A 56405-nucleotide genomic window follows, 5' to 3' on the forward strand; every position below is an offset into this window, starting at 1 on the left:
GCCGAATACCACGCCTTCGGGCAACGGGTCCCCTCCTCCAGCGACCCTGGGCACATCGCTGCCACGGATCCGGACTCGGCCACCTGAACTGCTGAAACCGGTCGCCGTCGACGGCTCCGCCACTGGTGCCACCGGCGGTCCAGAGCTCATCTCCCGGCCGGATCCGGTGGCCCCTTCGGCCGACCGGGCCGGGGAAGCACGGAAACCAGCGATACGACGAGGGCCGGGAGGTAGAACCGACCGATCGTCAGCAAGGAAACAAGGACGAAGGCAGCCAGAACGACGAGGCAGGTCACGGCCACGATCCGCCGGGACTTCGGCGGCGGGCAGAGGGGAAGAAGCGTCAGGAGCAGCGGCACGGCCAACACGATCAGCACGACGGGGGAGTTTTCCTGGAGCAGCGTGGCTGTTTCAGTGCTTTGCCCGCCGTTGCTTGAAACGCTGACGCCGCCGTAGAACGGCAGGAACAGCAGGGCCGCCGTTGCCACGATGGCCAGCGCGAACGCCACGCCCAGCCAGCTGCGGGCCGGGACCGCGCGTGGAGCACGTTCCGGCCCGCCCGCACCATGACCCACCCCTCCTGCCGGGGAATCAACCATCAGTCCTCCGCTGTGCCCGCGTGATCGTCCTACCGTACGTTCACCATCGTGCGCCGAAGGCTCCCGGCGGACAAGGGTGACGGGTCGCGAAACCTGCCCGGCAGGTAGTTAGCTGTCGCGGAACGTCCCGTACGCGCGGATCCGGGCCAGCGCCAGCCGTTCCAGCCGCGCCGACGGGTGCCGGGCAAAGGGCAACACCGCTCCGTCCTGAACGCGGCCGGCCGGGGGCTGACAGGTTCCGATGGTCTGCCCTCCGACGGTGAGCGTGCGGCGGAAGACCCCGTTGCCGCCGGGTGTCACGGCATCGGCGTGCTCCGTCGGGAGGGTGGCCGTGCGGTCCTTGTAGCCGAGCAGGAACTCGTCGAACCCCGGCAGCACCAAGACGCTGTCGCCACCGGGCGGTTCCTCCCATGCGTCCTCGGATCCCGGATCGAACAGGTAGCGCTGGCCGTCCAGCACCCGCTCGCCCAGCTGTCCCTCGAGCGTGGCAAGTGCCGCCCGGACCGGGGTCAGCGGAAGTCCCAGCCACCAGGCGCAATCGGCCACCGTCGCCGGGCCGTGGCCCTGGAAATACAGCAGCCCCCATCCCGGCAAGGCATCGGGAGCCCGGTTGTCCGCCACCGAGGTGCCCCGCGGCAGCCACGTTGAGGAACCGACAAATAGTTGGCGGGTGTTCGATCCCGGTTCCATCGGTCCCTGGACGAGCTCCCCGGACAGGCACAACGCCACCAGCAGGTGGTATCCGCGTTGGGCAGCGACGTCGTGGCCGGCCTCCGCGAAGACCTCCATGAGCCGGGCCCGGCTTGCCCCTGCCGGGGCGCAGGCCGCCAGCGCCAACGGCAGCAGGGCAGCCAGCTCGGCTTCGGTGATGTTCTCGCGCCGGTGGGTGGCAGCACTTTGCGCGCGCATGCGCGGTGCCGTGATGGACAGCAGCGGCCGGACGGTCTCGGGGGCCAGCAGCATCAGCGTGCCGCGGGCGCCCCAGGTTCGCACCACCAGTCCCCGGTCCAAAGCCGCCCGCACGGTGCCGGCCGTGCTGCCCGGAATCCTCACCCCCAGCGCCCAGAACGCCTGGGCCAGATCCTGGGCCTGCATCATGCCCAGCCGGCGCACCACGGCAGCCGGATCGGGAGGGTTTCCCGGATCCGGCAGCAGCCCCTGAGCACGCAGCCGCAGCCGGGCCACCGCATCGTGCCCGGTCTGCTCCGTTCGCTTCAGCACGGGGTCCATGGGCTAGAGGCTAGCCAAGGGAGCAGCCGATCAACAGCGGCTCGTTGTGCAGTTCGATGCCGAAGGCCTCCAGCACGCCGGCACGCACTGCCCGGGCAATGGCCAGCACGTCCTGGGCGCTGGCACCCCCGCGGTTGGTGATGGCCAGCGTGTGCTTGGAGGACAACGCGGCCCGTCCCCCGGCGATGGACTCCCCTGCCGTACCGGGCAGGCCATAGCCCTTGGAGAAGCCGGCCCGGTCGATCAGCCAGGCGGCGGAGAGCTTCAGGTGTCCCTCTTGGCCGGAGGGGAAGCGCGGAGCGTCTTGCGGCAGCTTCTCCAGCAGCGCCTCGGGCACTATCGGGTTGGTGAAGAAGGAACCGGTCGAATACGTGTCCCGGTCAGCGGGATCCAGCACCATGCCCTTGCCGGAGCGCAGCGACAGCACCTTCTCGCGCACGGCGCGGGCCTCGGCCGCGTCGCCCTGCTCGATGCCCAGGGAACGGGCCAGCTCGGCATAGGCGATCGGTGAGGATTCCGTGCCCGGCATCAGCCCGAAGGTCACCTTCAGCACCACGTAGCGCGGGGAGCCGTTGTCGGTGTTGGCCTTGAGCAGCGAATCGCGGTAGCCGAATTCCAGCTCGGCGTTGGTGAATTCGACGAGGTTTTCGTCGCGGCGGTCCCAGCAGCGCACCGAGACGATGCTCTGCGACACGTCGGCTCCATAGGCGCCCACGTTCTGCACCGGGGTCGCACCGGTGGAGCCGGGGATGCCAGAGAGCGCGGCGAGCCCGCCGAACCCGGCCTCGATGGAGCGGGCCACGAAGTCGTCCCACGGGTGGCCGGCCTCCACGGTGAGCAGGACCCTGCCTCCGGGAAGCGCCCCGCCGATCTCGATGCCAGTGCCGGTCAGCCGCAGCACCGTGCCGGGAAATCCGTCGTCGGAGACGACCAGGTTGGAGCCGCCAGCGATGATCAGCAGGTCGGTGCCCAACGCATCGTTGGATCGCACGACGGAGAGGATTTCCTCCTCGGTCGCCGCCTCGAGCACTGTACCGGCCGGGCCGCCCACGCCGGTGGTGGTCATCTGGGAAAGCAGCACTGTACTCACTGTTCGGGTACCTGGTCCTTATCGGTGTTCATGATCGAGGGTGCGGGCCGGGCCGCAGTGGCGCCGGCCAGGGCGAAGGAGGCCACCACGAGCACGCAGATGGCCAGCAATGCGTTGAGCAGTCCGACCCGGTCGGCCAGCAGTCCCAGCAGCGGGGGCCCGCCGAGGAACGCCCCGTAGCCGATGGTCGAGACCACCGAGACGCGGGCCGCCGCCCGGATCGGTTCGTCGGAGGCCGCCGACATGGCTACGGGGAAGGTCAGCGCGACGCCCAGGCCCCACAGCACCAGGGCCGCCATGGCCATCTGCACCGAGTGTCCGTAGACGAAGAGCACCACCCCGGCCAGGGCCAGAACGGCGCTGCCGCGCATCACGGCGACCCGGCCGAAGCGGGCCAGGACCCTCCCGCCGAGTAGTCGGGCGACGGTCATCGCCGTGACGAAGATGCCATATCCCACGGCTCCGATGGAGTTTGCCGTGCCGTAGCCGTCGGTCAGGGCCAGCGCCACCCAGTCCCCGGCTGCTCCTTCTGCCAGGGCCATGCCCAGCACCATGATGCCCAGCAACACGGTGCGCGGCTCGCGCCAGGCGGCGGAGAGCAGCGAGCGGTTGCCGCCGACACCGGTGTGCCGGGTGTCGGGCCGGTAGGAGCGGCCGCCACCGTGGATCAGGATCAGCACGATGGCGGCCAGCAGCACGAAGTGCCAGGCCACGGGCAGATGGATCCAGGAGAAGAGCACGCCGATGGCCGCTCCCACGACGGTGCCGACACTGAAGAAGCCATGCAGCACCGGCATGATGTTCCGGCCGAGCCCGCGCTCCATCGCCGCGCCCTGGACGTTCGACGCGACGTTCCAGCAGGCGGTGCCGCTGCCCTGGAGGAACAGGGCAACACCGGTGAGCGCCACTGAGCCGACGACGCTGGAGAAGAACCCGATCAGGGCCATCGCCAGCGCGGTCAGTGTGGCGCCGGCCAGGATGGTGCGTTTGGAGCCGAGCCGCAGCACCACTAAGCCAGAGAGCGAGACGGAGAGGAAGGAGCCCGCCGACATGCACAACAGCAGCAGGCCTACCTCGCCGTGGCTCAGGCCGAGCCCGTCCCGGATCGCGGGGAGTCTGGAGACCAGGGTGGAGATGACCAGGCCCGACGCGAGGTACCCCGCTATGACGCCGTTGCGCCAGGCCAAGGTCCCGGAATCGGTTTTCAGAACCGGACCACTGCCTGGGACTTCATCAGGACCTTCTGGCCCCCGACGCTGACGGTGATGTCGACTCGCGCCGTGCGGGCCTCGGCATCCAGCGCGCCGATCTTGCCCTCAAGCACTATCTCCGTGCCTTCGAAGTCGCCCGGGTTCGAGCCCGCCGGGTCCTCGACGAGAACTGGCTTGGTAAAGCGGGACTGGTAGTCGATGACGGCTCCCGGATCCCCGGCCCAGTCGGTGACCAGCTGGACGGCGGCACCCATGGTGAACATGCCGTGGGCGATGACGCCGGGCAGCCCGACCTCGAGCGCGAAGCGCTCGTTCCAGTGGATCGGGTTGAAGTCGCCGGAGGCACCGGCGTAGCGGATGAGGTCCGCGCGGTTCACACGGACGCTGGAGGCGCCGATGGGCGCCCCCACCTCGAGTGTGCCGAAATCGATGGCGGGCATTACTGGTCCTCTCCGCGGACGAGCAGCGAGGAAACGGTGGTGGCCACGCGCTCCCCGGTGATGAGCGTAATTTCTGCGCGGGTGGTGAGCATGGCTCCGCCGCCCATGGCCCTGACCGTATCGACGTGCAGCTCGGCGAGCAGCTCGTCCCCGGCCACGATCGGGCGGTGGTGGGTGAAGCGCTGGTCGGCGTGGACCACGCGGGAGAAGTCGATCCCGGACTCGGGGTCCAGGATCAGCCGGGCGTCGGCCTTCTGCGCGACGATGATCGCGAAGGTCGGCGGCGCCACGACGTCGGCGTGGCCGAGCTCGGCGGCGGCCGCCGGGTCGAAGTGTGCGCGGTGCGTGGCCTTGACGGCCGCGGCGAATTCGCTGATCTTTTCCCGGCCCACCAGGTACGGTGCCTCGGGTGGGTAGACGCGCCCCTGCAGGGCGGGATTGATGCTCATCGTGTCCTCTACTGTTGCTGCGTTCGGTCGTGGGGCGGGGCCGGCGAAACCGTTAGGATTCCTTGGCCGCCTTCTTGCGCGGTTTCGGGGCGGGCATCAGGCCCTGGGCAACGCGGTAGGCCTTGGCGTCGCGGGTGCGGACCACGAGCCCCGACACGTGCGTCAGCAGGCCGACGACGATGATGGCGATGGCGACGTACGTCAGCGGGTGGATGCGCATGTTCACGGCAACCAGGGCCAGCACGATGCCGGTGCCCGAAATGATCATGGAGCCAATGGCCAGTTTCTTGTACAGGCTGGAGGCCGCATGCCAGGGGGTATTCGTCATGCCAACAATTCTAGTTCAGCCGCGGGCCCCCGGGTTCAGAAGAGGGATTCCTGCAGCACCGGGATCCGCGTGGAGAAATCCCCCGGCTCCACCCGGCGCCCCTTCAGTGCGGCCGCATCAAGCAGAAAGGGCAGGTCAGATCCGTCCAGCCGTACCAGCAGGCCCTGTCCCAGCACGGCACAGACGGTGAACCCATGGCGTCCATGATCCGCTTCCCACGGGTAGGGCTGCATTTCACCGCTGCCCAGCAGCTCCAGGATCGGATCGGCCAGCGCCGGATGCACCCAGGACTCGGCGACCGGCCGGAAGTCCAGTTCACCGGCGCGGTAAAGCTGGTCCAGCAGTGCGGCAACCAGCTGAACCGCGATCTGGTTGAGCCGCGCCGGATGATTCGAGTCGGCGCCGGACCCTTGGGGCAGGTATCCAAGCAGCCCGGCCGTCTTGGCCTTGGCCCGCACTCCCTGGACCATGCCGAACCGTTCACTGACCCTGTCCTCGAGCCGGCGCACTATGGCGCCGTCGGGGGCCAGCGCCACGTACTGCGCGGCGACCGCGCCCTGTTCGGCCAGGCGCCGCCATTTGCTGCCCTGAGCCGCCGTACCGACCTTGGACACACCGTGGGCGAACGTCGCCACGTAGAGCCAATGCGGCTGGGCAAGATAGGCCCGTAGTCCCGGTGAGGCGATTCCCGACCGGTGGAAGTCGTGCATCGCCCGGGACTGGTCCTTCGAGAGGCACAGCGCGCATTGGGTTCCGTACGCCACCTGGTTCGCTTCGGGACAGGGCACGGAAGTGCGCTCCCCCACCCCGTGGACCAGGACATGGCCCAGGCACCAGCGTCCGGGCAGTACCCTGAAGCCCAGCCGCGTCCCGGGCTCGAGTGCGATCCGCCGGTCATCGCCCGCGGCGGTGCGCAGCGCCAGCGCCGCTGTCCCGTCGCTGGCGGGCCACGAAATGCCGTGGCAGTTCAGCGCCCCGGTCACTGCTGGTGGTTCAGGGCACCCGCCACCGCCGCTGCGGCATGAAGCCAGCTGCGGCGTGTTGCGGGACGCAGGCCCTCGAAGCGGATCTGGCCCTTGACCAGTGCGGCATCGTAGGGAACGGTGACCACGTCGCGGGCCAACCGGCGGAAACCATGCACTATCCGGTCCAGCTGATCGGTCCTGCCCTGGGGCTGGTGCTGGCTGATGATCACCACGGCGTTGCGGGCAAGATCGGCGTAATGCCCACCGCGTTTGGCCAGCGCCTCAAGCAGCAGGGCACCCGCTTCGGCGTGCTCCTCCACAGTGGTGCTGGCGATGACCAGCTGATCGGTGTGGTCAATCATGCGCATCCAGCGCTCGGCTGATTCATCGTTGCCCGAATCCACCACGACGAGCTGGAAGAATCGGGTGACGGCGTCATGGAGCACGTCGAAGTCCTTGGCCGTCACCAGCTGTTCGGAGGCCAGCAGCGTGGGATCGGTGCGCAGCACGCTGTAGCGGTCTTCCGGCTGGTAGTGCACGAAGTCGTTGATCACCTGCTCCCCGGCCATGGCCTTGACCAGCCGCGGGGCGGCGGCGAGCAGGTCCATGGAGTGGGCATCGTGGCCGGCCCGGGCGGTGCGCCAGCCCAGGGTGCCACGGGTTCCATTGTTGTCCCAGACCAGGATCGGGTCCCCGCTATTACGACCGAAGGCCGCTGCCAGCAGGACGGCGGTGGGCGTCTTATTTGCCCCGCCCTTGCCGTTGACCACGGAAATCGTCTTGGGCGAGGCCGACCGCGTACCAATGGCACGGCGCCAGGCACGCTCCTCGAGCTCCTCGGCCGACGGATCGATCGAGAATCCCATCCGGGCCAGGAAGCCACGGAAACCGCGTTCGGGACGGAACGTCGGTTCGTCCTCGGGGCGCAGGAAGGTATCGCGCTCCCCCGGTCCCGGAACCAGCTCGCGCAGGGCTTGTCGGCGACCCTCGGACGTCGTCAAGTCATCGTTCTTCACTTGGCGTGCACCCGCCGAACCCGGCTCTGCCACCGCTGCGGGTGCAGTGGTGGCCGAGGTACCCGCCGGGCGGGTCAATCCGGTCGCAGGGTCGGCCGCCTTGGTCGTATCCGGCCGAGCCTGAACCATGGGCTCGCTGGGCTTTGCCGTTTTTGCACCAGGGGCTACAGCCGCGGGCTTTACCGTGGCGACGGGCTTCGGGACGGCGGTGGGCTTGGCCGTGACCACGGGTTTCCGATTCTCGCCCGGCTTGGCTGTGACTAACGCTTTTGCGGCCTCTGACGGTTTCGGATCAGCTCCCGGCTTCGCCGTGACCGCAGGCTTCGGCTTGGCGGCCTCCTTGGCGGGTGCTGCCGGCTTCGTCGTGGATCTGGCCGGCGACAGGGCAGACCGCGCGGGCTTTCCGGGGGTCTTGGCGGCGGGAACGGCAGTGGTCGGCTTCCCGTCCGGATGCGGGGCTGGGATGGGCTTGAGTGCTGGCTTGGCAACGTCCGATGGTTTCACCGACGCCGGCTTGGCCGGACTCGACGCCGATTTCACGTTGGATTTTCCCTTGCCGGCTGTGGCCGCAGTGGCGTCGGCAGTTGGAACCGCAGCCTGGCCCGAGGGCTTGAAGGCGCCCGGGGCCAGGGGCTTGGGAGCCGTGGGTACGGGTTTGGCGGCGGTCGGCTTCGCTGCCGCCGGTCCGGAAACCACGGGTAGCTGCCCGGTGTGCCTGCCATGTGCCTTGCGGATATCCGCTGGCGTCTGCGACGGGGCGTCGACCTGCGGAACGGCCTGGGTGGCCGGTTCTGCCATGGGGGAAGTTTCCGGCACCGCATCGAATTCATCACCGGCAGGGGAACCCGGGGCACCCTGTGTGGCAGCGGTCTTGCGTCGGGCTTCCTCGTCCCTTCGGGCTTGGCGAAGCGACGCCCGCGTCGGGAATTCTTCGTTGAGGTCCCCCATTGGCATTCGATTTGTCCTTTCAGGTTCATTCGATTCGTCGGCGGAAGATCAATCCCCCCTCGTCATCTGCTGGCCATGCCGACAGATCCCGGCAGGTCCGTTCGGAGCCCGGCTTTTAGAACACCCTATCGGGAAAACCCCTTCCGGCGCAGGACATCCGGGGCCGCTTCGCCCGGTTTTCGGCCGCCGGGCTACTCGTCGCAGAACCACCCGAGGGAGGGGGTTTTTGGCCGTGGCCCGGCAAACTGACATTCTTGGAGCAGATTGGATTGATCCGACGACCGGTGAAGCAATTGCCCGGTGTCCCGCCGTGCATGACGAAAGGAGCCGATATGGAGCAGTTCTCGGCACTCATGGCGGCCATCAGCACATTCATCATCGACGCGGCCGACAACCCCTTCGTCTACTTGCTGGTCTTCCTCTGCTGCGCCATCGACGGCTTCTTCCCGCCGATCCCCAGTGAATCGGTAGTCGTCTCGCTGGCGTCGCTCATCATGTCGCATGGGGTGCCCAACCCGTGGCTGCTCGGCGGCGTTGCAGCACTCGGCGCCTTCGTGGGCGACAACGTGGCCTACGTGATCGGCCGTTCCATCGGTACCGACCGCTTTGCCTGGATGCGCCGTCCGCGCCTGCAACGCGGATTCGAATGGGCCGGCGTCGAGCTGAGGAAACGTCCGGTATCGCTGATCCTGGTCGCCCGGTTCGTGCCGATCGGACGCGTGGCGGTCAATCTGGTGGCCGGTGCCACGAAGTACCCGCACCGCCGCTTTGCGTTCCTGACCTCCTGTTCGGCCCTCGCCTGGGCCGTCTACTCGGTCATGGTGGGCATTGTTGCCGGAAGCTGGTTCAAGGAACACCACCTGCTGGGCATGGTCGTCGCCATCGCCGTCGCCATGGTTCTGGGGCTCGGCATCGACCGGGTGGTGACCTACTTCAGCGGTGCGGTTTCGCTGCGCCGCAAGACCGACGTGCATGACGAGACGACACCCACCGCCTGAGTCGCGCATTGCCCGGCCCTGGTTCCCCGGGCTGGCGGGCTTGGCCGGATATTGTTGCCATGGCCGGCTCAGGGCCTTGTAAAGCTCACTAGTTAGGTGCCTGCCGGGGAACCCCCGCAAGGCCCGCCCGGGCTGCGCCGCTGGTCAGCTCCACCGTGAACACCGCGGCCTGGTTGCGATTGCCACCGGACCTGATCGGGTTCGGGCCGCAGCTACCTGCCACCCGGCCGTCCACCCTTTGCGAGAATCCGTCGACGCAGACTTCAACGAACATCCCGGTGGCGTTCGCGAGGTCCGGACATCGGAGATCTCGCCGGCTGTTTCGGAACCGCTCTCCGGCCAATCCAGGGACACGAAGTAGGAGCTTTCCAGCGTGGCGGGCGGACGAAGCTGCGCATTCATCGCCGTCCGATGCCCACCGTGAGCCTGGGGCCGGTACCAGCTGTCTTCGGCCACCCTGCGCCCGGCGCGGGCTGGCCAGGGCCCGCGCCGGGCGCAGGTCAGGATGCCACAAAAAATCCCCGCCTCCACGAGGGAGACGGGGATCAATCTGTAGCGGCTCCGGGACTCGATCCCGGGACCTCACGATTATGAGTCGTGCGCTCTAACCAGCTGAGCTAAGCCGCCACGAATGGGAAAGCCCGCGTCTACGCCATGCACTCTTGCGAGCCGACTCAGACGCGGGCTAGTCCATTCAGAGCCCCCCACCGGAATCGATCCGGTGACCTCGTTCTTACCAAGAACGCGCTCTACCACTGAGCTAGGGGGGCAACGAGTAAATACTCTACCAGCATTTTCCGGCGTCTCGCGCCACCCTTAAACCAAGCCGCCCAGGCCCTGTCCGCCGCCCCGCCGGCATCCCTGGATATGAAAAATCCCCGCCTCCACGAGGGAGGCGGGGATCAATCTGTAGCGGCTCCGGGACTCGATCCCGGGACCTCACGATTATGAGTCGTGCGCTCTAACCAGCTGAGCTAAGCCGCCACGAATGGGAAAGCCCGCGTCTACGCCATGCACTCTTGCGAGCCGACTCAGACGCGGGCTAGTCCATTCAGAGCCCCCCACCGGAATCGATCCGGTGACCTCGTTCTTACCAAGAACGCGCTCTACCACTGAGCTAGGGGGGCAACGAGAAAAAACTCTACCAGCGTTTTTTCGGCAGGGGAAATCAAGCCAGGCCTTTGTGATGAGGCGCACAAGAAATTGTGGATTTGCCGGGTATTCCGCCTCACGAACGCCGCACATCCGCGGTGCACATCGCCCGGACGCCGGCATCGGACACCGTGCTCAGCGGGAGCGAAGCGGCCAGGCCTGCCATCCCTCCGGAATGAGCCGCAACCGATCCTCGGCGGCGCGGAGCACCTCGGGTTCGGTGGTTTCGGGCTCTCCCCGACCGAAGCTGGATCCCGATCCGTCGAGGCCGGTCAACGCATATTCGCTTAGCCGCTTCGGCCCGGAGGGATATCGTTCCCGGTATCCACCCGCTACCACGGACAGGACAATGCCCTCCAGCCCATCGGCCGCGGTCGATGCCGTCTCGTCGCAGGCGTCGCAATCACACGACGGGAAGACGAAGGTGTTCAGCACCCCGGCCCGCACCTTGGCTGCCGGAGGATCGGTCACGACGAATTCCAGGGGCGCGCCTTGGCCTCCGGCTGGTTCAAGAAGCACTGCACGCAGGATCCGCTCCGGCCCCTCGCCCGGTGCGCCCGTCGGTGTCAGTTCAATTGCCCTGACGTCGTAGGACGCCTCCAGATGCCGTATCAGGGCCGCGGCGACCGCGTGCAGCCCTACAAAGCGTTCAAGGTGGCTTCTGTCCTCGTAGGCGCTCTCCGGCACCTCACGCTGGGTCCAGCGGTTCCCGTAGTCGATCGGTTCACCCCGGGTATCGACGTAGCTAGCCACGGGCAGCACCGGACGGGTAAACCGGGGTTCATCGCGGGCGGCCAGGGCGGGCGGCTCGAGCTCCGGGCTATCGTCCACGGGTTCATCCGCCCAGGCGTGCAGGTGTTTGAGCAGGCCGTCGAGGGAATCCTGGGGGAGCCCCGCCAGCCCGTCGACCAGGTGCAGCGTCTCGAATTGCGTATCGTCGTTACCGGCCAGCGGTGAGCCCCCGCTGATCCCCAGCCAGCGCGCATCGGGGCGCAGCAGCACGAGGGAATTGGCGGCAAAAACCGCCGCGGCGTCCCGCAGTTCGGGGTTGGCGGCGAGTTCGACTCCATGCGCGCGCAGGAAACCGATCAGCAGGTCGATGTTCCGGGCCAGCTCAACTGCACTCACCCCCTGCCGGGCGCAATAGCCCACGAAGGGACGATAGCCGCTCACATGGCGCAACTGCCCCATGGAGACCTGTGCAACGGAGGCCTGGATCGCTTCCGATACCAGCTTCGACTCCGAGGGCAGGGGCCCCGGAGCCGGCATGGCCGGTCCGTCGAAGAGATCCTCGTCCATGTCAATGTCCATGGGGCCAGCCTAGCCGCCGCTTCCCGGCCGAGCCCGGAAAGCAGGGAACCCCCGTTTCCCTTCCGACCTTGCGGCGGAGGGGAACGGGGGTTCCTGTGGTCTGGTCAGACCGGGTGCTTAGTAGTCGCGACGGCGCGGGCCGCCGGTGCCACCGGCGGTGCGCGGCTTGCGCGATCCGCCGAAGCTGCTGCCGCCGCCACGGCTTTCACCGCCACGGTAGCCGCCGCCACCTTCGCCACGGCTTTCACCGCCACGGTAGCCGCCGCCACCTTCGCCACGGCTTTCGCCGCCACGGTAGCCGCCGCCGCCGTTGCCGCCGCGGTAACCGCCGCCGCCACCTTCACGGCGTGCGCCACCGTAGCTGCTGCCGCCTTCTTCGCGGGCCGGACGACGACCGTTGTCCAGCTCGAGGTGGATCAGTTCGCCACCGATGCGGGTGCGGGAGAGCGACTGCAGCTGCTCGGAGGACAAATCCGCCGGGAGCTCGACCAGGGTGTGGTCGGCACGGATGTCGATGCCACCGATCTGGGCGCTGGTCAGGCCGCCTTCATTAGCGAGGGCGCCAACGATGGAGCCGGGCATGACCCGCTGGCGACGGCCGACCGCGAGGCGGTAGGTGGCGTTGCCCTCGGTGAGCGCACGCGTCGGGCCGCGGGAACCGAAGCCGTCGTTGCCGCCCTTGGCCAGGCGGGCCTGCTTGGCCGGAGCAACGGGCATTTCCTGCATCAGCAGCGGACGCCCGCCCTGGGCCATGTGGGCCAGCGCGGCGGCGATCTGGACTTCGTCGATGTCCACGTGCTCGGCGGAGAACTTCTCCACCAGGTTGCGGAAGACAGTCAGGTCCTGCGAGGAAATGGTCTCGCCGATCTGGTCCGCGAACTTGGCCAGGCGCTTGTCGTTGACCGAGTCGACGCTGGGCAGGTGCATCAGGTCGACCGACTGGCGGGTGGCCTTTTCGATGGCACGCAGCAGGTACTTCTCGCGCGGGGTCATGAAGAGGATCGCGTCGCCCTTACGGCCGGCACGGCCGGTACGGCCGATGCGGTGCACGTAGGACTCGGTGTCGTGCGGGATGTCGTAGTTCACGACGTGGCTGACGCGCTCGACGTCCAGGCCGCGGGCCGCGACGTCGGTGGCGACCAGGATATCGATCTTGCCGTTGCGCAGGTTCTCGATGGTGCGCTCACGCTGCTGCTGCGGGATGTCGCCGTTGATGGCTGCAGCCATGAAGCCGCGGGCCTTCAGCTTATCGGCGAGGTCCTCGGTGGCCATCTTGGTGCGCACGAAGGCGATGACGCCGTCGAACGGCTCGGCCTCGAGGATGCGGGTCAGCGCGTCCAGCTTGTGCGGGCCCATGACCTGCACATAGCGCTGGGTGATGTTCTTGCCGGTCGAGGTGTTCGACTTGACCGAAACTTCCTGCGGGTTGCGCAGGTACTGCTTGGAGATCCGGCGGATCGAGGAAGGCATGGTCGCCGAGAACAGCACGACCTGCTTGTTTTCCGGGGTGGCTTCGAGGATCTTGTCGACTTCCTCGGCGAAGCCCATGCGCAGCATTTCATCTGCCTCATCCAGCACGACGTACTGCAGGTCCGAGAGGTCCAGCGAACCCTTGGAGATGTGGTCGATGACGCGGCCCGGGGTGCCGACGACAACCTGGGCGCCGCGGCGGAGGCCGGCGAGCTGCGGGCCGTACGGCGAGCCGCCGTACACCGGAAGGACAGTGAAGTCGCCCATGTGCTTGGCGTAGGAGGTGAAGGCCTCGGCAACCTGGAGCGCCAGCTCGCGGGTCGGTGCCAGGACCAGGACCTGGGTCTTGCGGGCGGTACCGTTCAGGTCCGCAAGCTCTGCCATCTTCGACAGTGCCGGAAGCGCGAACGCAGCGGTCTTGCCGGTACCGGTCTGGGCGACGCCGACAACGTCGTGGCCCGCGAGCAGCAGCGGGATGGTTGCCGCCTGGATCGGGGACGGCTTTTCGTAGCCGAGGTCGGCAACGGCGGCGAGGACGCGGCCGTCAAGTCCGAGATCGGAGAAGAGAATCGGGTTTTCCTCGACGGTATCTTCGTCGGGAGTGGCGTTTTTGGGCATGTCGTTAGACATAAGGAATTACCTCATTCATAGGGGCGGGTAAGGCAACTCGTAAATCGAGTGGCCTTCCGCAGCACATTCGGACTCATCACTAAGTGGTCCGGCTGCTCCCCATATGACACTGCCCGCAAAACGCGGGTTCACACACGATAAAGCTCCTGCCTCAAAAATTGGGCAGAATGCAAGGGAAGCCGGAAACAGTGAACACTTAACCTTAGCGTTGATTCGGAGTACCCGACGGCGATTCCACGGTGAACTTGAGCACACCCGCTATCCCGACGTGTCGGGCCGTCGGCGCCATCCGGCGTTTTCGCCGCGCACGACCCTGCCCTCATGAGCGACGTTACGGTATTCTCCGACGCATGGAGTTTCTTGAGAATGCGGCCCTTGCCGATTGGTTTGCCGACTACGGAAACCTGCTCTGGACCTACGCCGTCCTGCCGGTGCTGGCCATCGTGGGCATCTACTTTACGATCCGGACCAAGGCCGTGCAGTTCCGGATGATCCCGGCCATGTTCCGCACCCTGACGGACAAGGCGCTGGTGGACGAGAGCGGGGAGAAGAAGTCGATTTCCTCTTTCCAGGCCTTCACCATCTCCGCAGCGTCACGCGTGGGTACCGGCAACATCGCCGGTGTCGCCACTGCCATCGCCGTCGGCGGCCCGGGTGCCGTGTTCTGGATGTGGGCCATGGCGTTCATCGGCGGCGCCTCCAGCTTCGTCGAGTCGACGCTGGGCCAGCTGTACAAGGTCAAGACCAAGGACGGCTACCGCGGCGGGCCTGCCTATTACATGCAGCGCGGCCTCAAGGCCCGCTGGATGGGTGTTGCCTTCGCCGTGATCCTGATCGTCTGCTTCCCCTTCGCCTTCAGCTCGCTGCAGGCCAACACGATCGCCGCCTCGGCGGCCGGCGCCTTCGGCAACTCCGATTCCAGCAATGGCACCCTGCTGATCGTGGTCGGCGTGGTGCTGTCGGTGCTGACGGCCGCCGTCGTCTTTGGTGGGGTCCGCCGCATCGCCAAGGTCACCGAGGCCCTGGTTCCGTCCATGGCGGTGCTCTACCTGGCGTTGGGCGTGGCGGTGATGCTGATGCATCTTGAGCAGATCCCCGTGGTCTTCGCCGAGATCTTCTCCGAGGCATTCAACGTCCAGTCGGCCATCGGCGGCGGGCTGGGTGCCGTGATCCTGCAGGGCATCAAGCGCGGCATGTTCTCCAACGAGGCCGGCCTCGGATCGGCCCCGAACGCCGGCGCCACCGCATCGGTGACGCACCCGGTCAAGCAGGGTCTGGTCCAGACCCTGGGCGTCTACTTCGATACGTTCCTGATCTGCTCGATCACCGCCTTCATCATCTTGGTATCGATCCAGGATCCGGTCGGCGCGGGCCGCGGCATCGAGCTGACCCTGTCGGCGCTCACCACCTCGCTGGGGGCCTGGGCCGGATCGGTGCTGACGTTAATCATCTTCCTACTGGGCTTCTCCTCGGTGATCGGCAACTACTACTACGGCGAATCGAACATCGGCTTCATCACCAAGAGCACCAAGGTCATGTTCGGCTACCGGCTGTTGGCAACGCTCGCCGTGCTGGTGGGCGCGCTGTCCTCGGCCGACGTCATCTGGAACTTCGCCGATGGGGTCATGGGCCTGATGGCGCTGATCAACCTGGTGGCCATTGCCCTGCTGTCGGGCATCGTGTTCAAGCTGCTGCGCAACTACACCAACCAGAGCAAAAAGGGGCTGGACCCGGTCTTCACCGCCGACCAAATGCCCGAACTCGATGGGCTCGAATGCTGGAGCGCTGAGGACGTGCGCACGCACCAGATCCCATCGGTCAAACGCTGATGCGCCATAAGCCCGGCGTTCTGCGCCTGGCCACCGGCTGGTGGCTGACCTTGGCCCTCGCGGCACTGGCGGTGGGCGCGGGGTTCTTCGGCAATGCGGCACTGCGGGACCCCGGGCAGCGTACCGGCTTCATCACCTTGGGCCTGGCCCTGTGCGGGGCGGCGGTGGTGCTGGGCACCGGCGGCTACCAGCTGTGGCGCGGCAGGCTCGCCGGGCGTACGACGCTGACCTGGTTCGGGCTGATCGCCGGCATTCCGATGTTGACCCGCGGTCTGCGCTTCGGGCTGCCAGCCATGGTGCTGCTGATCGGAGTGGTGCTGCTCTGGCTGCCGGCCTCGATGTCCTTCTTCAAGGACCAGTCCCAGTCCGCCCGGGCGGCCCGCAAGGCCGAACGCAGCCGCACCGGCCGCTGAGCCCCGCTGGTCGCCGAAACCGGTATCGTGTGACGCACCCCACCTCGTCGACCGGAAGAGCCAGCAGCCATGCCGAACCTCGCCATCATCAACGCCCACGTCGTTCCCGTCACCGCTCCCGCCTTTGACGGCACTGTGCTGGTGAACGAGGGGCGCATCGGCGCCCTGGGCCCGGATGTGCCCATCCCGGAGGGCACCGAAACCATCGATGCCGCGGGCTCCTGGCTGCTGCCGGGATTCATCGATGCGCACGTGCATCTGGGCATGCATCCGGAGGGAGAGGACGGCTCCACCTCCGACGTGAACGAGATGACCGATCCGAATATGGCCGCAGTGCGCGCCATCGACGCCATCGACCCGTTCGATCCGGGCTTCGACGACGCACTGGCCGGCGGTATCACCACGGTGAACGTCAATCCGGGCTCGGGCAACCCGATCGGCGGGCAAGCCGCCGCCATCCATACGCACGGGCGCTACATCGACGAGATGGTGCTGCGCGCACCCAGCGGGATCAAATCGGCCCTCGGTGAGAACCCGAAACGAATCTACGGCGCCCAGAAGAAAACTCCGTCCACCCGGCTGGGCAACGCGTTGGTGATCCGCGAGGCATTCATCGCCGCACGCAACTACCTGGCCCAGGAAGACCCGAAACCGTACGACGCGAAGCTGGAGGCACTGGCATCGGTACTGCGCCGCGAGATCCCGTGGCGCCAACACTGCCACCGCGCCGACGACGTCGCCACTGCGCTGCGGCTGGCCGAGGAGTTCGGCTACGACCTGGTCCTGGACCACGGTACCGAAGCCCACGTGCTGGGTGACCTGATCGCCGAGCGGAACATCCCGGTGCTGATCGGCCCGCTATTCACCACCAAGTCCAAAGTGGAGCTGCGCGGGCGCTCGCTGGCGAACCCGGGCAGGCTGGCCAACGCCGGGGTACAGATCTCCATCATCACCGACCACCCCGTGATCCCCATCAACTTCCTGGTCCACCAGTGCACGCTGGCGGTAAAGGAGGGCCTGGACCGCGAGACGGCGCTGCGCTCGATCACCATTAACCCGGCCCGGGTGCTGGGGCTGGCAGAGCGGATCGGTTCGTTGGAGGCGGGCAAGGACGCGGACCTGGTGTTGTGGAGCGGGGATCCGCTCGATGTCATGTCCCGGGCGCTGCGCGTCTGGATCGGCGGGGCCCAGGTGATGGAGTATGACCACGCGCAGCGCCGGGTCAACGTCGCACCCCGGAAGGTCGTTCCCGAATAGGCGGGACCGGGTCCGCCCCCTACAGCTGGCTGAAGGCCTGTTCCAGATCGGCCAGCAGATCGGCCACGTCCTCGATGCCCACCGAGAGCCGCAGCAGGTTCACGGGGACGGCCAGCTCGGTGCCCTTCACCGAGGCGTGGGTCATTTCCGAGGGGTAGTTCATCAGCGATTCGATCCCACCCAGGGATTCTGCCAGGGTGAACACCCGCGTGGATTCGGCAATGCTGCGCGCCGCCGCCTCTCCCCCGGCCAACTGCACCGAGACCATGCCGCCGAAACCGCTCATCTGCTTCTTGGCCAGCTCGTGGCCCGGGTGTGACTCGAGCCCCGGGTAGTGCACGGCTTCCACCTCGGGCCGCGCGAGCAACCACTGCGCCACCGCCTGCGCGTTGGTGCAGTGCCGGTCCATCCGCACACCCAGGGTCTTCAGCCCGCGGGTGGTCAGGAACGCGTCCATCGGCCCCGAGACGGCCCCCACGGCGAACTGCACGAAGCCGATCTTCTCAGCCAGCTCCGCGTCCTTCACGATGACGGCCCCGCCGACCACATCGGAGTGCCCGCCGATGTATTTGGTGGTGGAGTGCACCACTACGTCGGCGCCCAGATCAAGCGGCTGCTGCAGGTACGGCGAGGCGAACGTGTTGTCCACCACCAGCAGCGCCCCGACGGCGTGGGCGGCATCGGCGAGCGCCGCGATATCGGTGATGCGCATCATCGGGTTCGAGGGCGTCTCCACCCAGACCAGTTTAACCGGGTAGGCTGCCAGTGCCGCAGTGACGGCACCGGCGTCGGAGAGGTCAACCGGCGTATTGCCGATCCCCCACGGCCCCAGCACCCGGTTGATCAGCCGGTAAGTGCCCCCGTAGGCGTCGTTGCCGAGCACGATGTGGTCCCCGGGGCCGGTGAGCGCGCGGATCAGCGAGTCCTCGGCGGCCAGGCCGGAGGAGAAAGAGAAGGCGTGGGTGCCGTTTTCCAAGGCTGCCAGCTGTTCCTGCAGCGAGTCGCGGGTCGGGTTGGTGCCGCGGCCGTACTCGTAGCCGTCGCGCAACCCGCCGATGCCGTCTTGGGCGTAGGTGGAAGAGAAGTGCACCGGCGGCACCACTGCCCCGGTGCGGGGTTCGAATCCCTGTCCGGCGTGGATGGCGCGGGTGTTGAATCCAGGTGTGGGCATGCTCATCGTGTGTTCCTTCAGTGGGTGAGGTAGGAAAGCAGGTCGTGGCGGGTAATCACGCCGATGGCGGCGCCGTCGCGGGTGGCCAGCAGCGCGTCCCGGTGCTGGAGCCCGCTGCGGGCCGCGTCGACCGAGTCGCTGGCGCCAATCAGCTCCAGCCGCGGGCCGATCAATGGGCCGATGGCATCGGTAAGCGCTATCTCCCCGCGGAAAAGCCGCTCGGTGAGGGTGCGCTCGTCGATGGAGCCGCGCACCTCCCCGATCCGTACCGGCGGCTCGGTGGAAAGCACCGGCAGGATGGAGACGCCGTATTCGTTCATGATCCCGATGACGTCGCGCACCGTATCCCCGGCGTGGGCGTGGATCAGGTCGGGCAACTTCGCTCCCTTGGCCGCGAGCAGTGCCTCGACCGTATGGTCCCCGTGGTCCGCAATGAAGCCGTAGGAGCGCATCCAGTCGTCATTGAAGATCTTGGCCAGGTAGCCGCGCCCGCCATCGGGCAGGATCACCACCACCACCGCGTCGGCGGGCAGGTCGCCGGCGGCGCGCAGCGCGGCGGCCACCGCCATGCCCGAAGAGCCGCCGACCAGCAGGCCCTCCTCCTTGGCCAGGCGGCGGGTCATCGCAAACGAGTCCGCGTCGGAGACGGCAATGACCTCGTCGGGGACGCTCGGGTCGTAATTCCCTGGCCACATGTCCTCCCCCACTCCCTCCACGAAGTAGGGGCGCCCGGTTCCCCCGGAGTAGACCGAGCCATCGGGGTCAGCGGCAATGACCCGCACCGGGCCGGACGCGCGGTGAGCCGAGGCCTCCTTGAGGTAGCGGCCGGTACCGGTGATGGTGCCCCCGGTGCCCGCGCCGATGACCACATGGGTCACCAGCCCGTCGGTGTCGTTCCAGATTTCCGGCCCGGTGGAGCCGTAGTGGCTGTCGGGGGCGGCCGGATTGGAGAACTGGTCGGGCTTGTAGGCCCCGGGGATCTCCCGTACCAGCCGGTCCGAGACGCCGTAGTAGGACTCGGGGGAATCCGGAGCCACGGCGGTGGGGGTGACGACGACTTCGGCCCCATAGGCCCGCAGCACGTCGCGCTTTTCCTCCCCGACCTTGTCCGGGGTGACGAAAATGGTCTTGTAGCCCTTCATCTGCCCGACCAGGGCCAACCCGACCCCGGTGTTCCCGCTGGTGGGTTCCACGATGGTTCCTCCGGGAAGCAGCTCGCCGGAGGCCTCGGCACGCTCGATCATCTTCAGCGCTATCCGGTCCTTGATGCTTCCGCCCGGGTTCAGGTATTCGAGCTTGACCAGCACCGTCGCGGCGAGCCCGGCGGTGACGTGGTTGAGCTTCACCAGCGGAGTGTTGCCGATCAGGTCCAGGACTGTGGAGGCGTATTTCATGAGCCAGACTCTACCGGCGGGCTGGACCGCGCGGGAGGCCCGGCGTAGCTAAACGTCACCATTGGGCCGCGGAGGGCATTGGTGGCGTATTGGAGTGCCGGCGGTGGCACCATGGAAGGCATGGAGCAATCGATCCCGGACACCGTTCCTGGCCACCTGCCCGCTGCCGAGGCGCGGGGGTCATGGGATCCGAGGGGGCCCTATTCCCTGTCCGGCACGCTCGCGGTTCTCCAGCGCGGCTCAGCTGACCCCTGTGTACAGGTCGGCCGCTACGAAGCCTGGCTGTGCTTTTCCACTACCGAGGGGCCCGTAACGCTGCTGTTGCAACGGAAGGGACTCCAGGCCGGGGCCGGCGGCGCGTCCCCGGTGTTCATTAGTGCCTGGGGCCCGGGTGCAGGGGCCGCCGTTGCGGGGGCGCCACGCCTGCTGGGCGCCGGGGACGACTGGTCAGGCTTCGATGAACGGGGATTCAGCGCATCGCTGCCACCTCTGGTGACCGAGGCCAGACGACGACACCCGGGATTGCGGCTTCCCTCTACCGGACGGATGTTCGACGCCCTGTTGATAGCGGTTCTGGAACAACGCGTGACAACCATCGAGGCGCGGTTCGCGTGGCGTTACCTGGCGATGAACTTCGGGGAACGGCCCCCGGGACCGGTACCGCAGGGAATGCGTTTGCCCCCGACGCCGGCAGCCATCCGTGCCGTTACACCCTGGCAATGGCACGCGGCCCGGGTTGATGCACAACGCTCCAGCTCCGCGGTTCGCGCGGCAGCGGTCGCGCCAGCACTGGAGCGCTGGGGTTCCCGGCCATTGGGTGGGCTTGATCCGCGCAACGGGATAGGGGTCGATGCGGCACTGGCATCGCTTCCCGGGATCGGGCTTTGGACCATCGCCGAGACACTGCAGCGAACCCACGGATCCCCGGACCACGTCTCGGTGGGCGACTACCATCTGGCTGCCTTTGTGGGCCAGGCCCTCACCGGGCGACGGGTCGATGATGCGCGGATGCTTGAACTACTTGAACCGTGGAGCGGGCACCGCCAGCGCGTCGTGCGCTTGCTGGGGCTCTCCGGGGTGAAAAAGCAGGCGTTCGGCCCGCGGTTGGCGCCGATGGACCACCGGCACCGCTGAGCGAGGTTACTGGGCTTGGGCTTCCTGCTCGGCGATCTGGGCGTGCACCTCGGTCATGTCAATGCCCTTGACGGCGACGACGAGGTCCTCAAGCTGCGAGGCATTCAGGGCGCCGGGCTGCGAGAACACGAGCACGGAGTCGCGGAAAGCCATCAGCGTCGGGATGGAGGTGATGTTTGCGGCGCGGGCCAAGCCCTGTTCCGCCTCGGTGTCCACCTTGGCGAACTTCACCTCGGGGTACTTCTCGGAAACCTGCTGGTAAACCGGTGCGAATTGACGGCAGGGACCGCACCAAGCGGCCCAGAAATCCACGAAAACGATCTCGTTCGTTTCAAGCGTCTTGGTAAATTCGGTCTCGGTCATATCAATGGTAGCCATATGCCTACCTTAACCGTTGTTGCACATGATGTCCCCTTTCCTCGGTTCACTGTGGGGAAACCGACCCGTCTCCGGTCCGTTTTGCGCCGTTTCTCCGCAGTTTTCCACACGGCGGCTCCGGCCCCTGGCGGCACTTCCCCCAGCAGTCCTAACCTCGGGGAAAACCCAGAGAGGCGAAGACCATGGCACGCTGCACGTTGTTGCTCATCACCACGGGGGATTCCGTGCGCCGGGCACTGGCCGAAGGAATAATGCTGGCGGAAAAATATGTGAACAGTCTGCCAGTCGATTTGTCCATCATCCAATCGTGCCCATTCGCCATGGCACCGAGCGAAACCATTCGGGAGAAGGCGTCCTACCCGCGCCGGCTCGCGGCCTCGGATTCGGCAGCGACGTCGGTCGGAGCGCTGCAGGCCATCTGGGACGGGCGGCTTTGGCTCACCCCCGGGCGATGCCCTCCCGCACCGGCGGACGCCAATGGGGCCACCGAATGGCAATGGGCCCATTACAACGCCGTCCTGAATGCTCGGCCAGGATCGTACATGCTGCTGTGGGATGTCTACGTGGCGCCGATGACCGAACGGCTGGCCGCATGAAGCCCGGAGCGCCGAAACCCCGGGATGCGGAACACAGAACGAGCCGTCGTCTTTAAAGCGAAAGACCGGCTTCCTTAGGTAGGTAAGGAAGCCGGTCTTTCATGTTCGGTGGCAGATACTGGATTCGAACCAGTGAAGGCGTTGCCAGCTGATTTACAGTCAGCCCCCTTTGGCCGCTCGGGTAATCTGCCGAACATTCCCCTTGGGAACGAGTAGAAACTCTACACACATTTTCGCGAATAATAAAATCAAGGGCGTCCCTGGCATGTCGCACCCCGGACTTCAGGCTGTTGCCGGACCCCGGTAGGCTGGTACTAAACCCGTTATTTACTACCCCAAGGAGGATCGAATGGCTAGCGATTCAACGTTCGACGTCGTAAGCAAGGTCGACAGCCAGGAAGTGTCCAACGCACTGAACCAGGCCCAGAAGGAAATTGTGCAGCGCTACGATTTCAAGGGCGTCGGGGCAGAGATCGATTTCAGCGGTGAAAAAATCCTGATGAAGGCCAACTCCGAGGAACGCGTCAAAGCGGTCCTGGACGTCTTCCAGAGCAAACTGGTCAAGCGCAACATCAGCCTGAAGTCCCTGGAATGCGGCGAGCCGTTTGCCTCGGGCAAGGAATACCGGATCGAGGCGTCCATCGTCGAGGGCATTGCCCAGGACGTTGCCAAGAAGATCAACAAGCTGATCCGCGACGAGGCTCCCAAGGGCGTCAAATCCACCATTCAGGGCGATGAGCTCCGCGTCTCCTCGAAGTCCCGCGATGATCTGCAAGCAACCATGGCACTGCTGCGCACCTTCGAAGAGTCCGACCTTCAGTTCGTGAACTTCCGCTAGGCACTCGCCGATGGCCCAGCTGGCCATGGCTCTTAGCGTGAGAGCCTGAAGAGCTTCCAGGGGCCGCAGCCATCCTTCCGATGGCTGCGGCCCTCGCGCATTCTTGCGCACCGCGAATGCATCAGCTGTTCGCAAGTACCAAGTGCAATAGTTCGATCGCTGACCTTGCCGGCAACCGATCAGTAACAACGAGACCCCTTACCGGTAAGGGGCCCGGATCCATTTACCCGAATTCATCCAGATGCAATTTGATGTGGGTGTCTATTCGATCCAGTGGACGCTCAACCATCCTTGGTGATGCTGCAGCCCCCAGGCAATCATTGAGATAGGGGTATTCGCAGCTATTTCCCCGTCGATAGGTCCAGCGTTTCCAATGGCCTGCCCAGCGGGCCAATCTAGTTGCTTCTCTCAGAGTTCGAACAGGCCCTGCCCCAGATACCCGCCGGGCTGCACCCCGGGAGGCACGGCGAAGAGCCCGGACCCGGTGTGCCTGAGGTATTCGGAGAGCGCATCGTTCTTTGCCATGGCATTTTGCATCGGCACGTAGTGGGTTCGCGGATCCACGACGAAGGCGATGAAGAACAGCCCGGCATCGAGCCGGCCCAGCCCGTCGGAACCATCGGTGTAGTTGAATCCGCGGCGCAGCATTCTTACCCCGCCATTAACCCTAGGGTGGGCGATGGCCACGTGGGAGTCCACTGGCATGACCGGCCCACCGCGGCCGGGCATCTCGAAGTCCGGCTCGGTGAATTCATCACCGCCGGACAGCGGTGCTCCCCCGCGCTTGGTACGCCCGATGATCCTTTCCTGATCCCCCAACGGGGACCTGTCCCAGGTCTCGATGTGCATCCTGATCCGCCGTGCGACCAGGTAGCTTCCGCCGTTCATCCACGCCTCGGGACCTTGGGCCCCCTTGACCCAGACATGTTCGGAGAGCGCGGCACCGTCCTCGGACATGATGTTGGCCGTTCCGTCCTTGAATCCGAACAGGTTCCGCGGCGTTTTCTGCGTCGCGGAAGTCGAGGAGGTCCGACCGAAACCAATCTGGGACCAGCGCACGCGAGCACGTCCGAAGGCAATCCGTGCCAAGTTGCGCACAGCGTGCACGGCGACTTGCGGATCATCGGCGCAAGCCTGCACGACGATGTCCCCGCCGCTCCTGGCCTCCTCGAGGAAATCCCCGGGGAAATGCGGCATCGAGATCAGCGCCTCGGGAAGCTTGCCCCCGAGGTCGAAGCGGGCCTTCCTGCCGTCGGTGAACAGCGAGCGGCCGAATCCCACGGTGACTGTCAGGTTGGACGCCGACAGGTCAATGGCCTCCCCGGTGTCTTCGGGCGGAGCCTCGTAGTCCCCTCCGGTGGCTCCGTCCTGTCCGACCTCGGCCCCGCGGGTCATTTGCTCGATCGCCGCCGTCCATTCGGTGAGCAGGGCGATCAGTTCCTCGCGTCCGGTGGCGGTGACATCGAAGGCCGCCATGTGCATCCGGTCTTGGGCCTGTGTGTCGATGCCCGCCTGGTGCTCGCCGTAGAAGGGCACGACGTCGGAGACAAGCGCCATCCGCGGTGCGGCATTCGCTGCGACCGAGTGCCCCAGCGCACCCGCGGCGACGCCCAGCCCGCCGGCGCCGGCGGCGGTCAGCAGGGAACGTCGGCTGGGTCCAGCGCCATGGGACCGGTCTGAGCGGGAACGCCAGAGAGACATGTCGGCTACTTCGCCACGGCTGCGGTGAGTTTGGACAGCGGTTCGGCCAATGCGTCGACCGCCGAGCTCAGTTCCGTCTTCTGCGCCTCGGTGAGCTCATCGTAGTAAATGAAACCCGCGCCACGCTTGTGCTGGTCGAGCAGTTTTTGCAGGTCGGTAAACCGGTTCTGCAACTGCTCATCGAGCGCCGCAGCGGATCCGGCCAGCAGCGGCTTCAGGTCTTCATAGGCAATGCGGGCGCCATCGACGTTGGCCTGGAAGTCCCACAGGTCGGTGTGCGACCAGATTTCCTCCTCGCCGGTGACCTTTCCGGTGGCCACTTCATCGAGCAGTTCCTTCGCGCCGTTGGCCAGGGTTGCCGGGTTGTATTCCAGGTCTTGGACGCGCTTGGCCAGTTCGTTGGTGTCGGCGACCATCTTCTCGGCAAGCTTTCCGCGCTCGGCCTTGGTCATAGCGGTGTAGCCCGTCGCCGGCGGCCACAGGTCCTTCTCGGCACGGTGCCATCCGGTCCACTTTTGCCCCGGTTCCAAATCGGCCTCGCGTGCATCGAGGATCGGGTCCAGGTCACCGAAGGACTCGGCCACCGGCTCGATGCGCTCCCAGTGCATGCGTACAGCGGCGTAGAGTTCCTTCGCCTTGGCGGTGTCGCCCGCGGCAAACGCGTCGGCGAAGTCACCGGTCCCGGTGACCAGCTGCTCGATCTGGTCCTTGACATAGGCGGTGTAGAGCGTGACTGCCGTTTCGCCCAGCTTGGCGCGGTCTGCGCTCACGGCCTGGCCCGCGGGGGCTGCGGTCAACGCGAAGTCGGCACGGATTCCCTCTCCGATCATGCCCGGCTTGCAGGCGGTGATGTACTTGCCTTCGGGGGCTATGACGATCAGGTCCCGGCTGAGTCCGGGGCCGATGTTCTCCACCTCACCGACAATCCGCAGTCCGTCCTCGGCCAGCAGGTAGAACTCGGTCACCTGGGTGCCGGCGTTCTTGATCTGGAATTTCACGGTTCCCCCGGGCGCCGTCGCGGTCGAGACGTCGCAGGCGTCGGCGGTGCTGGTGATCTGGACCGAACCGTCGCCGGAGGACTCCGGAGTGTTCTCGGTGCATCCGGTGAGGGTGAGCGCAACCAGGGCAACGGCCGCCGTGGCACAGAGGGGGGCAGTGATTTTCATGCTGTTCCTTCGATCTGTGAAGCTGGAGGTGAGAAATTAAGCGGTGGCTTCGGCGGGCTGAACGGCCGCCTGGGGAGGCTTGACCGCGTTGACGCGGCGCAGGTAGATGAACATGACCGGAACGACGTAAAGCACCCAGACGATGGCTTCGAGCCAGGTCGTTGCCGGGGAGAAATTGAAGACTCCCTTGAGCAGCGTTCCGAGGAATCCCGACGGAGAAATGATGTGGGAGACGTCGAAAGCAAGGTTGTGCAGGCCCGGCACCATGCCCGCCTCCTGCAGGTCGTGCACCCCGTAGGCGAGCACGCCGCCCGCCACGACTATCAGGGCGGCCCCGGTCCAGGTGAAGAACTTGGACAGGTTGATGCGCACCGCGCCCCGGTGGAGCAAGACGCCGAGTCCGACCGCTACCAGGATGCCCAGTCCGGCCCCGAGCAGCGGTTCCCAGGTTTCACCGGTGGCCCGGGTGGCCGCCCAGAGGAAGAGAGCCGTTTCCAGTCCCTCGCGACCCACCGCCAGCGCCGCGACCAGAACCAGCGCCCAGCTTGAACCGTCGGCCGCGGTATCGACCTTTCCGCGCAAATCCGAGGCCATGGTGCGGGATGCCGTCGCCATCCAGAACACCATCCACGTCACGAAGCCGACGGCCAGGATCGACAGTCCTCCGCCGATGGCTTCCTGCGCCTCGAAGGTCAGTCCGCGCGGGCCGAACGTCAGGATCGCCCCGAAGGCCAGCGAGATGGCCACGGCGACGCCGACACCGGCAAAGATCCTCGGGTACAGGTGTGTTCGTCCGCTCTTCTTCAGGTAGGCAAGAAGCAGGACCACGACGAGGACGGCTTCGAGCCCCTCGCGTAGTCCGATCAGGAAGTTGGCGGTCATGCTGCACCTTAGTCTTGGCTGTCAGACGGAATCCCCACCCTCCACGGACAACCGCCGCGAATTAGGCAAGGCTTACATTTCCTTCAGAGATTACGCCCCACCCACCTGATCTTGCAAAATCAACACGGCCTTCACTGACCCTTCCCGGCAGCACGAGGACTCCGGCTCCACTCGACCCGGTACCTCCCGCAGGCTTGCCCCGGGACCCTCCCGCGGGCTTCGGCGCTGATTACAGCCTGCGCACGGGCGCACATCCCGTGGCTGCCCCGGGCCCGGAAACGCAGAAGGGGCCGGGGCCGCACCAAGATGCGGAACCGGTCCCTCGGAATTATTACGTCGTCGAACCCGGGTCAGGATCCGAGTTTGCGTCCGGCCATGCCCTCGAGCCGGGCGATGCGGTCGGCCATCGGCGGGTGCGTGGCGAAGAGCTTGCGTGCCGCCCCGGCACGGAACGGATTGGCGATCATCAGGTGCGAGGTGTTGACCAGATGCTGGTCGTCGTCGGGAAGCGGGGCCAGCTGCACCCCGGTTTCCAGCTTGTTCAGCGCCGAGGCCAGGGCAAGCGGGTCATTGGTGAGCTTCGCGCCATCCTCGTCGGCATCGTATTCGCGGGTCCTGCTGATGGCCATCTGAATGACGGTGGAGGCCAGCGGCGCCAGCAAGGCCAGGGCGATCATGGCCAGCGGGTTGGCGTTGCGCCGGTCTCCACCTCCGAAGAAGAGCATGAACTGGGCGATCGAGGTGATCACTCCGCCCACGGCCGCGGCGACCGACGAGGTGAGGATATCCCGGTTGTAGACGTGCATCAGCTCATGGCCCAGCACTCCGCGCAACTCACGTTCCGTGAGCAACTCAAGGATGCCTTCGGTACAGCACACCGCGGCGTTCTGCGGGTTCCGTCCGGTGGCGAACGCGTTCGGGGCGTTGGTCGGCGAGACGTAGAGCCGCGGCATTGGCTGCTGCGCCGCGATTGAAAGCTCACTGACGATCCGGTACATGGCCGGCTGCTCGGCCTCGGTCACCGGGTAGGCCTGCATCGAGCGGATGGCCAGTTTGTCCGAATTCCAGTAGCCGTAAGCGGTGGTGGCCAAGCCGATGCCGGCAAAGATCCAGATGAAGCTGGAGTTGCCCGTACCGGAGGCGATCAGTGCGCCCAACGCCAGCAGGACGGCAAACATTCCACCCAGCAGAGCGGCTGTCTTCAATCCGTTGTTGTGATTGTGCACTGTCATGATGCTCCTCGTGTGCCCGCCGGCGTCGGTACCGTCGGGGCCCTTATGGGGCCCCCTCTATCAGCATCAACGCACCACGGGCTCCGGCTGTTCCCGTGGCCTTCCCCATCTTAGGGCCGCGGATCCCGCGCGTCATAGCGCAGGAAGCCCGGCTGCCAACGCATCAAGACGGTGGCCAGCAAAATGCAGGCCAGCCCTCCCAGCGCCAGCGTCCAGCCCTCGCCGATGCCGCTTGCCACCCCGCCGGAAAGGATCTCCCCCACCCGAGGACCGCCGGCCACCACCACGATGAACACACCCTGCAGCCGACCGCGCAAATGGTCCGGCGTCGCGGTTTGCAGGATCGTGGTGCGGAAGACCGAGCTGATCGCATCGGCTATGCCGGCCCCTGCCATGCAGGCGGCCGCGGGCCAGATCCAGGCGTTGGCGCCTCCGCCCGGCGGCAGCCCGGTGCCGCGGGCCATGATCACCACGACGCCGAAGGCGAGGATGCTCAGCCCCCAGGCACACACCGAGATGAATACAGCCCTGCCTTGATGGTGGATCCGGCCCAGCGAACCGGAGAACAGGCCGGCCAGGAACGCGCCCATCGCCGTCGCGGCCAGCAGGATGCCGACGGTCAGCTCGTCCCCGCCGATCAAGACCGCCCCGATGGCCGGGAGCAGCGCCCGGGGGGCGGCCATGATCATGGCAACCAGGTCGATGAAGAACGTCATCCGCAGGTTCGGCTGCGTCCCCAGGAACTTGAAGCCGTCAACGACCGATCGGAGCCCGGCCTTCACCCCGGCACCGACCGGGGGCAGGGAGGGCAGACGGTAGACCGACCAGACGGCGGCCGCGTAGGTGACGACATCGATCGTGTAGGTCCAGCCGTAGCCAATCCTCGCCACCAGCAACCCTCCGAGCAGCGGTCCAACCATCATCGCAATGCCGAAGGTGACCATGTTCAGCGAGTTTGCCGCCGGTAGCAGCCGTGCGCCGACGATGGCCGGGATGATGGCCCCGCGCACCGGCTGATTGATGCCCCCGGCACCCGAGTGGATGGCGACCAGCCCGTAGAGCACCCACACGTTGTCCACCTGCAGCCAGGCTTGGGCCGCAATGCCCGCGGTGGCGGCCCAGAGCACGATCGCCGAGCCGAGCGCGACCTTTCGCCGGTCGTGTGCATCGGCGATGGATCCGCCGTAGAGCCCGGCCAACACCAGCGGCACCAACGCAAAGAGGCCCAGCAGTCCGACGTGGAAGGAGGAGTTGGTGAGTTTGTAGATTTCCAGGCTGACAGCGACCAGCGTCAGCTGGCTGCCCACGGCCGAGAGCGAGTTACCGATCCATAATCGGCGGAATGCCGGGCTCTCGCGCAGCGGGGTCAGATCGGCTAGAAGTCGGGGCATCGGACGAGTCTAGCGACTGGGCTCAGCAAAACCGTGCTTGCTTTCCGTGCCGTGCCGCCATTGACCCTGCTTCCACCGCAGCGGAAAACCTGTGTCGGGGCCGCGTCAATCAACCCGGCCAGAGGCCGGGCATGTCCGGTCGCTGGCTTCGGGGACGCAGCCGTATTCCACGGGGGACGAATTCCCGGACTTCATGGGCGCCGAGCCCCGGATCCGTTCCGGATCTAAGGCACCGGTCCATGGCTCCGGTTCCATGCACCGCCTACTGGACATCAAACGGATCCATGATCACGAAACCATGTTCCAGCCCAATCACAACATGCTGGCGTAACACCACGTCAGAATGGTCCAACCAGATATTTCGAGGAGTTCATCATGAATTAATCGCGCCTTATCTTGACTTCATCAAAATAAGAGGATGAAATGAATGTCATGGACTTCCCAGCACAATTACGCGACCACGGCCTGCGGGTAACCCGCCAGCGCCTGGCCGTGCTCAACGTGCTCGAAAACCATCCGCACTCCTCGGCTGATGCTGTCATCACCAAGGTCCACTCCGAGTTGCCGGATTTGTCCATGCAGTCGGTCTACAACGTACTCAACGACCTGACCGGACTGGGCCTGCTGCGGCGGTTCACGCCCCCTGGCTCGGCGGCACTCTACGAGACGCGGGCGAACGACAACCACCATCATGCCGTATGCACCGCCTGCGGGCGTATCGAAGACGTCGACTGCGCGGTGGGCCACGCCCCCTGCCTGACGCCCTCGGATTCACACGGCATGACCATACAAATTGCCGATGTCCTGTACCAGGGCACCTGCGAAGGCTGCCGGAAGGCGGAGGCTGAAAAGGCCGGTTCCGCCCCACTGCAGAAGATTGATCAACCACACTAAGAAGGAGAATCTCTTGACCGAGAACTTCACCACCACCCAGAGCGGTGCTCCGGTCGCCAGCGACGAGCACTCGCTGACCACCGGCCCGGACGGCGTCACCGCCCTCCACGACCGCTACCTCGTCGAAAAGCTGGCCTCGTTCAACCGCGAGCGCGTGCCGGAGCGCAACCCGCACGCCAAGGGCGGCGGAGCATTCGGTGAATTCACCGTCACCGAAGACGTTTCGAAGTACACCCGTGCCGCTGTTTTCCAGCCGGGCGCCACCTCCGAGACGCTGCTGCGCTTCTCCTCCGTCGCCGGCGAGCAGGGCTCCCCCGACACCTGGCGCGACGTGCGTGGCTACGCACTTCGCTTCTACACCACCGAGGGCAACTACGACGTCGTCGGCAATAACACCCCGGTGTTCTTCATCCGCGACGGCATCAAGTTCCCGGACTTCATCCACTCGCAGAAGCGCATGGGCGCCTCCGGCCTGCGCAACGCCGACATGCAGTGGGACTTCTGGACGCACTCCCCGGAATCCGCACACCAGGTCACCTACCTGATGGGCGACCGCGGCCTGCCGACCTCGTGGCGTGAAATGAACGGCTACGGCTCGCACACCTACCAGTGGATCAACGCCGAAGGCGAGCGCTTCTGGGTCCAGTACCACTTCATCTCCCGTCAGGGTGTCCACAACATGGGAGCCGAAGAGGCAGAGAAGATCGCCGGCGCCGACGCCGATTTCTACCGTCGCGACCTGTTCGAGAACATCGAAGCCGGGAACTTCCCGACCTGGGACGTCAAGGTCCAGATCATGCCGTACGAAGAGGGCAAGACCTACCGCTTCAACCCGTTCGACATCACCAAGACCTGGTCGCACAAGGATTACCCGCTGATCCCGGTGGGACACTTCACGTTGAACCGCAACCCGCAGAACTTCTTCGCCGAGATCGAGCAGGCAGCGTTCTCCCCGTCGAACCTCGTTCCGGGCATCGACATCAGCCCCGATAAGATGCTGATGGCCCGCGTGTTCTCCTACCCGGATGCACAGCGCAACCGCATCGGCACCAACTACAACCAGCTGCCGGTCAACCAGCCGCACGCGGCAACCGTGCGTACCTACATGCACGAAGGTGCCATGCAGTACCACTTCAACGATGCAGACGCCCGCGTCTACACCCCGAACTCCTTCGGTGGCCCGGCTGCTGACGCGGCACGCGCCGGCGAAGGCAGCTGGGAAACCGACGGCGAGCTCGTCCGCTCGGCGCAGACCCTGCGCTCGGAAGACAGCGACTTCGGCCAGGCCGGCACCCTGTACCGCGAGGTCTTCAGCGCAGAGTCCAAGGAGCGCTTCCACGCCACCTTGCTGGGCCAGTGCGGCGGCATCTCGATCGAGTCCATCCGTGAACGCTTCTTCCAGTACTGGACGAACGTGGATGCGAACCTCGGTGCAATCCTGCGCGCCGGCTGGGCAGCCGGGCTCGAAGGCGCCAAGGACGGCGCGGCCGAAATGGCCGGAAAGCACTAGTTCCACGGCCCTATGACAGCGGCCCGCATCCCCGTCCAGGGGATGCGGGCCGCTGCTGTCTGGAGCCGGGAGGCGGAATCGTCGCTACCAGGTCCTCCGGCTCTTCGAAGCGGATTAGCCCTCGTGGCGCAGGCGTCCCGTCAACCGGTCATCCGGGGCGTCGCAGCCATTTTCGTCATTGCCCGGAACATCAGCGCTCTGCGACCGCCATCCAGCCGACAGCTCAAACCCCAGGTTCGACTGTCGACTCGACCTCGCCGCGGAGCATCGACCTGTTCCAGCGCGGGGGCGGCGGGTCTCCCGTAGCCGTGGCGTCGTTCGACGCCGGGGATTCCGGTGCTGCCGGTGCCGAACTGCCGGTGTTGCCAGTTCCGGCGCCGCTGCCACACTCGTGGGCGGGTCCAGCTGACCGCCGGCAGTCCGATTCCCACGGCTCCTACGACACCTTGGAGCATACTGCCGGAGCCCACCGCGCTACCGGCACCAGATGCCGCGCTGGATATCAGGGTGCTGCCGGCGCGAGCGCACTGGTGGCCGCGCCCGGCGTTGCGCCGGTCATCGAACCCGCTGCTTGCCACCCGCCGAATAACGACAGGGGGCCAAGGAACAGGGTTGCGATGATGCCGAGCATGGAGACACCCACGTCATCGACCTGCCCTTGGCACATTCATCCAGGTGATCGCCCACCTTTCAGCCTTCCGGGCGTTGAGTCCCGCACGCGCAAAGGATCCAAGCTGGGTGGCGAAGATGGCGTAATTTCCTGCGCCGATCGCAGTCACGGCGGCAGGGGATGGAAGATAGGCATGACGCAGTCCTCCGCGGGAACGCACGCCAGGGCGGAGCTGGCGTTGGCGGAAAAGCCAAGCAGCGGGGATATCGCCACCGGCTTCGTCCCGGCAACCTCGGAGTACCAGAACACCGGCTGCCAGCGTTCGGGAAACAATCTGAAGGCTGTGGACACCACTCCGAATTCGTCCATGATCGGCTCGGCGTGCTCATCCGCCCCGCCGAAGGCCTCGATCTCGTTGGTCGGCAGCTGCTTGTTGCCCGTGTTGTTGGCATAGGTCAGCCGGGAAACTGCAGTGCAGAGGCAGATGCGGAAGAAACTGTCGGGCCCGCCGTCAACGCCGATGATGGCAAAGACCTTGGCGAACCCCTCGGCCGCCCGGGCAACCACGTGGTGCCTGTCATGAAGCTACCCGAAAGCCTGGCCGCCTTCGGACCTGCCCGTGGTGATGAGCTCGGCATCGCGTGGACCCAACTCTTCCGCTTTCCCTGCGTGCGCATGCCGGTCTCCGTTTTCGGCCCGGACCTGCAGCAGGAGTAGCCTGCGGCTGATGGGCGCCCGGTTCGGGCCTTTCCGGCCCGCCGGAAAAGAACGGGCATTGCGCGTCATGTTCCGCGTACCCGAGCCTCTCAACGGGCCTGAAAGCACGGGAAATTCCAGCTCGGTCCGGCACCCGGGATCGCGGTGGTCTGCTTCACGCTGGCTGCCGGCGGCGGAGCCAGCATGACGGCCGGCGCCGTGAAGGTGATCGACCCTGTCCCGAACCGCCGGTCTGGCCCGGATCCTGATCCAGAACGCCCGTTCCACCGATGCGGTGCGGGTGCTGGCTCGCCAACGGGCCGCTCACGGCACGGGGATAAGTGAGGCGCTCGCAGACGTGTGTTCGTTCTTTGCCATCGACCAGCCGGCGGACGTTCAGGAGCTGGTGCTCGCCCTCACCGAGAAGCGGGTGCGCGAATCCTACGCCGAGGTTCCCGACACGGGCAGGAACTGCCTGATCGCCATCATCCGGCATCCGTTGCCTGCTCGTGACGTTGTCTCCTGCTGTGGGCCGTGACGGCGGAGGTCGGAGCCCTCACCGTGAGCGGCCTGCCATGGGGCCACGGCGACGCACCGCGGCGACCGGCTCATGGATGCTGATGCGCCGCAACGCTGAATCCTTCTTCGTCGTGAACCGAAACCGGTGGACCTCGAGGCGATGCTCCTGGGCTATGGCTGTCTGTGCGACCTGATTCAGGTCCGGATTCGGGTCCGGATGGACGGCGAACCGCTGCAGGTCTGCCCGAGGAAGCCATCCCGCTACTCACCACGCCCTGGGCGCCAAGCTCGTCGGCGCCACTCGGATGCGCGAAGAGCCCGTGGCCTCCCTCTTGGGGAGAGGGAGGCCACGGGCCCTTGGCTCATCCGGGGAGGAGGCTAGCCGCGCGAGATTTCGACCATTTCCGCACGGTCGACGACCTTCACCCGAGTGCGGGTGATGTCCCCGGCCGGGGTCCCGATCGTTCCGGCAGCGGTTCCGAGACCGATCTCGTGGGCGTCCAGCTTCAGCCAGCCCTCCCACGTGGTGTACTGCACGCCACGTGATTCGAGCAGCTCGATGATGGCGCTTTCACTTGGGTGCTCGGCCGCCGGCAGTGCCAGCCGGTCTTCGAGCAGGTTACCGATCGTTTCCAGTGCATCGCCCTTGGTGTGCCCGATCAGGCCCACCGGTCCGCGCTTGATCCAGCCGGTGGCATACAGGCCCGGAACGTGGGTTCCGTCGGCACCCAGTACGCGTCCGCCCTCGTTGGGGATCACGCCGCGGCGCTCGTCGAATTCCAGCTGGTCCAGCTCGGAACCGAAGTAGCCGATGGCGCGGTAGACGGCCTGGACCGGGTAGTCCAGGAATTCCCCGGTCCCCCGGACGTTGCCGGTGCCATCCAGTTCCTGGCGTTCGAATTTGATCCCGCTGACCCTGCCGTCTTCCCCGATGATCTCGACCGGGTTGTGCAGGAAGTGCAGGTGCAGGCGGCGTGAGGCGCCGGTGTCCTGTTCCTCGACCAGCCAGTTGGTCAGCGTGTTGACCATGGTCTTGATCTGGTTGTTGCTCTTGATCGCGGCATCGGACGCCTCGTCGAACTCGAAGTCCTCCGGGTAGAGCACGATGTCCACGTCCCGGCTGTGGCTGAGCTCGCGCAGCTCCAGCGGGGTGAACTTCACCTGGGCCGGGCCGCGGCGCCCGAAGATGTGCACGTCGGTGACCGGTGAATCCTTCAGCCCCGCGTAGACGTTCTCCGGGATCTCGGTGACCAGCAGGTCCTCGGCGTGCTTGGACAGCACCCGGGCGACGTCCAGCGCCACGTTGCCGTTGCCGATCACCGCGATTTCCTTGGCCTCCAGCGGCCATTCGCGCGGTACGTCCGGGTGTCCGTCGTACCAGGAAACGAAGTCCGCTGCCCCGTAGGAGCCCGCCAGGCCGATGCCCGGTACCTCGATGGCCGCGTCCTTGATCGCACCGGTGGCGAAGATGACGGCGTCGTACATCGAACGGATGTCACTCAGTGTCAGGTCGCGCCCGTAGGTGATGTTGCCCAGGAACCGGATGTCGCCGCGGTCCAGCACCTTGTGCAGCGCGTTGACGATGCCCTTGATGCGCGGGTGGTCCGGTGCCACGCCGTAGCGGATCAGTCCGTAGGGGGCCGGATAGGCATCGAGCAGGTCGATGCTGACCTCGAACTCGCGCTCGGCCTTCGTGAGGATATCGGCAGCGTAGACGCCTGCGGGGCCGGCGCCGATGATGGCGACGCGGAGCGGGCGAGCGGCTGTTTCAGACACGAGGAGGTTCCTTCCGGAGAATGTTCGGCTGCGTGCAGAAAATAACACACGACTCCCTAGTCTAATTGTTGCTCCCCCGCATCGGCGAAACCTTGTGTCCGTTTTCACCACCGGCCGCTGCCAGCGCCATGGCAGCCGGGCCTCGAAGCCATCACAGGTGCCCGGCGCACGCCAGCGCACCGGACACCCATCCTCGGCGTTGGCCGCTAGCCGGCGTGGCCAAGCTTCGAGAGCAGCGCCGTCAGCGCGGCCCGGACCCCGGTGGCGAGCGTGGGGTCGAGGTCCGGGGCGAACTCCGGCGAGTGGTTGCCCGCCACGTCCCCGCCGTCAAGGCGATCCTGGCCGAAGGCGCCGAACATCCAATAGACCGACGGGACCCCCAACGCCTGGGCCAGAACGCCGAAGTCCTCGCTGCCCATCACCGGCGGAACCACGTTGACAGCTTCCTCCCCCAAGACCCCGTGGAAGGCTGTGACGAGCTCGGCGGTCGTCGCCGGGTCGTTGTAGCACTCGGGGAAGGTCGAGATTTCCTCGATGACCGGGGCCGGAGCGCCCGAGGCGTCCGCCTCCGCGGCAATGATCCGACGCAGTGAACCCAAGACCCTTTCACGCACCTTTGGATCGAAGTTCCGCACGTTCAACGTGAACTCGGCCGAGCCCGGAATGATGTTTTCCTTCAGTCCACCGTGGAAGGTTCCGATGGTAACGACAGCGGACTTCATCGGGTGCACTTCGCGGGCCACAATCGTCTGAATGCGCACGATCATGTGCGCACCGAGCACGATCGGGTCAATCGACTGCTCCGGCTGGGATCCATGGGCCTGCTTGCCCAGGACCGTGACCTTCCAGGAATCGGCCATGGCCATGGCCGTCCCGGAGCTGATGTTCAGCGTGCCGGCCAGACCCGGCCAGACGTGCTGGCCGTAGATGACGCTCGGCTTCGGTGCCTTATCCCACAGCCCGTCCTCGATCATGGCCACCGCGCCCTCGGCGGTTTCCTCGCCCGGCTGGAAGATGAAGACCACGGTGCCCGACCAGCTTGACGTATCCTCGGCCAGCAGCCGCGCGGTGGTCAGGGCGACCGCCATGTGGGTGTCGTGGCCGCAGCCGTGCATGACCGGGACGTCGCTTCCATCGGGCAGGGTCCCGCGCACCGTGCTGGCGCGGGCAAGCCCGGTATCCTCGGCGATCGGCAGTCCGTCGGTATCAGCACGGTAGGCCACCACGGGCCCCGCCCCGTTGCGCAGGACCCCGACGACGCCGGTGCCGCCGCACGGGAAGGCCTCGAAGCCCATCTGGGCCAGTTCGGCGAGGATGAACCCTGCCGTCTTTGATTCCTGCATGGAAAGTTCAGGGGTTTCATGCAGGTGCCAGTAGGTCTCCTCCAGCTGCCGGATATGGGTTGCCGTGAGCTCGGGAATTACCGTGAGGGTGTTCATGGGGGGTCCTGCTTTCTGGTGGTGGATTCTTCTCTGTGCCCGGTCGGTGTCAGTTGACCAGCGGGCCCTGCTTCGCTTCGACGCTCTTGTTCCTCAAGAACCAGGCCAGGACCGCGGTCAGCAGCACCACGACGCCCGTGGCCATCTTTGCCAATACCGGCACCATCGGAACGAGCACGAAGAGCACGAGCACCGCCACGACGATGGCGATGATGGTGACCCTCGGCTGCTTCACCGTGACAATCAGCTGCACCAGCACGCCACCGATGATGCTCGGAAAAATGTACAGCCGGGCCACGTTGATGATGTCGGCGGGGATGACGCTGAGCAGCCAAGTGCCCAGCAGGCCGACGAAGATCAGCATCGACAGCACGTGGACCATGGCGGCTCCGCAGATGGCCATCAGCGCCGCGAATTCGCCGCGTTTGGTTCCGGCTTTGGCCCCGATGGTCGCCTGGGCAACGAGGGCCGAGGGCAGAAGCTTGTTGGCGATGTTGCCGATCATGAAGGCCTGGTACATGCCGGCCGGGCCGAGCACCGGGAAATAGGTCAGCGGTTCGACGATCCACAGCACCGAGAAGGCAGCGGCCACGGCGAAGTAGGCGGTCCAGACCATGGCAGGGGCGATGCCGAGGTCAACGAAAGTGACCAGGTAGATCGGAGCGGCCAATGAGAGCAGCAGCGCCGCGCTCATCGTGGCACGTCCCCAGCGGGACGTGGTCCGGTCGAATTCTTCGATGGATCCGGAGGTTGCTACCCCGGCGAGATTAACGGACATGTGCATGATTCCTTTCGAGGTCCGGGCGGCCTAGGCCGTCGGACCCATGCCGGAGGTATGGGCGATGAAGGCGACCAGGAGTCCGGTCATGATGGAGATGCCCAAGCCCCATTCGCGCAGCCAGAGGGTGGAGGGTTTCCGTGCCAGCAGCAGGCAGATCGCCATGGTCGCCGCCGAAGCCAGCACCGAAACGATGTGGATTTGCGTCTTGCCGAGTTCGGCAATGCCCAGGCTGGCGAAGGCACCGATCAGGGCGGCAGCGGGAACGATGGCCATGAGCGCCGGGTTGACCTTCCGGAGCTTGGAATCGCCGCGCTTGAGGATCGGGGTCAGGATGAGCGTGGAGATCATCCAACCGGCACCGGACAGGCTCATGGCCATGAATGCCACGACGAACACGGCCTGTGTGTAGTCGGGACCACCCAGGGTTGCCCCCATGGTCTCGGCGGCGATGCTCGCCGAGGCCGACTCGGTGGCGGCGGATCCGACCAGGCCGATCCGCACCAAGACCGCCGGCGTTCCGAAGAGCGTCAACAGGGCGATGCTCACCAGGACTACTGCCAGCGACGGACCGACCGCTGCCACGGCTCCGGCCCGGAAGGAAACCTTGAGTTCGGCCTGGGAGATGTCGGCCGCGGCCCCGGCTTTCCGGGCTGCGCGCATGTAGACCAGGGACTGCAGGATGATGGCGGCAAAAACGCCCAGGGCCAGGATCCAAAGGATCGGCATGTTGGCAATGGCCAGGATGTCCGTGGACGACCCGACTGCGGGTAGTGCTGTTTTCATGGATACTCCAAGGGGGAAGGACGGGGACTACCGGGTGGGTTCCAACTGGTCGAGCTTCATGAGGGTCTGGGCCAGGGCGGCGACGCCCGTGGAAATGTCCTTCAGATCGGACCATTCCTCGGGGCAATGGCTCTTGCCGCCGCGGGACGGGACAAACAACATGCCCATCGGGGCTATCGATGCCAGATGGGCGGCATCGTGGGTTGCCCCGCTGGGCAGGGCCATCCAGGGCAGCCCGGAGGCGTCGATGGCTTGGGCCATGACGTCCTGGATGCCGCGGTGTGCCGGGATGACATCATTGTCGGTCGACCAGTCGAAATCGACCTCGACACCGGTTTCTCGGGCCTTGAGCAGGATTTCCCGGGTGAGGCGGCCGCGCACGCCCCGGAGCCACTCGCCGTCGACGCTGCGCACCTCGCTGAGCATTCGGATCCGGGAGGGCACCACGTTCGTCGAGTGGGACGCCGATTCCAGGGCCGTGGTCGTGGCCACTGCGTGGTTGGGTGCTCCACAGGCCTCGCGGCGCACGGCCAGCACGGCCTCGGCCGCTGCGACCATGGCGTCCACCCGGTCGGTCATGGACGTGGTGCCGGCATGGTCGGCAGCGCCGGCGAACGTGGCGACCATCCGTTCGATGCCGGTGATCGCGGTGACGATGCCCAACGGGAGCTTGTTCGTCTCCAGGGTGGGCCCTTGCTCGATGTGGAGTTCAACGAAGGCGTGCGGACGTCGAGCCGATGGCCAGACCGATCGGATCACCTCGTCGGGGTCAAGCCCGAAGCTTGCGTAGCGGCCGCCCAAGGTGTCCCCGGCACCGTTCGTCCGGGCGAGATCTGCGGCGTCGAGCTGCCCGGCAATGGAGCGGCTGCCCAGGCAACTGAGGCCGAATTCATTTGATTCCTCGCCGAGGAAGTCAACGACGAGCAGGTCTCGGGTCAGCCGGGACCCCGATTCGCGGATGCTCCGGGCCGCTTCGATGGCACCCATGACGCCGACGATGCCGTCAAAGCGGCCGCCGCCATCGACCGTGTCCGTGTGTGATCCGGAGACCAGCGGCGGAGCCAGTGGATTGCTTCCGGGCAGCCTGCCGATGATGTTTCCGGCGCCGTCCCGGTGGACCTCGAGCCCCGCACCGGACATGGTCCGGGCGACCATGGACCGGGATACCCGATAGGGATCGCTGAAGACCTCTCGGCTCCAGCCGTCCCTGCCGGTATCGCGGTAACCGGAAATCTCGGTCAACGACCGGGCCAGCCGTTCATCGCTTTCGGTACGCACCAACGTCGATTCGAACATGGCTTCCCTTCGATTGTGCGCAAACGATTGCATTCGAGTGTGACACGAATCAATATGCCTTAGATCACAGTGAATTCAAAGTAGTCGTTCCTTTGCTAAGCGAAAGCCAGCGGCTTCCGCCATGTTTTCGCAATCCATTGCCCTACCGGCGGCCGCCGCAGCATCATGGATCTAACAGAATCATTCTTGAGGAGCCGCCACCATGAACGAGCCGCCGCAGCCCCCGAAGCGCGTCACTCTCGCGACGCTCGCGCACCATGCCCAGGTTCATGTTTCCACCGTTTCCCGGGCCCTGGGTCCCGATCCGTCCGGGATCAGTCCGGAAACCGCCAACAGGGTGCGGGAGCTGGCCCTGGCACTGGGCTACTCAAGGGACATCGGCGCCGCTGGGCTCAGGACCGGCAGCTCCCATCTCATCGGGGTCCTCGTTCCTCGCCTGACCGATACGGTCCTTGCCGCAATCTACGGAAGCATCGACGAGGCGGCCAGCCGGGCCGGATACGACACCGTGGTCGCCAACACCCTGGATGACCCGGCACAGCGCCGCTCGCGGCTCGATGCGATGCTGTCCCGGCGCATCGACGGCGTCATCATTGCCGATTCCCACCTGGGGGACACGACTGCCTATGAGCTCGGCGCCAGGGGCATTCCCTACGTCCTGGTGATGCGCAAGCTCCAGGGCCATGCCTCGGTGGGCATCGACGACGAGTTGGGCGGCCGGCTGGCTGCCGAACACCTGCTGGACCTCGGGCACCGCCGGATCGCAGTGATCGCCGGAGACCCCACTGTCAGCACCGGCATCGAACGCACCCGGGGATTCCTCGCCGCCTGCGCCGAGGCCGGATTCCCCGTGGCCCCGGAGCTGGTCGTCACCACGGCGGGCTTCGACGTCGGGGGCGGGCTAGCCGCGGCAACCCGACTGATGGCCCTACCCGATTCGCCCACGGCCATTTTTACTGTGCACGACCTGCTGGCCTTCGGGGCAATGGGCGCCATCCGCAATGCCGGAAAACGGTTGGGCACGGATGTCGGACTGGTCGGATACAACGACATGGACCTTGCAGCGACCCTTCCAACGCCCCTGACCTCCGTGCGGTCCGAACTCGACGAAATGGGCAGGCTCAGCATCGGGATGCTGCTTCAGCAACTGGCCGGCGGCAATCCCGAATCGGTGCTGTTGCCACCACGCTTGATCGTGCGCCAGACGACCGTTCCCTGATCCTTCGACCAGTTCCCCGGATGTAGGCTGGACACCGGAATAGCGGCAGGGCGCCTGCCCGCCGGTTTCCGGCCCGGGCACACGCCCGCCGCCCACGAAAGACCCGGAATGGAAGTCATGTCCCAGCTGTTGATTCGAGCATGAGCCGCACGGAAACCACTACGGGCATTACCCGGCCCCAGGCAAGCGAGCACAACAAGGGACTCGTCCAGGGGCTGAGCGCCTATGGTTTGTGGGGTCTGCTTCCGCTGTACTTCGTCGCCATCTCGATCGCCTCGCCGGTGGAGATCGTGGCCAACCGGATCGTCTGGTCCATTGTCTTTTGTGCCCTCCTGCTCACCCTTACCCGCGCCTGGCCGCAATTCATCGCCCTCGCCAAGGACCGCGGTGCCGTGGCGAAACTGGCCCTCGCCGCCTTCCTCATCGCGATCAACTGGCTGACCTACACCTTCGCAGTGCTCAACGGGCAGGCGGTGGAGGCCTCACTGGGCTATTTCATGAACCCGCTGATCTCTGCGGCGCTCGGCGTGCTGGTGCTCAAGGAGAGGCTCACCCGGTTGCAGTGGACCGCCATGGGCTTCGGTTTGGGCTCCGTGGTGGTGTTGTTCATCGCCTATGGCAAGATCCCCTTCATTGCCCTGGCGCTCGGCTTCTCGTTCGGGCTCTACGGCCTGATCAAGAACCGGGTGGGCCGAACCGCCACGGCGCTCACCTCGCTGACCATGGAAACGGCACTGCTTGCCCTGCCCGCCGCGGCGGTCATGGCCTGGCTCATGGCGCGGGGCGAATCCACCGTTTTCACCGCCGGACCGCTGCACCTGTGGCTGATGATCGCCGGCGGAGTCCTTACGGCAGTCCCGCTGCTGCTCTTCGGCGCATCGGCGCGCCGGCTCCCGCTGAGCCTGGTCGGCGCCCTGCAATTCATCGCCCCGATCCTGCAATTCGCGATTGCCGTCATTGTCTTGGGCGAACCGATGCCGCCGGAACGCCTGGCCGGGTTCTCGCTGGTCTGGGTGGCCGTCATCCTGGTCTGCGTGGACCTGGCCCGGCAATCCAGACGCCGGGCCACCCTCGCCGCCTGAACCGGTCCCGCACGCCGAACGCCCCGTGGATTCCACCTGGATTCCACGGGGCGTTCGGCGTGCGGGTGTGGATCAGATGGCGTCGATGATCTTCGAGACCTGGTTGCTTGAGTCCTGGGCCGTTACCTGGTTGTCGGCCAACAGCTTCCGGGCCCGACGGACCAGTTCCAGGGTGTCACCGGCGGCGGTGACCCAGGCGTTTTCCTTGGTGTCGTAACCTTCTCGGCTGTTGCTGTCCTCCCAGTTGTCGGCAACGAACTTCTTCTGCTGTTCACGGTCGCCGATGATGGTTTCGATCCGTCCCGCGATGCGCAGGACATCTCCTTCGATGCGGGCCGCGTGTGCGGTGTCGAAACCAATCGTGTCTTTATCGCCCTTGGCCATGATGTGGGGGTCCTTTCAATGCGGTCCGCGCGGACCGGGGTGTTTGGGGGAAGTCTGGTGAGCGGACGGGGACTTAGAGCCCGCCGTTGAAGCCCTTGATCTGCACGCCTGCCGCCGCGCCCTGCGCCGAGCGGCCCTCGTCTTCCATCTGGTCATCCATCTGGATGTAGGCCTGCGCCGTCTTCGCCTGGCCGGCGTTGATGGAGGCCAGCGCGCGGATCAGTTCCTGCTGGACGCGATTGGATTCGGCCATGAAGTTGCGGTAGGACACGGCGCCGTTACCGGAGAAGCTGCTTTCCAGGTCCTCGACGCCGTCTGTCAGCTCCTGGACCAGGATCAGCAGTTCGCTGCCGGAGGCCTCCGACTGCGATACGGCATCGCCCATGGCCGGTACGTTCATTTTTCCCTTGAAACTCATGTGCGTCGTTCCTGCCTCTCCATGAAGGGGCGTGCCCCCTTCCCTGCCGTGCGTTAATGAACCGGGCCGCTGGGTTTCCAGCGGCACCCCGGGTTAATCCAATCGAACTCCGATCCACGCTTCGGGTCAAGCGGACAGCATGGGCAGAACTACCCACCGGCGCGTAAGGGGATGCCGCGCAGGTTCCCTATGCTGGAATGATGGGGTGGGGAGTGCAGACCGGCACCCCGGCCAGCAGAGCAAGAAGGAGCGCCGATGGCGACGGAATTCGACAGCCAACTGATCGAGTCTGTCACGGTGCGCCGAAACCGCCTCTCCGATGCCCTGCTCTACGGTTCCAACTCTACCGAGCGGCGTTGGAAGAGCACCGCCCGAAGCTTCGTCTTCAGCATCGTCGCTGCCGCCTTGATAGCGGCGATCTGCGTCGGCGTGGCGTTCGTCGGCAATCTGATGGCCAACCAGCAACGGCAGCAGCAGGAACGCGAACAAAAGCTGAACTCGGCACCGCTGCATGTACCGGCGACACCCGCCTCCACCGATCCGACGGGAATCTGAAAAGCCCATGCCACAGCCCTACACCCGCGTCACGCTTCTGGGCAGGCAACGCCACGTCGACCTGCTGCTGCCTTCAGGGGCCCCTGTCGGAGCCCTCATGCCGCAGATCCTCGACCTGCTCGGCGACCGGCCCGACGGGCGGGTGGGCACCAAGGTGCTGCTGGCAGCCGACGGGACCCCGGTACCCACCAGCCAGTCGCTGGCAGGTGCCGGAGTGCTCGACGGCGCCTGGCTGACCCTGGCCAACCACTACGATGCCCCGCCTCCGGCCGTTGCCTACGACATCTCCGACACGGTGGTCGAGGAGTCGGCCGACCCGGCCGGGCGCTGGAACCGGATCCAGCTCATCACGGCCTCCGGCGTCTTTGCCGTGCTCGCGCTCTGGATCGGGATGGAACTGCTCTTCGGGTCCGTGGCGGCCGAGAGCCGCTGGTGGATCTACCCGGTGGTGGGCGGCGCGCTGCTGGCACTGGGTTCGTCGATCGCCTCGGCCCACAAGCCCGTGGCCGCCACGGTGCTGACCGCCGGCTGGGGCGCGGCCCTGCTCGGACTGCTGCATACCGACACCGGAACGGGCCCGCGGCTGCTCCTGGCCGCCGCCGCCACCACCGTCTTCATCGCGACCCTGGCCACCGTGTCCAGCCGCCCGCGCTCGCTGCTGCTGGCGGCAGCCGTCACCGGTTCGCTCAGTGGGATCTGGGCCGCCGCCGTGCCCTTTGCCGCGTGGGCCTCTTCATCCCCCGGTACCGGATCCCTGGCGGCCGTCGGCGGTCTCGCGGCCATTTGCTCGGTACTGGTCATGGGCCTTCTTCCTTCGATCGCCTTGTCGGTCTCCGGCCTGGCCACCCTGGATGACAGCCGGGCCGCCGGAGCGGTGATCTGGCGCCGCGACGCGCTGGCCGCGCTGCACTCGGCCCACTCCGGTCTCACCCTGTCCACCGTGGCGTCAGCCCTCTCGGCGGCAGCCGGCATGTGGCTGCTCTCCACCGATGCCGCCGCCCCCGCCTGGAGCCTTCCGCTGTTGCTGGCACTGGTGCTCGCCACGCTGCTGCGCTCCAGCGCCTTCCCGATGGCCATCGAACGCCACGCCCTGCATGGCGCCTGTGCCGTGGGAACACTCGGCGGCGTCTTGGCGTTGTCGCGGCTGAACCCGGATCTGCGGGCCCTGGTCGGTGCCGGGGTGCTGGTGCTGGCGCTGCTGATCGGGCTCGGGCTCGCAGTGCGGCTGCCGGCCCACACCGGGGCACGGATCCGACAGGTCGCCGAACGCGTCGAGACCGTGGCCGTGCTGGCCACCGTGCCCCTGATCGCCGGCTACTTCGGCGTGTACTCCCAGATGCTTGCCACCTTCTAGGTCCCCAGGAATCAACAGATGACCGATCCCCAGCAGCCGGCCCCGGACTTCGATCCCTGGGCCCCGGCTCCCTCCACCCGGCGCTCACGGCGCCCCGCACCGTTCACCGACCCCGGGCTGCCCGCTGCGGCACCGTCCGGACCACTGCAGTTCCACGAGCCACCGGTCCCGTCGCCTTCCGCCTACCGGGCACCGGCGTTCGGAACCGATATGCCCGGCGGCGTCGGACAGATGCTCGATGGCGACAAGCGCCGGCTGGCGAAGGTCCGGGCCTCGCGCGCCGGTGGCATCGGGGCCCTGCTCGGCGCCCTGTTCACCTCCCGCCGGGATCCCGAACGGATGGCCCGGGCTGCGGCCGGGGCGCAGGCTCCGGTGGTTACGGGGCGCAGGATAGCCGTGGTGTCCACCCGCGGCGGTGCGGGGAAAAGCACGGCGGCGGCGCTGCTGGGCCGGGTCTACTCCGCTGTACGCTCCGACACCATAGCCGTCCTTGACCTGGATCCCGGAGCCGGAAGCCTGGGCCTGCGCCTGGGCACCGAGAACGCCGCACCGATCGATGTGCTGGGAACCGCCGTCACGGCTGGTTCCCTGCCCGGAGCCGGGGAACTGGCCGGGATGCTCGGCCACGCTGCGCCGAACCTCTTTGCCACCGGACCGCGCACCGCCGGTGGACGGGGCGCACCGCTCGACTCCCGCGCCCTGCGCGAGGGCTCGGCCGCGCTCTCGCGCTATTTCCCGATCACACTGCTCGACTGCCCCACCACGCTCGATGACCCGGCCACCGCAGCGGCCCTGGCCGACTGCCACGGAGCGCTGTTCGTGCTGCCCTCCACGCTGTCCGGCATGGACAACGCGCTGGCCCAGCTGGCCGGCTGGTTTGCCGACCGGCACCTGGCCACGGTGCCACTGACGCTGCTGGTGCTCGAACAGGATCGGGCATCGGCCCTCACCGCCACGGCGCTGGCCGGGCGGCTGTCATCGCTCGGACTGCGCGCCCATGCCATCGGCTACGACCGGCATCTGGCCGCCGGGTCCCGGATCTCACTCGCCCGGCTGGCCCCCGCACACCGGCTGGCCGCCACCGAACTGGCAGCCGAACTGCTGGCCGACGCCAACGCGGTGCGCTGAATCCCATGACCCAGAAGCTCATCCACCGCCCGGCCCGCACCACCGCCCCGCTGCGCGATTTCCGCCCCTTCGACATCGACGGCCCGCCCCCCGTGGAGGCCGGTGCGCCGGGCATGAACATGATGGCCATCGTGCCCATGCTCGGCGGGGCCGTGTCGATGACCGTCATGATGATGTTCAGGAACTCCCCGTTTGCCGCCGTGGGGGCCATGATGATGATCCTGACCGTGGTGCTGGCGCTGTTCATGATGTTCGGCCAACGAGGCAAGGCGGCGGCCTCGCGCCGAGCCGTGCGGGACAACTACATGCGCTATCTCGAACGCACCCGGGTGAAGCTGCGCACCGAGGAGCAGGAGGCGCAATCGGTGGCCCGGCTGGGCTGCCCGCCGCCGGAGGCCCTGTTCGACATCGTGCGCACCGAACTGCGGGTGTGGGAACGCCGGCGCGGCAACGAGGACTTCCTGCAGGTACGCATCGGCACCGGAGCCCGGCCCTGCCGCACCATCGGCATCACCGATACCGCCGGTTCGGCGCAACAGCTCGACGCTTTCATGTCGGCCGAGGCGCAGATCCTCAAGCGCCGCTACTCCACCGCCCCGGACATGCCGATCACGCTCCCGCTGGACGCCCGCGGCAACGTGAGCATCATCGGGGACCGCGCCTTCGTGCTGGCAGTTTCCCGCGCGATCCTGGTCTCGGCCGCAGCCTTCCACTCCCCCGAGGACCTGGGCATCGGCCTGGCTGTCGCACAGGACCTGCGCGCCGATTGGGATTGGGCCGACTGGCTGCCACATCTGGCCGACCAGGATCAGCTGACCACCGCGGGCCCGGTACGCCGGATCGCCCCGGATACGTCGTCACTGGCGGATCTGATGGGCGCGGACCTGCATCGCCGGGCCAAGGCGGCGGCGGAGGCTGGTCGAAGCGCCACGGCGTCCAGGAGCCTCTCGCGCCGGCTGCTTCTCTCCGATACGCACGGGGCCCGGGCCACCGAGCTGCCGTTGGCAGACCGCTTCACCGAGCCGGGGACCCTGGGCCTGACGGTGCTGCACCTGGCCGAGGACCGTTCCCAGGAGCCTTCCGAGGTGGGCCTGCGCATCAGCCAGTCCGCCGACGGCTTCACCGTCCAGGACTACGGCCTGGACCCCGTCCATCCGCTGACCAGCACCGGCGTGTTGGATCCGCTGTCGGCTGCCACGGCGGCGGCGCTCGCCCGGGAACTGGCTCCGCTGCGCCTCTCCGCCGACTCGCTGGAGCACGACACCGCCACCGAGGGCTCGGCCAGCTTCCTGGACATGCTCGGGCTGAGCCCGGCGCTGGACCGCGCCGACGTGCTGCGGGCCTGGACGCCACGCTCCGATGCCGGATTCCTGCGCATTCCGCTGGGCCCGGACGACCGCGGCAAGCCGACCATGCTGGACCTGAAGGAATCGGCGCAGTTCGGCATGGGCCCGCACGGGCTGTGCGTTGGCGCCACCGGTTCGGGCAAGTCCGAGATGCTGCGCTCGCTGGTGTTCGGGCTCCTGGCCACGCATTCACCTGACCTGCTGGCCATGGTGCTGATCGACTTCAAGGGCGGCGCGACGTTCGCCCCGTTCGAGGGCGCTCCCCAGGTCGCCGGCATCATCACCAACCTTTCCGAGGACCTCTCGTTGGTGGAGCGGGTCTATGCCAGCCTGAACGGGGAGATCCTGCGTCGCCAGGAGGTGCTCAAGGCGGCGGGTAACATCGCCAACATCACCGACTACCAGATCCACCGCAACGAGGCCCTGGCTCGCGGCGGGACCATGGAGCCGCTACCGCACCTGGTGGTGATCATCGACGAGTTCGGCGAGCTGCTCACCGCCCGGCCCGACTTCATCGACCTGTTCCTCTCCATCGGGCGCATCGGCCGCTCCATCGGGGTGCACCTGCTGCTCTCCAGCCAGCGGGTCGAGGCCGGAAAACTGCGCGGGCTCGAAACCTACCTGTCCTACCGGATCGGGTTGCGCACGCTCTCCGAATCCGAATCGCGCACCGTGCTCGATACCGGTGACGCGTTCCACCTGCCTCCGGTTCCCGGCTACGGATACCTCAAGGTCGACACCACCGTCTACACCCGGTTCAAGTCCGGCTACGTTTCCGGACCGCTTTCCGCCGAGGAGCCCGAGACCCGGTCCGCCGATGCCTTGGAGGTGCCGCCGGTGTACCCGGTGCCGCGCTATGCGGCCGAGCCGGCCGCCGGAGGTTCCACCGACTCTGCCGCCGTGGCCCGGCCAGCAGCCGCCGCGCGCACCACCGGGCCCACGGTGATGTCCACGCTCATGGCGACGCTGCGCTCCTTCCCGCGCTCGGTGCAGGAGATCTGGCTGCCCCCGCTGCCCGGCGCGCTGACGCTCGATGCAGCGGCCGGCGGCCTGAGCGAACATGCGGCCGGGTTGCGGCTTCAATCCGGTGGCAGGCTGCGGGTCCCCATCGGCATCCTTGATGATCCGGCCCGCCAGTGGCAGGGCCGTTGGGAGATTGATTTCAGCGCAGGCGGCGGCAATCTGGTCATCGTCGGCGGCCCGCAGTCCGGGCGCAGCACGCTGCTGCGCACCCTGGTAGCCTCGCTCGCGCTCACCCATTCCCCGCAGGAGGTCGGCATCTATGCCGTGGACCTCCTCGGCTCCGGGCTGCTGGCCCTGGCCGGGCTGCCGCATGTGGGCGGCACGGCAATCCGCACCAACCGCGAAGTGGTCCGGCGCACCGTGGAGGAACTGCTGGGCATGCTCGCCGTGCGCGAGCGGGCCTTCGAACAACATGGCATCGACTCATTAGCCACCATGCGTGCGCTCTGCGCCGAGGGCCGGCTGCCCGAGCTGCCCAGCGCCGACGTCTTCCTGGTCATTGACGGCTTCGGACAGATCGGTGACGACTTCACCGAGATCCAGGAGGCGGTGAACAACCTGATCATGCGCGGCGGGGGCTACGGCATCCACGTCATCACCACGCTGAACCGCAACGCCGAGCTGCGCATGGCGCAACAAGGCTTCTTCGGCAACCGCATCGAGACTGCGCTCACCGACCCGGCCGACTCCTCGATCGACCGCAAGGTGGCCGCCGGTGTCAACGCGTTGGCCCCCGGGCGGGCGCTGTCCGACAGGAAGCTGATCGGCCATGTGGCCTTGCCGCGCATCGACGGGACAGCGGACCCCGAGGATCTTTCCGAGGGGCTGCGCGAGCTGGTCCGCCGGGTCGCCGAATCCACCCGCGGCACTGCCATGCCGGTGCGCGTGCTGCCGGCCATCGCTCCGCTCCCTGCTGCACCGCAGCTCCTGTCCCCCGGGCTGATCCCGCTCGGACTGCGCGAGGTCGACCTGGGCGCACAGGTCCTCGATGCCACGTCCAAGGACCGGCACTTCATCGTCATGGGCGACGAGGAATCGGGCAAGAGCAACCTGCTGCGCACCATCATCGCCACCCTGGTCGCCACGCATACCCCCGACGAGCTGCTCTTCGGGGTCTACGACCCGCGCAAGGGCCTGGACGACGTCGTCCCCGACGACTACCTGGGCGGCTATGCCGGCAGCGCCGCCGTGGCCGAGCAGCTATCGGCCGCGTTGGTGAAGGAACTGGCGCTGCGCACCACCGGCGGCACGGACGACGAGAAGCCGGGCACCGCGCGGCTGGTCATCATCATCGACGACTACGACGTGCTCACTGCATCGGGCTCCTCCCCGATGGGCCGGCTGGCCACCTACCTGCCGATGGCGGCCGAACTGAACCTGAACGTGTTCCTCACGCGCAAGGTGCGCGGGGCCGGGCGCGGGATGTACGAGTCGTTCTTCGCCACGCTCCGAGACTCGGGATCCGGCGCGCTGATCATGTCCGGGGACCGCTCCGAGGGCGGGCTGATCAACAACGTCCGGGCCCGACCGCTGCCGGCCGGCCGCGGTCAGCTGATACAGACCGGGCGCCCGGTCCAGACCATCCAGACATACTTCAACGGCTGACACCGACCGGTTCCGGCACTGGTACCCCTCATCGGCGGGCAGAACCGTGGACCCATGGGCCCGCGGCAGCAGGACACCAGCGACGGGTTCATGGACCACTGCCGGCAGGCCCAAGCCCTGCTGGCAGCCGGCCTCATCGGCGTCCCGGGATCCGCACCGATGCCGCGGGCCGGCTCGCTGGCCCCGGAACGGGCCACGGGGCTGGAATTCGATCTGGTGGTGCCCGTGAACCCCCGAGGCGTCCGGAACCGGCATCGAGGGTGCGGTGGACCGCCATGTGGCGATGACGCGGGCGACCGGCGAACTGGTCGTCCGCACCGGCCCCTGGGCCGGGCCCCGGATTCCCGGGCATGAAAAAGCGGGCCGGGTTCTGCGCGGCAGATGCCCCGCAGATCCCTGCCCGCCGAATCGGACCTCAGGACTAGGCGTTCTTGCGAACCGCCGCTTCAAGCACCTCGAACGCGTCGGCCAGCAGCTCGTCGGAAATGACCAGCGGCGGCAGCAGGCGGATGACGTTGCCGTAGGTGCCGCAGGTGAGGATCAGTACGCCCTCGGCCAGGCAGTCGGCGGCGATCTTCTTGGTGATGTCCGCATCCGGCTCGGTCCCGCCGGCCTTGACCAGCTCGATGGCGACCATGGCACCGCGACCGCGGATGTCACCGATGACCTTGACCTCGGAGGCCAGTGCGGTCATGCGGGAGAAGAACTGCGCCTCGATTTCGCGGGCACGGGCAGAGAGGTCCTGCTCCTCCATGAACTTGATGGTTTCCAGCGCCGCGGCGACGGCCACCGGGTTGCCTCCGTAGGTGCCGCCCAGGCCACCGGGGTGAACCGAGTCGAGCAGTTCGGCGCGGCCGACGATGCCCGAGAGCGGCATGCCGCCGGCGATGCCCTTGGCCACGGTAATGATGTCCGGGACGATACCCTCGATGTCGGAGGCGAACCAGGCGCCGGAACGGCAGAAGCCGGCCTGGACCTCGTCGGCGACGAACACGATGCCCTGCTCCTTGGCCCACTCGGCGATGCGCGGAAGGAAGCCCTCCGCCGGAACGATGAAGCCGCCCTCGCCCTGGATCGGTTCGATGATGATCGCGGCGATCTGGTCCCCGCCGATCTGCTTCTCCATGGCCAGGATGGCGCGCTCGGCGGCTTCCTTGCCCGAGATGTTCGGGTTTTCCTCACGGAAGGGGTAGCTCATCGGCATCCGGTAGATCTCCGGTGCCAGCGGACCGAAGCCGCGCTTGTACGGGGCTGCCTTGGCGGTCAGGCCCATCGTGAGGTTGGTGCGGCCGTGGTAGGCGTGGTCGAAGGCGACAACTGCAGTGCGCCCGGTGGCCACGCGGGCCACCTTGATGGCGTTTTCAACGGCCTCGGAACCGGAATTGAAGAACACCGCCTTCTTGGCGTGGTCACCCGGGGTGATCTCGGCCAGCTTCTCGGCCAGCTCCACATAGCCCTCGTAGGGGGTGACCATGAAGCAGGTGTGGGTGAAACGGGCGGCCTGGGCGGCAACCGCCGCGGCGACCTTCGCGTTGGAGGCGCCGACGCTGGTCACGGCAATGCCGGAACCCAGATCGATCAGGGAGTTTCCATCGACATCGACAATCACGCCGCCGTCGGCGTCGGCGACGTAGACCGGCAGCGACGAGGCGACGCCGGTGGCGACAGCGGCGACGCGGCGGGCCGAGAGCTCGACGGACTTCGGGCCCGGGAAGGCGCCGGTGATGTTGCGCTTCTGCTCGAGGCGGTACGTGATGTCCATGGGTGTGGTTTCCTTTCCCGGGGGCGGAGCACTGCGGCCGGCGCAGTGGCGCCGGGGCATGCACGTGGATTCCGCGCCGGAGGGGTGATGAAGGGGGTATGTTCCCCTCCAGACTATGTCCGCCGATGGCGGGCCCGCTAGGGGGATCGGCACAGCACCCGCCACAGGTCGCAGTGCAGTTGCACAGCAACCCCGGTCATGCCGAAAGCCCCCGCCGACGCAACGCGTCGACGGGGGCTTTGAATGGAGGCTCCATGGAACCGCAGCGGGCCTAAAGCTCGTGCGGCATTTCCTCGGGGAGCTGTTCCTCATCCTCGGGGTGACGGGACAGGTTCCACATGGCGAGGCCGAGGCCTCCCCAGACGGTGACCATGGCAATGATCATCATGGTGATGGCAACCGGGGTCATGACTTCAGCTCCTCTACTGCGTCTTCGGCCGCGAGGGCGGCCTCGAATTCATCGTATTCGGGGTCCTTGAGCTTGGATTTATCGCTCCACGGAATCAGCGAAAGCAGCACGGCGCCAACGATCAGTGCGCCAGCCATGCCCCAGCCGAAGATCCCGTTGAACCAGATGGGGTAGCCCTCATATGGTTCGGCGCTCTTGGTCTGGATCTCATTAATCAGCATGTAGCCCAGGGCTACCGGCGCGATGCCGCCAACCAGGATGCGCCATTTGGTGCCCATCTTGATCGACGAGGTCCGGTTCAGGTGTTTCTGCAGCTTCGGCAGCGCCGTCAAGCCTGCGCTGAGCACGATGACAGTGACCAGGGCGCAGGCCAGGATGCCGAACTGGTTCACGAACGCGTCCGAGGTATCCAGCAGGTAGAGCCCGGTGGTGGTCGGGAAGAGCAGCATCGAGATCACGGCGACCGGAATGGTGACGATCAGCGTGGCCGACTTGCGGCTCCAGCCCAGCTTGTCCTGGAACGCGGCGACGATGACCTCGAGGATCGAGACCAGGGAGGTCAGGCCCGCGAAGACCAGAGAGCCGAAGAACAGCACGCCCAGCACGGCACCGAACGGCGCATTCGAGACGATGGTCGGGAAGGCGATGAACGCCAGGCCGATGCCGCCGCCTGCCACTTCCGACACGGCTTGGCCGGAGGCCGCCGCCATGAAGCCGAGCGCGGCGAAGACGCCGATGCCGGCGAGGATTTCGAAGCCGGAGTTGGCAAAGGCGACGACCATGCCCGAACCGGTCAGGTCGGTCTTGCGCTTGAGGTAGGACGAGTAGGTGACCATGATGCCGAAGGCCACCGAGAGCGAGAAGAAGATGTGCCCGAAGGCAGCAGCCCACACGCCCGGATTCTGCAGTGCTTCCCAGTTCGGGGTGAAGAAGGCGTTCAGGCCTTCCATGGCGCCGGGCAGCAGGACCGCCTGGATGACCAGGATCACGAACATGACCACCAGCAGTGGCAGGAAGATCGCGTTGGCCCGCGAAATGCCCTTGTTCACGCCGGCGACCATGATCACGATGGCAATGATCCAGACGGCGAGCATCGGAAAGAATACCCCGGAGACGAAGTCGAACGAGACGCCTGCTTCGGGTGCCGTCTTGAGATAGTCCCCGAAGAACTTGCCCGCGTCGTCGCCCCAGGCCTTGGTGATCGAGAACCACGCGTACATGGCCGCCCAGGCGATGATCGCCGCGTAGTAGATGGCGATGATGAAGCAGATCAGCACCTGCCACCAGCCCAGCGGCTCGGCGGCACGGCTGAGCCGGCGGTACGCCAGGGGGGCCGAACCGCGTCCGCGGTGGCCGACCGAGTAGTCGAGGAACAGCAGCGGGATACCCGCGCACAGCAGTGCCACGAGGTACGGGATCAGGAACGCGCCGCCGCCGTTTTCGTAGGCAACGTAGGGGAAACGCCAGATGTTTCCCAGGCCGACGGCCGAACCGATGGCCGAGAGAATGAAGAGTTTGCGCGAGGAGAAGGTCTCCCGGCGCTCGGGGGCCGCTTTGGCGCTCCCGTTTGAAGATGGAGTGGTCATTGATACACCTTAACCGTAAGGTGACCCCCGTGAGTGACACCGGTCATGAGAGGAATCGCGTCGAAACGGCAAATGTCCGTACTAATGCACAACGCAGTCCCTAGAATTAGTGCATGGCCATAACCCTGTCCGGACTGCTCGGGTCCGCGCCGCTGAATCTGCGAGCCCTCACCGAAACCTCGGCCGCCGACGGCTCCCCCATCCCCTGGGCCGCCGTCACCGAACTGCGCGACCCCTCCCCGTTCCTCAGCGGCGGCGAGATAGTACTCACCACCGGGCTGCGCCAGACCACTGCGGCGGCCCAGCGTTCTTTCGTCGAGATCATCCACGAGGCCGGTGTCCTGGCCCTGGGCTTCGGGATTGGCCTCCAGCACGGCAACGTCCCCGCTGCCGTGGTGCGCCGCGCCGAGGAGCTGGGCCTTCCGGTCTTCGAGGTTCCCTACGAGACGCCCTTCGTCGCCATCACCAAGATGATTGCCGATGCGATTTCCGCCGACCACCTCGGCCGGCTCCAGCGCCTGCTCAGCGGGCACCAGCAACTGGCATCGGCGCTGCTCGGTGGCGGGCTGGAACTGATGCTGCGTGAGCTCTCCCGGCTGCTTGCGGCCCCCGTGGCCCTGAGCCAATACGGCGTCCGGGTCTACGGCCCGGAGCCCGGAGACGTGCCGTGGCACGAGGTGCCCATCGCCACCGGGCTCAAGGACCGCTGCACGTTGGCCATCGCCCTGGAGCATCCGCGCGACGGGCTGCTCGACTACGCCCAGGGCATGATCGGGCTCGAATTGGCCAACCAGGCGAGGCTGCGCGAATCTACCCGCAGGGTCGCCGGCCAGGTGCTCCAGGACCTGGTGCACGGTGCCCTGGCCGGGCCCGAGGCGGCCCTGCGCCTGCAGGGCGTGGGCATTACCCCCAGCGAACCGCACGCCGTCCTGCTGATCGAGGCGGCCCCCGGTTCCGAGCGGGCGCTGCGCACGCTACCGCTCCCCCCGCACTTCGAGGCGCCGATCTCCGGGATCACCGAGGACCGGTTGGCCATCGTCTTGGCCACCACGGACGCCGAGGCGGCAGCGCGGCAGCTGGACGAATACGTGCACGGCGCCGGGGTCAATGCCCGCGTCGGCTTCGGGGGCGGCTACGCCCAGGCCAACGGGCTGCGCTGGAGCTTCTTCGAGGCCCTCGAGGCACTGCGTCACGGCCAGCGCATCAACACCCCCTCCAAGCTCTCGCTGACATCCCTGCTGCTGGCGGCCCGCGACGTGCCGCTGGCCGCCCTGGCAGCCGAGGCGCTGGAACCGCTGGAGACCTTCGACAAGGCCCACTCGGCCGAGTTGTTGCTCACGCTGCGCTGCTATCTGGAACAGGACGGCAGCGTCGGGGCGGTGGCCGAAAAGCTCGGACTGCACCGCAATACGGTGCGCTACCGCCTCCAGCAGGTCAGTGAGCTCTCGGGATACGACCCGACCACCACGGCGGACCGGGTCCAGCTCTGGCTGGCCATCACGGCCCGCGACGTCACCTAGCGGGAGTTTCCTAGCTATTTCGTTTTCGAAGGCCCCGACAAGAAATAAACCGCGGAATCAGCGGCGTGTCGGGGCCTTCCATCTGCCGAAATATGTATGACCTAAAGTATGATTTATGACATGGCGCTCTACAAGAAAACGATCAACGGCAACGTGTACTGGTACCTGCGTGAGATGGCGCGGGTGGACGGGAAGCCGAAGATGGTTTCCGAGCGGTACCTGGGAAGCGCCAAGGACATCGAAAAGCTCCTGGACGCCAAGGAAGCCGCAACCGTGCCAGAGAAAACGCGGCACCTGGGCTTCGGGGATTCCGCCGCGGTCTGGGGCATCCTGCAACGCCTGGACATCGCCGGGATTATCGACGAGGCCGTTGGCCCACGCCGCACGGACGCAGGTGCCTCGGTAGGCACCTACCTGTCCCTGGCGGCGCTGAACCGGGTCGTGGCACCCACCTCCAAGGCCGGCTTCAGTGATTGGTGGAAAACCACCGCGGCGGACCGCTTCACCAAGATCCCCGCGTCCGTGCTGGACCACCGGCGCTTCTGGGACGCCATGCACAAGGTCACCCTGGAACAGCTCGCGGTGATCGAGGAACGCATCGCATTGGCGATGATCACCGAATTCAACCTGGACATCTCCGCCCTGGCCCTGGACATGACCAACTTCGCCACCTACATCGACTCCACCAACGAGAAAGCGCCGATCGCCCAACGCGGCAAGGCCAAACAGAAACGCAACGACCTGCGCCTGGTCGGCCTGGGACTGGTCATCACCCGCGATGGCGGCATCCCGCTGCTCGCCCACGCCTACCCGGGAAACAAACCCGACGTCACCCAATTCCCGCTCATGATCGACGCGCTCGGAGCGCGGCACCGCAAGCTCGCCGAAACCGCCGGGATCTCCGGTAACCCGGAAGTCACCGTGGTGTTCGACGCCGGACAGAACTCGGCCTCCAACTTCACCCGCGTCACCGACACCGACCTCGCCTTCGTCGGCTCCATCCCACCCTCCCAGGTCACGGACCTGCTCAAGATACCGGCCAAGGACCGCGTGATCATGGAGGAGGAACGCTTCGAGGGGCTCAGCGCAGTGGAGTCCCGTAGGGATGTCTACGGGACCGAGCGCCGGGTGATCCTCACCCACTCACCGACACTGCACCAAAAGCAGGCCGCAGGCTTTGCCCAAACCCTGGCCAAGGCCCAGGCAAAGCTCGCGGACCTCGCCGAGACACTGGCCCGCGGAAAGGCCCGCCGCACCACCGGAGAGCTGGCCGAGCACATCAAATCGATCACTCGCGACTCCTGGCTCCAGCGCGTCCTGCTCTGCGAGGTCACCGGCACCACACCGGCCACCCACAGGCTCTCCGTCAGCGTCAACGAGACCGCACGCAAGGAGCTGGAAGACGAGGTGTTCGGGAAAAGGATCCTGGTCACCACCCACGAGAACTGGCCGGTGGCCGAGGTGGTCGACGCCTACCGGTCCCAATCGGAC

51 protein-coding genes, 5 tRNA genes and 1 pseudogene (2 of these 57 running past the window's edge) are annotated in these 56405 nt (G+C 66.6%); 21 read left to right on the forward strand and 36 right to left on the reverse strand.

What is annotated here, in order from left to right; all coding sequences use genetic code 11:
- Positions 1 to 87 (forward strand): annotated as a pseudogene (locus tag E9229_RS01125) (NADPH-dependent FMN reductase) (it extends 569 nt beyond the left edge of the window).
- 59 nt (positions 88 to 146) lie between these two features.
- On the opposite strand, the gene E9229_RS01130 reads toward E9229_RS01125, so the two are convergent.
- The 9 genes from E9229_RS01130 to E9229_RS19615 all read right to left on the reverse strand — a co-directional run bounded on the left by E9229_RS01130 (position 147) and on the right by E9229_RS19615 (position 8282).
- Complete coding sequence (locus tag E9229_RS01130; RefSeq protein WP_183509402.1) at positions 147 to 599, reverse strand: hypothetical protein; 453 nt, start codon at positions 597 to 599, stop codon at positions 147 to 149.
- A gap of 108 nt (positions 600 to 707) precedes the next feature.
- Positions 708 to 1820 (reverse strand): winged helix DNA-binding domain-containing protein, encoded by a 1113-nt coding sequence (locus E9229_RS01135; RefSeq protein ID WP_183509404.1) that lies wholly within the window; start codon positions 1818 to 1820, stop codon positions 708 to 710.
- 19 nt (positions 1821 to 1839) lie between these two features.
- Positions 1840 to 2919 (reverse strand): UDP-N-acetylmuramate dehydrogenase, encoded by a 1080-nt coding sequence (locus E9229_RS01140; RefSeq protein WP_183509405.1) that lies wholly within the window; start codon positions 2917 to 2919, stop codon positions 1840 to 1842.
- Positions 2916 to 4106: an MFS transporter gene (locus E9229_RS01145; RefSeq protein WP_246380300.1), complete on the reverse strand. Its 1191-nt coding sequence runs from the start codon at positions 4104 to 4106 to the stop codon at positions 2916 to 2918. Before E9229_RS01145 ends, E9229_RS01140 begins: the two co-directional genes overlap by 4 nt.
- Before the next feature lie 17 nt (positions 4107 to 4123).
- Positions 4124 to 4570 carry a MaoC family dehydratase gene (locus E9229_RS01150; RefSeq protein WP_183509406.1) on the reverse strand — a complete coding sequence of 149 codons (447 nt, stop codon included), beginning with the start codon at positions 4568 to 4570 and terminating at the stop codon, positions 4124 to 4126.
- Positions 4570 to 5019, reverse strand: a complete 450-nt coding sequence (locus E9229_RS01155) for an FAS1-like dehydratase domain-containing protein (protein ID WP_183509408.1) — start codon at positions 5017 to 5019, stop codon at positions 4570 to 4572. The genes E9229_RS01150 and E9229_RS01155 overlap by 1 nt, the downstream gene beginning before the upstream one ends.
- A 52-nt stretch (positions 5020 to 5071) precedes the next feature.
- A complete protein-coding gene (locus E9229_RS01160) occupies positions 5072 to 5347 on the reverse strand; it encodes a hypothetical protein (RefSeq protein ID WP_183509410.1) in 276 nt (91 codons plus the stop codon).
- Between the two features lie 35 nt (positions 5348 to 5382).
- Positions 5383 to 6330 (reverse strand): DUF2797 domain-containing protein, encoded by a 948-nt coding sequence (locus tag E9229_RS01165; RefSeq protein WP_183509411.1) that lies wholly within the window; start codon positions 6328 to 6330, stop codon positions 5383 to 5385.
- Positions 6327 to 8282, reverse strand: coding sequence for a hypothetical protein (locus E9229_RS19615; protein WP_183509413.1), 1956 nt, complete (start codon positions 8280 to 8282; stop codon positions 6327 to 6329). Before E9229_RS19615 ends, E9229_RS01165 begins: the two co-directional genes overlap by 4 nt.
- 347 nt (positions 8283 to 8629) lie before the next feature.
- Between E9229_RS19615 and E9229_RS01175 the strand changes: the two genes are divergently transcribed.
- On the forward strand, positions 8630 to 9274 hold the full coding sequence (locus tag E9229_RS01175) for a DedA family protein (protein ID WP_183511800.1): 645 nt from the start codon (positions 8630 to 8632) through the stop codon (positions 9272 to 9274).
- Positions 9275 to 9827: 553 nt separating this feature from the next.
- Here the strand turns inward: E9229_RS01175 and E9229_RS01180 are convergent.
- From E9229_RS01180 to E9229_RS01205, 6 genes are all read right to left on the reverse strand, one after another.
- Positions 9828 to 9901: transfer RNA gene (locus E9229_RS01180), tRNA-Met, on the reverse strand.
- A gap of 71 nt (positions 9902 to 9972) precedes the next feature.
- A tRNA-Thr gene (locus tag E9229_RS01185) sits at positions 9973 to 10044 on the reverse strand.
- A gap of 140 nt (positions 10045 to 10184) precedes the next feature.
- A tRNA-Met gene (locus E9229_RS01190) sits at positions 10185 to 10258 on the reverse strand.
- Positions 10259 to 10329: 71 nt separating this feature from the next.
- Positions 10330 to 10401: transfer RNA gene (locus E9229_RS01195), tRNA-Thr, on the reverse strand.
- 160 nt (positions 10402 to 10561) lie between these two features.
- Entirely contained in the window at positions 10562 to 11737 is a 1176-nt protein-coding gene (locus E9229_RS01200) for a DUF6226 family protein (protein WP_183509415.1), read from the reverse strand.
- Positions 11738 to 11854: 117 nt separating this feature from the next.
- Positions 11855 to 13837: a DEAD/DEAH box helicase gene (locus tag E9229_RS01205; RefSeq protein WP_183509416.1), complete on the reverse strand. Its 1983-nt coding sequence runs from the start codon at positions 13835 to 13837 to the stop codon at positions 11855 to 11857.
- A gap of 350 nt (positions 13838 to 14187) precedes the next feature.
- On the opposite strand from E9229_RS01205, the gene E9229_RS01210 reads away from it, so the two are divergent.
- The 3 genes from E9229_RS01210 (at position 14188) to E9229_RS01220 (ending at position 17336) form a co-directional block, all read left to right on the forward strand.
- Positions 14188 to 15666: an alanine/glycine:cation symporter family protein gene (locus E9229_RS01210; protein ID WP_183509418.1), complete on the forward strand. Its 1479-nt coding sequence runs from the start codon at positions 14188 to 14190 to the stop codon at positions 15664 to 15666.
- The gene (locus E9229_RS01215; RefSeq protein WP_183509419.1) at positions 15666 to 16079 is read left to right on the forward strand and encodes a hypothetical protein; all 414 of its coding nucleotides are present in this window, start codon (positions 15666 to 15668) and stop codon (positions 16077 to 16079) included. Before E9229_RS01210 ends, E9229_RS01215 begins: the two co-directional genes overlap by 1 nt.
- Positions 16080 to 16148: 69 nt before the next feature.
- Positions 16149 to 17336, forward strand: a complete 1188-nt coding sequence (locus E9229_RS01220) for an amidohydrolase (RefSeq protein WP_183509420.1) — start codon at positions 16149 to 16151, stop codon at positions 17334 to 17336.
- A gap of 19 nt (positions 17337 to 17355) precedes the next feature.
- On the opposite strand, the gene E9229_RS01225 is transcribed toward E9229_RS01220, so the two are convergent.
- Entirely contained in the window at positions 17356 to 18513 is a 1158-nt protein-coding gene (locus E9229_RS01225; protein ID WP_183509421.1) for a cystathionine gamma-synthase, read from the reverse strand.
- Between the two features lie 11 nt (positions 18514 to 18524).
- A complete protein-coding gene (locus E9229_RS01230; RefSeq protein ID WP_183509423.1) occupies positions 18525 to 19901 on the reverse strand; it encodes a cystathionine beta-synthase in 1377 nt (458 codons plus the stop codon).
- A gap of 120 nt (positions 19902 to 20021) precedes the next feature.
- Between E9229_RS01230 and E9229_RS01235 the strand changes: the two genes are divergently transcribed.
- Complete coding sequence (locus tag E9229_RS01235) at positions 20022 to 21035, forward strand: DNA-3-methyladenine glycosylase family protein (protein WP_183509424.1); 1014 nt, start codon at positions 20022 to 20024, stop codon at positions 21033 to 21035.
- A gap of 6 nt (positions 21036 to 21041) precedes the next feature.
- On the opposite strand, the gene trxA is transcribed toward E9229_RS01235, so the two are convergent.
- Complete coding sequence (gene trxA / locus E9229_RS01240) at positions 21042 to 21413, reverse strand: thioredoxin (protein ID WP_183509425.1); 372 nt, start codon at positions 21411 to 21413, stop codon at positions 21042 to 21044.
- A 182-nt stretch (positions 21414 to 21595) separates the two neighbouring features.
- On the opposite strand from trxA, the gene E9229_RS01245 reads away from it, so the two are divergent.
- Positions 21596 to 22009, forward strand: a complete 414-nt coding sequence (locus tag E9229_RS01245) for a hypothetical protein (RefSeq protein ID WP_183509427.1) — start codon at positions 21596 to 21598, stop codon at positions 22007 to 22009.
- Between the two features lie 109 nt (positions 22010 to 22118).
- Here E9229_RS01245 and E9229_RS01250 read toward each other — a convergent pair.
- A tRNA-Tyr gene (locus E9229_RS01250) sits at positions 22119 to 22200 on the reverse strand.
- Positions 22201 to 22358: 158 nt separating this feature from the next.
- On the opposite strand from E9229_RS01250, the gene E9229_RS01255 reads away from it, so the two are divergent.
- A complete protein-coding gene (locus tag E9229_RS01255; RefSeq protein ID WP_183509428.1) occupies positions 22359 to 22847 on the forward strand; it encodes a YajQ family cyclic di-GMP-binding protein in 489 nt (162 codons plus the stop codon).
- A 408-nt stretch (positions 22848 to 23255) separates the two neighbouring features.
- Here E9229_RS01255 and efeB read toward each other — a convergent pair whose 3' ends face one another.
- From efeB to E9229_RS01280, 5 genes are all read right to left on the reverse strand, one after another.
- Positions 23256 to 24548 (reverse strand): iron uptake transporter deferrochelatase/peroxidase subunit, encoded by a 1293-nt coding sequence (efeB, locus tag E9229_RS01260; RefSeq protein ID WP_183509429.1) that lies wholly within the window; start codon positions 24546 to 24548, stop codon positions 23256 to 23258.
- Between the two features lie 5 nt (positions 24549 to 24553).
- Complete coding sequence (efeO, locus tag E9229_RS01265; protein WP_183509431.1) at positions 24554 to 25714, reverse strand: iron uptake system protein EfeO; 1161 nt, start codon at positions 25712 to 25714, stop codon at positions 24554 to 24556.
- Between the two features lie 36 nt (positions 25715 to 25750).
- Positions 25751 to 26596: an iron uptake transporter permease EfeU gene (gene efeU / locus E9229_RS01270; protein ID WP_183509433.1), complete on the reverse strand. Its 846-nt coding sequence runs from the start codon at positions 26594 to 26596 to the stop codon at positions 25751 to 25753.
- Positions 26597 to 26946: 350 nt separating this feature from the next.
- Positions 26947 to 27822, reverse strand: coding sequence for a zinc metalloprotease HtpX (gene htpX / locus E9229_RS01275; protein WP_183511801.1), 876 nt, complete (start codon positions 27820 to 27822; stop codon positions 26947 to 26949).
- A gap of 116 nt (positions 27823 to 27938) precedes the next feature.
- Complete coding sequence (locus tag E9229_RS01280) at positions 27939 to 29219, reverse strand: MFS transporter (protein WP_183509434.1); 1281 nt, start codon at positions 29217 to 29219, stop codon at positions 27939 to 27941.
- A gap of 423 nt (positions 29220 to 29642) precedes the next feature.
- Here E9229_RS01280 and E9229_RS01285 point away from each other — a divergent pair, with 423 nt between their 5' ends.
- Both E9229_RS01285 and E9229_RS01290 read left to right on the forward strand, forming a co-directional pair.
- On the forward strand, positions 29643 to 30113 hold the full coding sequence (locus E9229_RS01285) for a Fur family transcriptional regulator (protein ID WP_183509436.1): 471 nt from the start codon (positions 29643 to 29645) through the stop codon (positions 30111 to 30113).
- Positions 30114 to 30126: 13 nt separating this feature from the next.
- Entirely contained in the window at positions 30127 to 31623 is a 1497-nt protein-coding gene (locus tag E9229_RS01290; protein WP_183509437.1) for a catalase, read from the forward strand.
- Between the two features lie 502 nt (positions 31624 to 32125).
- On the opposite strand, the gene E9229_RS01295 is transcribed toward E9229_RS01290, so the two are convergent.
- Positions 32126 to 32290, reverse strand: coding sequence for a hypothetical protein (locus E9229_RS01295; protein ID WP_183509438.1), 165 nt, complete (start codon positions 32288 to 32290; stop codon positions 32126 to 32128).
- A gap of 108 nt (positions 32291 to 32398) precedes the next feature.
- A complete protein-coding gene (locus tag E9229_RS01300) occupies positions 32399 to 32800 on the reverse strand; it encodes a hypothetical protein (RefSeq protein WP_183509439.1) in 402 nt (133 codons plus the stop codon).
- 12 nt (positions 32801 to 32812) lie between these two features.
- Between E9229_RS01300 and E9229_RS01305 the strand changes: the two genes are divergently transcribed.
- Positions 32813 to 32950 (forward strand): hypothetical protein, encoded by a 138-nt coding sequence (locus E9229_RS01305; RefSeq protein WP_183509441.1) that lies wholly within the window; start codon positions 32813 to 32815, stop codon positions 32948 to 32950.
- Between the two features lie 337 nt (positions 32951 to 33287).
- Entirely contained in the window at positions 33288 to 33467 is a 180-nt protein-coding gene (locus E9229_RS01310; RefSeq protein ID WP_183509443.1) for a hypothetical protein, read from the forward strand.
- A 359-nt stretch (positions 33468 to 33826) separates the two neighbouring features.
- Here E9229_RS01310 and E9229_RS01315 read toward each other — a convergent pair whose 3' ends face one another.
- The 5 genes from E9229_RS01315 to E9229_RS01335 all read right to left on the reverse strand — a co-directional run bounded on the left by E9229_RS01315 (position 33827) and on the right by E9229_RS01335 (position 39523).
- Positions 33827 to 35224, reverse strand: a complete 1398-nt coding sequence (locus E9229_RS01315; protein ID WP_183509444.1) for an FAD-dependent oxidoreductase — start codon at positions 35222 to 35224, stop codon at positions 33827 to 33829.
- Positions 35225 to 35430: 206 nt separating this feature from the next.
- Positions 35431 to 36663 (reverse strand): amidohydrolase, encoded by a 1233-nt coding sequence (locus E9229_RS01320; protein WP_183509446.1) that lies wholly within the window; start codon positions 36661 to 36663, stop codon positions 35431 to 35433.
- Between the two features lie 49 nt (positions 36664 to 36712).
- Positions 36713 to 37441: a hypothetical protein gene (locus E9229_RS01325; protein WP_183509447.1), complete on the reverse strand. Its 729-nt coding sequence runs from the start codon at positions 37439 to 37441 to the stop codon at positions 36713 to 36715.
- Positions 37442 to 37471: 30 nt separating this feature from the next.
- Positions 37472 to 38227, reverse strand: a complete 756-nt coding sequence (locus E9229_RS01330) for a DUF5058 family protein (RefSeq protein ID WP_183509448.1) — start codon at positions 38225 to 38227, stop codon at positions 37472 to 37474.
- Between the two features lie 27 nt (positions 38228 to 38254).
- Entirely contained in the window at positions 38255 to 39523 is a 1269-nt protein-coding gene (locus E9229_RS01335; RefSeq protein WP_183509450.1) for a M20 family metallo-hydrolase, read from the reverse strand.
- A 202-nt stretch (positions 39524 to 39725) separates the two neighbouring features.
- Between E9229_RS01335 and E9229_RS01340 the strand changes: the two genes are divergently transcribed.
- Positions 39726 to 40742 carry a LacI family DNA-binding transcriptional regulator gene (locus tag E9229_RS01340; RefSeq protein ID WP_183509452.1) on the forward strand — a complete coding sequence of 339 codons (1017 nt, stop codon included), beginning with the start codon at positions 39726 to 39728 and terminating at the stop codon, positions 40740 to 40742.
- Positions 40743 to 40882: 140 nt separating this feature from the next.
- A complete protein-coding gene (gene rarD / locus E9229_RS01345; protein WP_183509453.1) occupies positions 40883 to 41824 on the forward strand; it encodes an EamA family transporter RarD in 942 nt (313 codons plus the stop codon).
- Between the two features lie 72 nt (positions 41825 to 41896).
- Here rarD and E9229_RS01350 read toward each other — a convergent pair whose 3' ends face one another.
- Positions 41897 to 42208 (reverse strand): hypothetical protein, encoded by a 312-nt coding sequence (locus E9229_RS01350; RefSeq protein WP_183509454.1) that lies wholly within the window; start codon positions 42206 to 42208, stop codon positions 41897 to 41899.
- A gap of 73 nt (positions 42209 to 42281) precedes the next feature.
- Complete coding sequence (locus E9229_RS01355) at positions 42282 to 42626, reverse strand: WXG100 family type VII secretion target (protein ID WP_183509456.1); 345 nt, start codon at positions 42624 to 42626, stop codon at positions 42282 to 42284.
- A 255-nt stretch (positions 42627 to 42881) separates the two neighbouring features.
- Between E9229_RS01355 and E9229_RS01360 the strand changes: the two genes are divergently transcribed.
- Genes E9229_RS01360 through E9229_RS01380 form a run of 5 tightly spaced genes read left to right on the forward strand, consistent with a single transcriptional unit; the run spans position 42882 to position 49991 of the window.
- Positions 42882 to 43181 (forward strand): hypothetical protein, encoded by a 300-nt coding sequence (locus E9229_RS01360; protein ID WP_183509457.1) that lies wholly within the window; start codon positions 42882 to 42884, stop codon positions 43179 to 43181.
- 7 nt (positions 43182 to 43188) lie between these two features.
- Entirely contained in the window at positions 43189 to 44535 is a 1347-nt protein-coding gene (gene eccD, locus E9229_RS01365; protein WP_183509458.1) for a type VII secretion integral membrane protein EccD, read from the forward strand.
- An 18-nt stretch (positions 44536 to 44553) separates the two neighbouring features.
- Entirely contained in the window at positions 44554 to 45663 is a 1110-nt protein-coding gene (locus tag E9229_RS01370) for a nucleotide-binding protein (RefSeq protein ID WP_183509459.1), read from the forward strand.
- Positions 45664 to 45668: 5 nt separating this feature from the next.
- Positions 45669 to 49637, forward strand: a complete 3969-nt coding sequence (gene eccCa / locus E9229_RS01375; RefSeq protein ID WP_183509461.1) for a type VII secretion protein EccCa — start codon at positions 45669 to 45671, stop codon at positions 49635 to 49637.
- A 54-nt stretch (positions 49638 to 49691) separates the two neighbouring features.
- Positions 49692 to 49991 (forward strand): hypothetical protein, encoded by a 300-nt coding sequence (locus tag E9229_RS01380; protein ID WP_183512059.1) that lies wholly within the window; start codon positions 49692 to 49694, stop codon positions 49989 to 49991.
- A 67-nt stretch (positions 49992 to 50058) separates the two neighbouring features.
- On the opposite strand, the gene gabT is transcribed toward E9229_RS01380, so the two are convergent.
- From gabT to E9229_RS01395, 3 genes are all read right to left on the reverse strand, one after another.
- Positions 50059 to 51399: a 4-aminobutyrate--2-oxoglutarate transaminase gene (gabT, locus tag E9229_RS01385; RefSeq protein ID WP_183509462.1), complete on the reverse strand. Its 1341-nt coding sequence runs from the start codon at positions 51397 to 51399 to the stop codon at positions 50059 to 50061.
- Positions 51400 to 51670: 271 nt separating this feature from the next.
- Entirely contained in the window at positions 51671 to 51808 is a 138-nt protein-coding gene (locus tag E9229_RS01390) for a methionine/alanine import family NSS transporter small subunit (RefSeq protein ID WP_183509463.1), read from the reverse strand.
- Positions 51805 to 53394: a sodium-dependent transporter gene (locus E9229_RS01395; protein WP_183509464.1), complete on the reverse strand. Its 1590-nt coding sequence runs from the start codon at positions 53392 to 53394 to the stop codon at positions 51805 to 51807. Before E9229_RS01395 ends, E9229_RS01390 begins: the two co-directional genes overlap by 4 nt.
- 113 nt (positions 53395 to 53507) lie before the next feature.
- Here E9229_RS01395 and E9229_RS01400 point away from each other — a divergent pair, with 113 nt between their 5' ends.
- Together E9229_RS01400 and E9229_RS01405 are read left to right on the forward strand one after the other, a co-directional pair.
- Positions 53508 to 54914, forward strand: coding sequence for a PucR family transcriptional regulator (locus tag E9229_RS01400; protein WP_183509466.1), 1407 nt, complete (start codon positions 53508 to 53510; stop codon positions 54912 to 54914).
- A gap of 120 nt (positions 54915 to 55034) precedes the next feature.
- Positions 55035 to 56405, forward strand: partial view of an IS1634 family transposase gene (locus E9229_RS01405; protein ID WP_183511802.1) — the 5' portion only. It continues 336 nt past the right edge of the window; only the first 1371 of its 1707 coding nucleotides appear in the window; its start codon is at positions 55035 to 55037; its stop codon lies beyond the right edge, outside the window.

It is taken from the genome of Paeniglutamicibacter cryotolerans (genome assembly GCF_014190875.1).
Taxonomy (GTDB): Bacteria; Actinomycetota; Actinomycetes; order Actinomycetales; family Micrococcaceae; genus Paeniglutamicibacter; species Paeniglutamicibacter cryotolerans.

Excerpts from the sequence above, each read along its gene's own strand:
- E9229_RS01130 (WP_183509402.1), bottom strand. The coding sequence starts at position 599 with ATGGTTGATTCCCCGGCAGGAGGGGTGGGTCATGGTGCGGGCGGGCCG.
- E9229_RS01150 (WP_183509406.1), bottom strand. The coding sequence starts at position 4,570 with ATGCCCGCCATCGATTTCGGCACACTCGAGGTGGGGGCGCCCATCGGC.
- E9229_RS01155 (WP_183509408.1), bottom strand. The coding sequence starts at position 5,019 with ATGAGCATCAATCCCGCCCTGCAGGGGCGCGTCTACCCACCCGAGGCA.
- E9229_RS01160 (WP_183509410.1), bottom strand. The coding sequence starts at position 5,347 with ATGACGAATACCCCCTGGCATGCGGCCTCCAGCCTGTACAAGAAACTG.
- E9229_RS19615 (WP_183509413.1), bottom strand. The coding sequence starts at position 8,282 with ATGCCAATGGGGGACCTCAACGAAGAATTCCCGACGCGGGCGTCGCTT.
- E9229_RS01175 (WP_183511800.1), top strand. The coding sequence starts at position 8,630 with ATGGCGGCCATCAGCACATTCATCATCGACGCGGCCGACAACCCCTTC.
- E9229_RS01200 (WP_183509415.1), bottom strand. The coding sequence starts at position 11,737 with ATGGACATTGACATGGACGAGGATCTCTTCGACGGACCGGCCATGCCG.
- E9229_RS01205 (WP_183509416.1), bottom strand. The coding sequence starts at position 13,837 with ATGTCTAACGACATGCCCAAAAACGCCACTCCCGACGAAGATACCGTC.
- E9229_RS01210 (WP_183509418.1), top strand. The coding sequence starts at position 14,188 with ATGGAGTTTCTTGAGAATGCGGCCCTTGCCGATTGGTTTGCCGACTAC.
- E9229_RS01215 (WP_183509419.1), top strand. The coding sequence starts at position 15,666 with ATGCGCCATAAGCCCGGCGTTCTGCGCCTGGCCACCGGCTGGTGGCTG.
- E9229_RS01220 (WP_183509420.1), top strand. The coding sequence starts at position 16,149 with ATGCCGAACCTCGCCATCATCAACGCCCACGTCGTTCCCGTCACCGCT.
- E9229_RS01225 (WP_183509421.1), bottom strand. The coding sequence starts at position 18,513 with ATGAGCATGCCCACACCTGGATTCAACACCCGCGCCATCCACGCCGGA.
- E9229_RS01230 (WP_183509423.1), bottom strand. The coding sequence starts at position 19,901 with ATGAAATACGCCTCCACAGTCCTGGACCTGATCGGCAACACTCCGCTG.
- E9229_RS01235 (WP_183509424.1), top strand. The coding sequence starts at position 20,022 with ATGGAGCAATCGATCCCGGACACCGTTCCTGGCCACCTGCCCGCTGCC.
- trxA (WP_183509425.1), bottom strand. The coding sequence starts at position 21,413 with ATGGCTACCATTGATATGACCGAGACCGAATTTACCAAGACGCTTGAA.
- E9229_RS01245 (WP_183509427.1), top strand. The coding sequence starts at position 21,596 with ATGGCACGCTGCACGTTGTTGCTCATCACCACGGGGGATTCCGTGCGC.
- E9229_RS01255 (WP_183509428.1), top strand. The coding sequence starts at position 22,359 with ATGGCTAGCGATTCAACGTTCGACGTCGTAAGCAAGGTCGACAGCCAG.
- efeB (WP_183509429.1), bottom strand. The coding sequence starts at position 24,548 with ATGTCTCTCTGGCGTTCCCGCTCAGACCGGTCCCATGGCGCTGGACCC.
- efeO (WP_183509431.1), bottom strand. The coding sequence starts at position 25,714 with ATGAAAATCACTGCCCCCCTCTGTGCCACGGCGGCCGTTGCCCTGGTT.
- efeU (WP_183509433.1), bottom strand. The coding sequence starts at position 26,596 with ATGACCGCCAACTTCCTGATCGGACTACGCGAGGGGCTCGAAGCCGTC.
- E9229_RS01280 (WP_183509434.1), bottom strand. The coding sequence starts at position 29,219 with ATGCCCCGACTTCTAGCCGATCTGACCCCGCTGCGCGAGAGCCCGGCA.
- E9229_RS01285 (WP_183509436.1), top strand. The coding sequence starts at position 29,643 with ATGAATGTCATGGACTTCCCAGCACAATTACGCGACCACGGCCTGCGG.
- E9229_RS01295 (WP_183509438.1), bottom strand. The coding sequence starts at position 32,290 with ATGTGCCAAGGGCAGGTCGATGACGTGGGTGTCTCCATGCTCGGCATC.
- E9229_RS01305 (WP_183509441.1), top strand. The coding sequence starts at position 32,813 with ATGAAGCTACCCGAAAGCCTGGCCGCCTTCGGACCTGCCCGTGGTGAT.
- E9229_RS01320 (WP_183509446.1), bottom strand. The coding sequence starts at position 36,663 with ATGAACACCCTCACGGTAATTCCCGAGCTCACGGCAACCCATATCCGG.
- E9229_RS01325 (WP_183509447.1), bottom strand. The coding sequence starts at position 37,441 with ATGTCCGTTAATCTCGCCGGGGTAGCAACCTCCGGATCCATCGAAGAA.
- E9229_RS01330 (WP_183509448.1), bottom strand. The coding sequence starts at position 38,227 with ATGAAAACAGCACTACCCGCAGTCGGGTCGTCCACGGACATCCTGGCC.
- E9229_RS01335 (WP_183509450.1), bottom strand. The coding sequence starts at position 39,523 with ATGTTCGAATCGACGTTGGTGCGTACCGAAAGCGATGAACGGCTGGCC.
- E9229_RS01340 (WP_183509452.1), top strand. The coding sequence starts at position 39,726 with ATGAACGAGCCGCCGCAGCCCCCGAAGCGCGTCACTCTCGCGACGCTC.
- rarD (WP_183509453.1), top strand. The coding sequence starts at position 40,883 with ATGAGCCGCACGGAAACCACTACGGGCATTACCCGGCCCCAGGCAAGC.
- E9229_RS01350 (WP_183509454.1), bottom strand. The coding sequence starts at position 42,208 with ATGGCCAAGGGCGATAAAGACACGATTGGTTTCGACACCGCACACGCG.
- E9229_RS01355 (WP_183509456.1), bottom strand. The coding sequence starts at position 42,626 with ATGAGTTTCAAGGGAAAAATGAACGTACCGGCCATGGGCGATGCCGTA.
- E9229_RS01360 (WP_183509457.1), top strand. The coding sequence starts at position 42,882 with ATGGCGACGGAATTCGACAGCCAACTGATCGAGTCTGTCACGGTGCGC.
- eccD (WP_183509458.1), top strand. The coding sequence starts at position 43,189 with ATGCCACAGCCCTACACCCGCGTCACGCTTCTGGGCAGGCAACGCCAC.
- E9229_RS01370 (WP_183509459.1), top strand. The coding sequence starts at position 44,554 with ATGACCGATCCCCAGCAGCCGGCCCCGGACTTCGATCCCTGGGCCCCG.
- eccCa (WP_183509461.1), top strand. The coding sequence starts at position 45,669 with ATGACCCAGAAGCTCATCCACCGCCCGGCCCGCACCACCGCCCCGCTG.
- E9229_RS01380 (WP_183512059.1), top strand. The coding sequence starts at position 49,692 with ATGGGCCCGCGGCAGCAGGACACCAGCGACGGGTTCATGGACCACTGC.
- gabT (WP_183509462.1), bottom strand. The coding sequence starts at position 51,399 with ATGGACATCACGTACCGCCTCGAGCAGAAGCGCAACATCACCGGCGCC.
- E9229_RS01390 (WP_183509463.1), bottom strand. The coding sequence starts at position 51,808 with ATGACCCCGGTTGCCATCACCATGATGATCATTGCCATGGTCACCGTC.
- E9229_RS01395 (WP_183509464.1), bottom strand. The coding sequence starts at position 53,394 with ATGACCACTCCATCTTCAAACGGGAGCGCCAAAGCGGCCCCCGAGCGC.
- E9229_RS01400 (WP_183509466.1), top strand. The coding sequence starts at position 53,508 with ATGGCCATAACCCTGTCCGGACTGCTCGGGTCCGCGCCGCTGAATCTG.